Source organism: Sphingomonas sp. FARSPH (assembly GCF_003355005.1).
In the GTDB taxonomy this organism is placed as follows: domain Bacteria; phylum Pseudomonadota; class Alphaproteobacteria; order Sphingomonadales; family Sphingomonadaceae; genus Sphingomonas.
On sequence record NZ_CP029985.1, the window covers coordinates 895,533 to 953,203 of the forward strand.

General features: G+C 68.0%; 45 protein-coding genes and 1 tRNA gene (2 of these 46 cut by a window edge). 23 read left to right on the forward strand and 23 right to left on the reverse strand.

All coding sequences use genetic code 11. The features are described 5' to 3' along the window. From tilS to ptsP, 4 genes are all read right to left on the reverse strand, one after another. Positions 1–667: the 5' portion of a tRNA lysidine(34) synthetase TilS gene (gene tilS, locus DM480_RS04465; protein ID WP_115377767.1), read on the reverse strand. The gene continues 347 nt to the left of window position 1, outside the view; only the first 667 of its 1,014 coding nucleotides appear in the window; its start codon is at positions 665–667; the stop codon falls past the left edge of the window. Then, a complete protein-coding gene (locus DM480_RS04470) occupies positions 630–1,580 on the reverse strand; it encodes a tetratricopeptide repeat protein (RefSeq protein WP_115377768.1) in 951 nt (316 codons plus the stop codon). Before DM480_RS04470 ends, tilS begins: the two co-directional genes overlap by 38 nt. 92 nt (positions 1,581–1,672) lie before the next feature. Beyond that, positions 1,673–2,668 (reverse strand): helix-turn-helix domain-containing protein, encoded by a 996-nt coding sequence (locus DM480_RS04475; RefSeq protein WP_115377769.1) that lies wholly within the window; start codon positions 2,666–2,668, stop codon positions 1,673–1,675. 107 nt (positions 2,669–2,775) lie between these two features. Further along, positions 2,776–5,049: a phosphoenolpyruvate--protein phosphotransferase gene (gene ptsP, locus DM480_RS04480; RefSeq protein ID WP_115380841.1), complete on the reverse strand. Its 2,274-nt coding sequence runs from the start codon at positions 5,047–5,049 to the stop codon at positions 2,776–2,778. A 140-nt stretch (positions 5,050–5,189) separates the two neighbouring features. On the opposite strand from ptsP, the gene DM480_RS04485 reads away from it, so the two are divergent. Continuing rightward, positions 5,190–5,951, forward strand: a complete 762-nt coding sequence (locus DM480_RS04485) for an ABC transporter ATP-binding protein (protein WP_115377770.1) — start codon at positions 5,190–5,192, stop codon at positions 5,949–5,951. 5 nt (positions 5,952–5,956) lie between these two features. After that, positions 5,957–7,375 carry a hypothetical protein gene (locus DM480_RS04490; RefSeq protein ID WP_115377771.1) on the forward strand — a complete coding sequence of 473 codons (1,419 nt, stop codon included), beginning with the start codon at positions 5,957–5,959 and terminating at the stop codon, positions 7,373–7,375. Positions 7,376–7,411: 36 nt separating this feature from the next. On the opposite strand, the gene ruvB is transcribed toward DM480_RS04490, so the two are convergent. Further along, complete coding sequence (gene ruvB, locus DM480_RS04495) at positions 7,412–8,437, reverse strand: Holliday junction branch migration DNA helicase RuvB (RefSeq protein ID WP_115377772.1); 1,026 nt, start codon at positions 8,435–8,437, stop codon at positions 7,412–7,414. Positions 8,438–8,585: 148 nt separating this feature from the next. Here ruvB and DM480_RS04500 point away from each other — a divergent pair, with 148 nt between their 5' ends. Further along, entirely contained in the window at positions 8,586–8,843 is a 258-nt protein-coding gene (locus DM480_RS04500) for a GlsB/YeaQ/YmgE family stress response membrane protein (protein ID WP_115377773.1), read from the forward strand. Between the two features lie 182 nt (positions 8,844–9,025). Here the strand turns inward: DM480_RS04500 and DM480_RS04505 are convergent, their stop codons facing one another. Next, on the reverse strand, positions 9,026–9,781 hold the full coding sequence (locus DM480_RS04505) for an SIMPL domain-containing protein (RefSeq protein WP_115377774.1): 756 nt from the start codon (positions 9,779–9,781) through the stop codon (positions 9,026–9,028). A gap of 224 nt (positions 9,782–10,005) precedes the next feature. Here DM480_RS04505 and DM480_RS04510 point away from each other — a divergent pair, with 224 nt between their 5' ends. The 7 genes from DM480_RS04510 (at position 10,006) to DM480_RS04540 (ending at position 19,586) form a co-directional block, all read left to right on the forward strand. Next, entirely contained in the window at positions 10,006–11,193 is a 1,188-nt protein-coding gene (locus DM480_RS04510) for an efflux RND transporter periplasmic adaptor subunit (protein ID WP_115377775.1), read from the forward strand. Positions 11,194–11,198: 5 nt separating this feature from the next. Further along, positions 11,199–14,426 (forward strand): efflux RND transporter permease subunit, encoded by a 3,228-nt coding sequence (locus tag DM480_RS04515; RefSeq protein ID WP_115377776.1) that lies wholly within the window; start codon positions 11,199–11,201, stop codon positions 14,424–14,426. A 179-nt stretch (positions 14,427–14,605) separates the two neighbouring features. Next, the gene (locus tag DM480_RS04520) at positions 14,606–15,874 is read left to right on the forward strand and encodes a DUF445 domain-containing protein (protein ID WP_232834120.1); all 1,269 of its coding nucleotides are present in this window, start codon (positions 14,606–14,608) and stop codon (positions 15,872–15,874) included. A gap of 92 nt (positions 15,875–15,966) precedes the next feature. Then, complete coding sequence (locus tag DM480_RS04525; protein WP_115377777.1) at positions 15,967–17,067, forward strand: ABC transporter permease; 1,101 nt, start codon at positions 15,967–15,969, stop codon at positions 17,065–17,067. Next, positions 17,067–17,993, forward strand: coding sequence for an ABC transporter ATP-binding protein (locus tag DM480_RS04530; RefSeq protein ID WP_115377778.1), 927 nt, complete (start codon positions 17,067–17,069; stop codon positions 17,991–17,993). The genes DM480_RS04525 and DM480_RS04530 overlap by 1 nt, the downstream gene beginning before the upstream one ends. Next, positions 17,993–18,955: an MlaD family protein gene (locus DM480_RS04535; protein WP_115377779.1), complete on the forward strand. Its 963-nt coding sequence runs from the start codon at positions 17,993–17,995 to the stop codon at positions 18,953–18,955. The genes DM480_RS04530 and DM480_RS04535 overlap by 1 nt, the downstream gene beginning before the upstream one ends. A gap of 4 nt (positions 18,956–18,959) precedes the next feature. Then, on the forward strand, positions 18,960–19,586 hold the full coding sequence (locus tag DM480_RS04540; protein WP_115377780.1) for an ABC-type transport auxiliary lipoprotein family protein: 627 nt from the start codon (positions 18,960–18,962) through the stop codon (positions 19,584–19,586). A 677-nt stretch (positions 19,587–20,263) separates the two neighbouring features. On the opposite strand, the gene DM480_RS04545 is transcribed toward DM480_RS04540, so the two are convergent. Continuing rightward, positions 20,264–21,130, reverse strand: a complete 867-nt coding sequence (locus DM480_RS04545) for a peptidylprolyl isomerase (RefSeq protein ID WP_115377781.1) — start codon at positions 21,128–21,130, stop codon at positions 20,264–20,266. A 91-nt stretch (positions 21,131–21,221) separates the two neighbouring features. Between DM480_RS04545 and DM480_RS04550 the strand changes: the two genes are divergently transcribed. The 3 genes from DM480_RS04550 (at position 21,222) to DM480_RS04560 (ending at position 24,149) form a co-directional block, all read left to right on the forward strand. Beyond that, positions 21,222–21,312: transfer RNA gene (locus tag DM480_RS04550), tRNA-Ser, on the forward strand. A gap of 344 nt (positions 21,313–21,656) precedes the next feature. Next, positions 21,657–23,633 carry an ATP-binding protein gene (locus DM480_RS04555; protein ID WP_157968764.1) on the forward strand — a complete coding sequence of 659 codons (1,977 nt, stop codon included), beginning with the start codon at positions 21,657–21,659 and terminating at the stop codon, positions 23,631–23,633. A 291-nt stretch (positions 23,634–23,924) separates the two neighbouring features. After that, positions 23,925–24,149 (forward strand): hypothetical protein, encoded by a 225-nt coding sequence (locus DM480_RS04560; protein WP_115377783.1) that lies wholly within the window; start codon positions 23,925–23,927, stop codon positions 24,147–24,149. 57 nt (positions 24,150–24,206) lie between these two features. Here the strand turns inward: DM480_RS04560 and DM480_RS04565 are convergent, their stop codons facing one another. Continuing rightward, positions 24,207–25,082 carry a hypothetical protein gene (locus tag DM480_RS04565; RefSeq protein WP_115377784.1) on the reverse strand — a complete coding sequence of 292 codons (876 nt, stop codon included), beginning with the start codon at positions 25,080–25,082 and terminating at the stop codon, positions 24,207–24,209. Between the two features lie 85 nt (positions 25,083–25,167). Continuing rightward, positions 25,168–26,418: a S8 family serine peptidase gene (locus DM480_RS04570; RefSeq protein WP_232834121.1), complete on the reverse strand. Its 1,251-nt coding sequence runs from the start codon at positions 26,416–26,418 to the stop codon at positions 25,168–25,170. A 138-nt stretch (positions 26,419–26,556) separates the two neighbouring features. On the opposite strand from DM480_RS04570, the gene DM480_RS04575 reads away from it, so the two are divergent. Continuing rightward, positions 26,557–27,000 (forward strand): RNA polymerase sigma factor, encoded by a 444-nt coding sequence (locus DM480_RS04575; RefSeq protein ID WP_232834180.1) that lies wholly within the window; start codon positions 26,557–26,559, stop codon positions 26,998–27,000. Continuing rightward, on the forward strand, positions 26,997–27,710 hold the full coding sequence (locus DM480_RS04580; protein WP_115377787.1) for an anti-sigma factor family protein: 714 nt from the start codon (positions 26,997–26,999) through the stop codon (positions 27,708–27,710). The genes DM480_RS04575 and DM480_RS04580 overlap by 4 nt, the downstream gene beginning before the upstream one ends. A gap of 8 nt (positions 27,711–27,718) precedes the next feature. Here the strand turns inward: DM480_RS04580 and DM480_RS04585 are convergent, their stop codons facing one another. The 4 genes from DM480_RS04585 to DM480_RS04600 all read right to left on the reverse strand — a co-directional run bounded on the left by DM480_RS04585 (position 27,719) and on the right by DM480_RS04600 (position 32,833). Continuing rightward, on the reverse strand, positions 27,719–30,004 hold the full coding sequence (locus tag DM480_RS04585; protein ID WP_115380845.1) for a xanthine dehydrogenase family protein molybdopterin-binding subunit: 2,286 nt from the start codon (positions 30,002–30,004) through the stop codon (positions 27,719–27,721). A gap of 2 nt (positions 30,005–30,006) precedes the next feature. Further along, positions 30,007–30,990, reverse strand: coding sequence for an FAD binding domain-containing protein (locus DM480_RS04590; protein ID WP_115377788.1), 984 nt, complete (start codon positions 30,988–30,990; stop codon positions 30,007–30,009). Continuing rightward, on the reverse strand, positions 30,987–31,505 hold the full coding sequence (locus DM480_RS04595; protein WP_115377789.1) for a 2Fe-2S iron-sulfur cluster-binding protein: 519 nt from the start codon (positions 31,503–31,505) through the stop codon (positions 30,987–30,989). Before DM480_RS04595 ends, DM480_RS04590 begins: the two co-directional genes overlap by 4 nt. A 95-nt stretch (positions 31,506–31,600) precedes the next feature. Beyond that, positions 31,601–32,833 (reverse strand): NAD(P)/FAD-dependent oxidoreductase, encoded by a 1,233-nt coding sequence (locus DM480_RS04600; RefSeq protein WP_115380847.1) that lies wholly within the window; start codon positions 32,831–32,833, stop codon positions 31,601–31,603. Positions 32,834–33,441: 608 nt separating this feature from the next. On the opposite strand from DM480_RS04600, the gene DM480_RS04605 reads away from it, so the two are divergent. The 7 genes from DM480_RS04605 (at position 33,442) to DM480_RS04635 (ending at position 43,176) form a co-directional block, all read left to right on the forward strand. Next, entirely contained in the window at positions 33,442–33,636 is a 195-nt protein-coding gene (locus DM480_RS04605) for a hypothetical protein (RefSeq protein WP_115377790.1), read from the forward strand. 110 nt (positions 33,637–33,746) lie between these two features. After that, on the forward strand, positions 33,747–34,109 hold the full coding sequence (locus DM480_RS04610) for a hypothetical protein (protein ID WP_125471467.1): 363 nt from the start codon (positions 33,747–33,749) through the stop codon (positions 34,107–34,109). Positions 34,110–34,150: 41 nt separating this feature from the next. After that, complete coding sequence (locus tag DM480_RS04615) at positions 34,151–35,017, forward strand: hypothetical protein (protein ID WP_115377792.1); 867 nt, start codon at positions 34,151–34,153, stop codon at positions 35,015–35,017. Then, positions 35,014–37,614: a TonB-dependent receptor gene (locus DM480_RS04620; protein ID WP_115377793.1), complete on the forward strand. Its 2,601-nt coding sequence runs from the start codon at positions 35,014–35,016 to the stop codon at positions 37,612–37,614. The genes DM480_RS04615 and DM480_RS04620 overlap by 4 nt, the downstream gene beginning before the upstream one ends. 372 nt (positions 37,615–37,986) lie before the next feature. After that, positions 37,987–40,479 carry a TonB-dependent receptor domain-containing protein gene (locus DM480_RS04625; RefSeq protein ID WP_232834122.1) on the forward strand — a complete coding sequence of 831 codons (2,493 nt, stop codon included), beginning with the start codon at positions 37,987–37,989 and terminating at the stop codon, positions 40,477–40,479. 19 nt (positions 40,480–40,498) lie between these two features. Beyond that, complete coding sequence (locus DM480_RS04630; protein ID WP_115377795.1) at positions 40,499–42,292, forward strand: alpha-amylase family glycosyl hydrolase; 1,794 nt, start codon at positions 40,499–40,501, stop codon at positions 42,290–42,292. After that, positions 42,289–43,176: an ROK family protein gene (locus DM480_RS04635; protein WP_115380849.1), complete on the forward strand. Its 888-nt coding sequence runs from the start codon at positions 42,289–42,291 to the stop codon at positions 43,174–43,176. The genes DM480_RS04630 and DM480_RS04635 overlap by 4 nt, the downstream gene beginning before the upstream one ends. 563 nt (positions 43,177–43,739) lie before the next feature. Here DM480_RS04635 and DM480_RS04640 read toward each other — a convergent pair. The 10 genes from DM480_RS04640 to DM480_RS04685 all read right to left on the reverse strand — a co-directional run bounded on the left by DM480_RS04640 (position 43,740) and on the right by DM480_RS04685 (position 57,353). Continuing rightward, complete coding sequence (locus DM480_RS04640; RefSeq protein WP_115380851.1) at positions 43,740–44,810, reverse strand: PLP-dependent cysteine synthase family protein; 1,071 nt, start codon at positions 44,808–44,810, stop codon at positions 43,740–43,742. Then, positions 44,800–46,839: a M3 family metallopeptidase gene (locus tag DM480_RS04645; RefSeq protein WP_232834123.1), complete on the reverse strand. Its 2,040-nt coding sequence runs from the start codon at positions 46,837–46,839 to the stop codon at positions 44,800–44,802. The genes DM480_RS04640 and DM480_RS04645 overlap by 11 nt, the downstream gene beginning before the upstream one ends. Before the next feature lie 51 nt (positions 46,840–46,890). Further along, positions 46,891–47,886: a thioredoxin-disulfide reductase gene (gene trxB, locus DM480_RS04650; RefSeq protein ID WP_115380855.1), complete on the reverse strand. Its 996-nt coding sequence runs from the start codon at positions 47,884–47,886 to the stop codon at positions 46,891–46,893. A gap of 14 nt (positions 47,887–47,900) precedes the next feature. Further along, positions 47,901–48,791 carry a hypothetical protein gene (locus DM480_RS04655; protein WP_125471468.1) on the reverse strand — a complete coding sequence of 297 codons (891 nt, stop codon included), beginning with the start codon at positions 48,789–48,791 and terminating at the stop codon, positions 47,901–47,903. After that, positions 48,788–49,111: a thioredoxin gene (gene trxA / locus DM480_RS04660; RefSeq protein WP_115377797.1), complete on the reverse strand. Its 324-nt coding sequence runs from the start codon at positions 49,109–49,111 to the stop codon at positions 48,788–48,790. The genes DM480_RS04655 and trxA overlap by 4 nt, the downstream gene beginning before the upstream one ends. Positions 49,112–49,138: 27 nt before the next feature. Continuing rightward, entirely contained in the window at positions 49,139–50,599 is a 1,461-nt protein-coding gene (locus tag DM480_RS04665) for a metallopeptidase TldD-related protein (protein WP_115377798.1), read from the reverse strand. Continuing rightward, positions 50,596–51,945, reverse strand: a complete 1,350-nt coding sequence (locus DM480_RS04670; protein WP_115377799.1) for a TldD/PmbA family protein — start codon at positions 51,943–51,945, stop codon at positions 50,596–50,598. Before DM480_RS04670 ends, DM480_RS04665 begins: the two co-directional genes overlap by 4 nt. Then, positions 51,942–53,744, reverse strand: a complete 1,803-nt coding sequence (locus tag DM480_RS04675; protein ID WP_198665896.1) for an ABC transporter ATP-binding protein/permease — start codon at positions 53,742–53,744, stop codon at positions 51,942–51,944. Before DM480_RS04675 ends, DM480_RS04670 begins: the two co-directional genes overlap by 4 nt. A gap of 15 nt (positions 53,745–53,759) precedes the next feature. Further along, positions 53,760–56,054 (reverse strand): TonB-dependent siderophore receptor, encoded by a 2,295-nt coding sequence (locus DM480_RS04680; RefSeq protein WP_198665897.1) that lies wholly within the window; start codon positions 56,052–56,054, stop codon positions 53,760–53,762. Positions 56,055–56,372: 318 nt separating this feature from the next. Continuing rightward, positions 56,373–57,353, reverse strand: coding sequence for a LysR family transcriptional regulator (locus tag DM480_RS04685; RefSeq protein WP_115377801.1), 981 nt, complete (start codon positions 57,351–57,353; stop codon positions 56,373–56,375). Positions 57,354–57,515: 162 nt separating this feature from the next. Here DM480_RS04685 and DM480_RS04690 point away from each other — a divergent pair, with 162 nt between their 5' ends. Continuing rightward, positions 57,516–57,671 carry the 5' portion of a MarR family winged helix-turn-helix transcriptional regulator gene (locus tag DM480_RS04690; RefSeq protein ID WP_115377802.1) on the forward strand. 294 nt of this gene lie beyond the right edge of the window, so 156 of the gene's 450 nt are visible here — the first part of the coding sequence; it begins with the start codon at positions 57,516–57,518; the stop codon falls past the right edge of the window.

Genomic DNA, 57,671 nt, shown 5'->3' on the forward strand with positions numbered 1-57,671 from the left:
GCCCCAGCCATTCGTTGGCGTCGAGCAACCGGCGAAAGCGCGTGCGGTCGTGCGCGGGATCGTGATTGGCGGGATCGTCGACGAAGGGGATTTCCAGCCGCCGCACGATCGCGCGCAATTCCGCGCGCCGCCATTCGAGCACCGGCCGCACCACGACGACGTCGTCGATCACCGCGCGCGGCCGGACGCCTGCCAGCCCCGACAGCCCCGATCCGCGCGCCGCGCGCATCAGAAAGGTTTCCGCCTGGTCATCGACATGATGCGCGGTCGCCAGCGCCTCCGCGCCGATCGCGCGCGCGTGCCCGGCGAGCAGGCCATAACGCGCGGTCCGCGCCGCCGCCTGGATGCTCGCGCCGGTGATGGCGGCATGCGGCGCCAGCGTCGCATGCGGCACGCCGATCGCCGCGCAATGGTCCGCGACCATCGCCGCCTCCGCCGCCGCTTCGGGGCGCAGCCGGTGATCGACGCTGGCGACCGCGATCCCGCCCGGCATCGCCGCGGCCGCCAGTGTCAGCATCGCCATGCTGTCCGGCCCGCCCGACACGGCGAGCAGCACCGGCGCGCGGGGTTCATGCCCCAGCGCGCGGATCAGGTCGTGGCGGAACCGGTCGCTTTCCGCGACGATCGGCTCACTTGCACTTGGCGGCGGTACGGCCCTTCTCGACATCGGCCTTCATCTGGGAAGTGATCTTCCCTCCGTAAACATCCGTCAGCTCGCCGTACACCTTGCAGGCGTCGGCGGGCTTGTTGAGCTTCATCAACGCCTGCGCGAGGTAATAGAGGCTGTCCGGCGCGCGCTCGCCATCGGGCATCTTCTTGTAATTGTCGTAGAACGCCATCGACGCAAGGCTCGGCTTGCCCTCGTCCAGATAGGCGCGGCCCAGCAGGTTCTGCGCATAGCTGGCGCGGCGCGACTTGGGATAGTCGGCGACCACCTTCTTCAGCTGTACCTCGGCCTGCGGATATTGCTTCGCCGCCCACAGACGATAGCCGTACATATACTCGTCCTCGGCGGCATTGCCCGTCGAGGGTTTGACCACGCCGGCGGCGGCGGCCGGCGTGTCGGTGGCGGCGGTGTCGACCGGCTTGGCGGCAGTCGTGCCGCCGCGCACCGGCTTCACGGGCGCGGGGCGCGCCGGTGCCGGCGCAGTATCACCCGCCAGGCTTTCGTCGGCGGTGACGGGCGTCGGCGCCGGTGCAGGCGCACTCGCCAGCGTCTTCAGCTTCGCGTCCGTCGCGCGCTTGTACGCGTCGAACGCGTCCTGCAGCTGGCGCAGCTTGTAGCCGTTCTGCTCGATCTGGTTGGTCATCGACGCCATCTGCTCCTCGAGCGAGGTGACGCGGCCGGTCAGGTCGGTGATCGCGCCCGTCGCGGGGACGCCGCCCGCCTGCACCGGCGTGTCGGGGCGCGTCACCTCGGGCTGCAGATACTGGCCCGCGCCGCCCGGGAAGACCTTGCGCTGCACCGCGCGCATCTCGCTTTCCAGCTTGCCGACGCGGCCGTCGATATTGCTCTGCGCGAACGCGGCGGCGGGAAACAGCGCGGCGGATGCGGCGAGCGCCCAGATGATCTTACGCATGGTCCTGACGCCCCCCGGCGCAACTGATGGTAAATCCGGCGTTCGTCATAGCGGCATCGGGGCCGGTCCCGCCAGTCCTTATGGGCCGGCCGTTATGGCGTCGCGCCGTTCGTCGTCGGCGCGGCGGCCGCGGGCGGCGCATCCGCCGCCTGCAGGTTCGCGCGCTGCACCTCGCTGAGCGCGGACGAGGCATCGCGGCGCGGCCGCGCGGACGCGCTGCGCCGTTCGCCCGCCCCCCGGCTCGCCACCGGCGACGAAGACGCCGCCGGCGTCGGGCTCGCGCCGGGCAAGGGCTGGCCCGCCAGCCGCGCGGCCATCGCCGCGCCGTCGATGCGCACGTCCTTGATCGGCCGCGATCCGTCGCCCAGCGGCGGCACCGCCGACCCGTTCAGCGTCACCGCCAGCTTGTCGGGCCGGCCGACGTTGATCATCGGCTGTTTAGCATCGGCCGGCACGTCATACGTGTCGCCCGGCTTCATCGTGTTCTGGAACAGCTTCCTGCCGTCGGCGTCGTAGACGCGCAGCCACACCTCGCCGTTGGCGGTCAGCCGCACCTGCCCACCCTGGACGGCGGCGGGGGTCGGCGTGGGCGTCGGCGCCGTCGCGGGCGTCACCGCCTGGCTTGCCACCGGCGCGCTCGACGGCGACGTCGTGTGCCCGCCCTGGAACAGGCTGGTGCCGTACCAGAGCGCGACGAGGATCAGCACCGCCAGCGCGACGCCCGCGCCGACGATCGCCACGCCGCGCGACGGCACGCGCGCCGGGTCGGCGGTTTCGTAAGGCACGTATTCCGGCTGGCGCGGCCCCAGCCGGTCCAGCTCGCGGCGCACGTCCTGCGCGACGCTCACCTCGTCCAGCCCGACCGCGCGGGCATAGGCCTTGGAAAATCCCATCGCATAGGTCGGCGAGGGCAGCTGGCCGTAACTACCCGTCTCCAGCGCCTCCAGATGCCGCTGCGGCACGCGGGTGCGGCCCGCGACCTCCGCCAGGCTCAGCCCGCGCGATTCGCGTGCCGCGCGCAACCGTCCGCCCGCGGTCGCCGGCGGAACTGGGTTGGCATCAGGCTGGCCGCGATCGACCTCGTCCATTCTATTCTCCAAGGGAGGTGGCCGTCTTTATAGCCGCCGCTGACGCGCGGACATTCCCAGAGGGCATCGGGCATGTCAACGCGGGTGCGGCACGCCTGAACGTCCGTTCAGGCCAGATCGACGCCGTTCTCCGCCGCCCAGGCCGCCAGTGCGCCGCGCATGTCGCGCGGCGGCGCGGCGAGCAACCCGTCGACGAACGCGCCGATCGCCGCCCGGTCCAGGCTGCGGACCATCGCCTTGATCGGCCCGACCGCCGCCGGGGTGATCGACAGGCGATCGATGCCCAGCCCGATCAGCGCCATCGCCTCCAGCGGCCGACCGCCCATCTCGCCGCACACGCCCAACGTCACGCCCGCCTCGCGCGCCGGGCCGATCACGCGGCGCAGGAAACGCAGGATCGACGGGCTCAGCCAGTCGTACCGTTCCGCCAGCTTGGGGTTGGCACGGTCCGCGGCGAACAGGAACTGTGTCAGGTCGTTGGTGCCGACCGACAGGAAATCGATGGTCGGCAGCAGCAGGTCGAGCTGTTCGGCAAGCGCCGGAACCTCCAGCATCGCGCCATAGCGGATTTCCAGCGGCAACCGCCGGCCGCGACCGGCGAGCCAGCTGCGCTGCGCCTCGAACAGCGCCTTGGCCTCGGCGAACTCCCACGCCTCGCTGACCATCGGGAACATGACGTGGAGAATGCGCCCCGCCGCCGCCTCGATCAGCGCGCGCGCCTGCGCCTTCATCAGCCCTTCGCGCTCCAGCGCAAGGCGCAGCGCGCGCCAGCCCATCGCCGGATTTTCCTCGTCGCCGTCGGCGTGGCTGAGGTAGGGCAGCGCCTTGTCGCCGCCGATGTCGACGGTGCGGAACACCACCGGCCGGTCGCCCGCCGCGTCCAGCACCTCGCGATACAATCGCTGCTGCCGCTCGCGCTGCGGCAGCGTCGCGGAAACGAGGAACTGGAATTCGGTGCGGAACAGCCCGATGCCGTCCGCCCCCGTCACGTCGAGCGCGGCGGCATCGTCGCGCAGGCCCGCGTTGACCATCACGGTGATGCGATGCCCGTCCTTCGTCACCGGCGGCACGTCGCGCAGCGCGGCAAAGGCGGCACGCCGCTTTTGCCTCAGCGCCAGTTTCGCCTCGAATGCCTCGTCCATCGCCGCCGAAGGACGCGCGAACACATTGCCCGCGACTGAATCGAGCAGCAACAGGTCGCCTTCCGCGATGAGCCGACGCACATCGCGCACCCGGCCGAGCACCGGCACCCCCATCGCGCGCGCGACGATCGTGACGTGCGCGGTCAGCGACCCTTCCTCCAGGATCACGCCCTTCAGCCGGCGCTTGTCATATTCCAGCAGTTCGGCCGGCCCCAGGTTGCGCGCGATCAGGATCGTGTCCTGCCTCAGGCCCAGCTGCGCTGCGGTGCCCATCTGCCCCGACACGATGCGCAACAACCGGTTGGACAGGTCCTCCAGATCGTGCATCCGGTCGGCGAGCAGAGGATCGTCGATCTGCCGCATCCGCTGGCGCGTGCGCTGCTGGACGCGCTCGATCGCGGCTTCGGCGGTGAGCCCGGAATCGATCGCCTCGTTGATCCGCCGCGCCCAGCCCTCGTCGTAGGCGAACATTTTGTACGTCTCGAGCACCTCCTTGTGCTCGCCGTCGACGCCGAACTCCGCCTCGCGCGTCATCCGCTCGATCTGCTCGCGCATCTTGTCGAACGCGGCATAGACGCGGTGCCGCTCGGCATCGATGTCCTCGGCGACGGTATGCTCGACGACGACGCGCGGCTGGTGGAACACCGCGAAGCCCGCGCCCATTCCCTCGACCAGCTTCAGGCCCATCAGGCGGACCGCCGCGGTCGACTGCACGCGGTCCTTCGCCGCACCCGCCGGGTCGATCAGCCCCGCGTTGGCGATCAGTTCGGACAGCACCATCGCCACCGTCTGCAACGCCTCGATCTCGACGTCCTGATACTTGCGTTGCTCGCTGTGCTGCACCGCCAGCACGCCGACCGCGCGCTCGCGCCGGATGATCGGCACGCCGGCGAAGCTGTGATAGCGTTCCTCGCCCGTTTCGGGCTTGTAGGCGAAGTCGGGATGGCTCGCCGCCTCGTCGAGGTTGAGCACCTCCACCCCTTCGGCGATCGTGCCGACCAGCCCCTCGCCCAGCGCCAGCTTGGTGACGTGCACCGCCTCCTTGGCGAGGCCGCGCGTCGCGAACAGCTCCAGCACGCCCTCGCGCAGCAGGTAGATCGAGCAGACCTCGCTATCCATCGCCTCGGCGATGATGCCGACGACCGCGTCCAGCTTCGCCTGCGCAGGATTGCGGCCCGCCATCACGTCGTGCAGGCGGGTCAGGATTTCGCGGGCAGAGGCGGCGGCCGAACTGGGCATCATCGGCGGCTATCAGAAGCCATCGCGCCATGCCACGCAACATTCTTTTGAACCCCGCGGAACAAAACCCATTTTCGATGCTGTTGTGCAGCCGCATCGGCTTGTGCCACCCCCGGGGATCGGCGACAGACACGGCCGACATGCACGAACCCGCCCCCGTCCCCGCCCCGGCCGTCCCCGCCCTGGCCGTCCGCGGCCTCGCCAAACGCTTCGACCGCCCCGTCATCGCCGATCTCGACCTGACGATCCGTGCGGGCGAGCTCTACGCGCTGCTGGGCGCTAACGGCGCGGGCAAGACGACGACGCTGCGCATGGTCACCGGCCTTGCCGCGCCCGACGCGGGGTCGATCCACATCTTCGGCATCGACGCGCGCCGCGATCCGCTCGCCGCCAAGGCGATCACCGCCTGGCTGCCCGACGATCCGATGCTCTACGACAAGCTGACGCCGTCGGAATATCTCGCCTTCGTCGCCGGCCTGTGGCGGATGGAGCCCGGCCATGCCGCCGCGGAGGCCGAACGCCTGCTCCACTGGCTCGACCTGTGGGACCAGCGTGACACAAGGTGCGAGGGTTTCTCGCGCGGCATGAAGCAGAAGGTCGCGCTCGCCGCCGCGCTGATCCACGATCCGCGGCTACTGATCCTCGACGAGCCGCTGACCGGGCTCGACGCGGCGATGGCGCGCAGCGTCAAGGACGCGCTGCGCGCCGAGGTGGACAAGGGCAAGACCGTCATCGTCACCACGCACATCCTCGACGTCGCGGAACGGATGGCGGACCGGATCGGCATCCTCGCCGGCGGCCGACTGATGGCGGAGGGCACGCTCGCCGAACTGCGCCACCAGGCGGGGACGGAGGGGATGACGCTGGAGGATACGTTCATCCGCCTGACCGGCGGGCTTTGAAGGGCATGACGCGTCCCGGATCGTTGCCCTGGCTCGTCGCCCACGAAATGCGCCTCGCCTGGCGCGGCCGGCCGCGCGGCTGGGGCAGCCTGATCGTCGTCGGCGTGCTGCTCGGCGCCTATCTGCTGGGCGGCATCGCGGTGGCGGTCGCGCTGGCCGGTACGCCCCTGCATCCCGTCCCCGCGCTCGGCCCCGGCATCTTCGGCGCGACCGTGCTGCTCGTCTCGCTGATGACGACGCAGGCGATGCTCGCCAGCCAGCAGACGCTGTACGGCACGCGCGACCTCGACCTCATGCTCACCGCGCCGCTGCCGCCGCGGCGCGCGATCCTCGCCAAATTGCTCGGCATCGCCGCCTCCGTCGTCGTCACCGCGGCGCTGCTGCTGCTCCCCGCGCTACTGCCGATCGCGCTGATCGGCCATCCCCGGCTGCTCGGCGCGGTCGCGCTGCTCGCCATCCTCGCCGCCGCCGCCGCCGCGATCGGCCTTGCGCTCACCCTGGCAATCGCCCGGCTCGCCGGCCCGCGCGCGGCGCGTACCGCGGGACAGATCGCGGCGGCGGTGATGGGGGGCGCCTTCTTCCTCACGACGCAGATCGTCGGCCATCAGAAGGACGGCGCGGCGCGCGGCCTGTTCGGCTGGTTCGAGGCGCATCGCATCGGCGCGGACGGGTGGAGCGCGCTGCCCTTCCGCGCGGCGTTCGGCGACGGCACCGCGCTGTCGCTGATGAGCCTCGTCTCGATCGCGCTGTTCGTCGCGGTCGGCGTGGTGCTCGAACGCCAGTTCCTGTCGACCTATGCCGACGGCGGCATGCACCTGTCGCGCCGCCGACGCCCCGCGCGCGGGCTCGCCGGGCTGTTCCACGCCTCGCTCGGCCGCACGATCTTCGCCAAGGAATGGCGCCTGCTCGCGCGCGATCCCGCGCTGATCGCGCAGATCCTGATGCGCCTCATCTACATGCTGCCGATCGTCTTCGTCGGGCTGCGCCACGGCGGGGGCGGGTCGCTCGCGCCGATGCTCGCCTTCGCCGCTGTGCTCATCGCCAGCCAGCTCGCCGGCAGCCTCGCCTGGCTCGCCTTGTCGGCGGAGGATGCGCCCGAACTGCTCGCGGTCGCGCCGATCGACATCCGCCTCGTCCGCCGGGCGAAGCTCACCGCCGCGCTGGCGATCGCCGCGCCGTTCGCGATCCTGCCCGCGCTCGCGATCGCATCGATGACCGTGGCGGGCGCGCTCGTCACGTTGGTGATGGCCGCGCTCGCCAGCATCGCCACGGGCGCGATCGAACTGGCGATGGGCAAACCCGCATCGCGCACCAGTTTCGCGCGCCGGCAAAAAGGCTCGCTCGCCGCATCGCTGCTGACGCTGCTCGTTGCGATCGTCTGCGGCGGCGGTACCGCCGCGGCGGTGTTCTTCCTGGTGCGCTAACCGCCGATCTGGCATGCCGGATCAGGGGCGGCCCCCTCACCCGTCGAACAGGCCGTCCTGGCTGCCGACCGGCGGGTTGAGGCCCAGATGCTTCCACCCGCCCGCGTTGAGCACGCGCCCGCGCGCGGTCCGCGCCACCAGCCCCAGCTGGATGAGATAGGGCTCGATCACCTCCTCGATCGTGTCGCGCGGTTCGGACAGGCCCGCGGCCAGCGTCTCGACGCCGACCGGCCCGCCGCGATAGATGTCGGCGATCATCGTCAGATAACGCCGGTCCATCGCATCGAGGCCCAGCGCGTCGACCTCCAGCCGGTTGAGCGCGCGGTCCGCGACGCCGGCATCGACCACTGCGACGCCCGCGACATTGGCGAAATCGCGGACCCGGCGCAGCAGCCGCCCGGCGATGCGCGGTGTCCCCCGCGCGCGCCGCGCGATCTCCGCCGCGCCGTCCGCCGCGATGCCCAGCTCCAGCAGCCCCGCCGCGCGCGACACCACCCGCGTCAGTTCCTCGACCGTATAGAATTGCAGCCGCACCGGAATGCCGAACCGGTCGCGCAAGGGCGTGGTCAACAGCCCCTGCCGCGTCGTCGCGCCGACCAGCGTGAAGCGCGGCAGGTCGATGCGCACGCTGCGCGCCGACGGTCCCTCGCCGATCATCAGGTCGAGCGCGCGATCCTCCATCGCCGGATACAGCACCTCTTCCACCGCCGGCTGCAACCGGTGGATCTCGTCGATGAACAGCACGTCGCCGTCCTCGAGGTTGGTGAGCAGCGCGGCCAGATCGCCCGACTTGGCGATAACCGGGCCGGACGTCGCGCGAAAGCCGACGCCCATCTCGCGCGCGATGATCTGCGCCAGCGTCGTCTTGCCGAGGCCGGGCGGCCCAAAGAACAAGACATGGTCCAGCGCGTCGCCGCGCCCGCGCGCCGCCTCGATGAACACGCGCAGATTCTCGCGCGCCGCCTGCTGGCCGACGAAATCGTCCAGGCTGCGCGGGCGCAGCGCGGCGTCGACGTCCTCGGGACGGCGGGCGGCGGTCAACAGGCGGTCGGCGTCGGTCACGCTTCGTTCCGTAGCGTCTGGGTGCGGCGCGGCAAAGGAAAATGACCTGTCAAGCACAATCCTTCGCAACCGAAACGCCCGCGGAACATTTCGCCTGCCTCGAGAGTATTTTTGGCAGAGCCCGCACACGGGCTGAACGGAGGGACCTATGGGTATCATTCTTTGGCTTATCGTCGGCGGCGTCATCGGTTGGCTCGCCAGCATCATCATGCGCACCGACGCGCAGCAGGGCATCTTCCTGAACATCGTCGTCGGCATCGTCGGCGCGTTCCTCGGCGGCCTGATCATCAACGGCGGCTCGATCAACAACGCCGGTCTGACGCTGCAGTCGTTCCTGGTGTCGCTGCTCGGCGCGGTGATCCTGCTCGGGATCGTCAACCTGGTGCGTCGCGGCAGCGTCCGCTAAGCCCACCCGGCTGAACGCGAAAAGGGCCGTCCGGGCGACCGGGCGGCCTTTTTTCGTGCCTTCGAATCCTCCCCTGCTTTTGCAGGGGAGGGGGAGCGCTCGCGAAGCGAGTGGTGGAGGGGCAGCCAAGCAGCGCTATCGCATGGAGCTGCCCCTCCCCGCTCTGCGGGGAGGAATGTCCGTCACTGCAACAGGAAGCGCACCGACAGCGTCACCGTCACGTCCTTCTCCCCCGGCGCGATCTGCGTCGGCGCGGCATCCGCCCGCACTCGCATCATCATCATCGGCCGCACCGGCTCGCCGCCGCCCGCATCCTGCCCGGCTTCCGAGATGGACACGACGCGCGCGACGCGCAGCCCCGCCGCCGCGGCATAGATCTCCGCCTTCGCGCGGGCGCGCTTCACCGCATCGGTGCGCGCCTCGTCCAGTGCGGCGTCGGGCTTGTCGATCGACAGGGTCGGCCCCTCGATCTGGTTCGCCCCCTGCGCGACCAGCGCGTCCAGGATCGTGCCCGATGTGGCGACGTCGCGGAAGCGGATCGAAACCGTGTTGGTCGCCTGATAGCCGGTGATCGCCGGCGGCTGGTTGTCGGCGTAGCGATATTGCGGGCTGAGGTTCACCGTCGAGGTCGCGATGTCGCGCGCCGCGACGCCGGCGCGCTTCAGCGCCGCCATCACCCGCGCCATCCTTTGCGCATTGTCCGCCAGCGCCGCCGCCGCACTCGGCGCCTGCGACACGACGCCCGCGCGGATCGTGGCGAGGTCGGGCACGCGCGTCGTGCGCCCCTCCGCGCTCACCTCCAGCACCGCGCCGCTCGCGGGGATCAGTGGCTCGACCGTCTGCGCCGCCCCCTGCCCCGCCTGCTGCGCATATGCGGGCACCACAAGCCCCGCGGCCATCGCCGCCACCATCGCGACCGAACCCGTCCTGCCTGTCATGTTCCTACGTCTCCCGTGGATGTTGCCGTGATGGAACGATCCTTGGCGCCGTCCGGATCAACCGCGGCTGAACGGGGCTTTGTGTTGCGATGACGCGGGGTTTCGGGCATGCCGCCCATTGCTCGCCCGGGGGGGCTTGAGCACAGTGATATATTCAGATAATACAGCCGCCGGAAACGCGGGCATCGTCGATGCGGGGCGGTGCGAATGGGGATGGGACGGGCATGAATTACGAGACGGGATCGATCGGGCACGAAGAGCGGCTGGCGCTCCCCGGTGAGCCGGCGCCGACCGGGCGCGCCCGCCGGATCGTCGTCACCGTGCTCGTCGTCGCGGCGCTGGTCGTCGTCGGCTGGCTGCTGTTCGGCCGCAAGCACGAGGCGCCCACAACCAAGGGCGCGGACCAGATGCCGCTCGTCACCGTCGTCGTGCCCGGCCGCCAGCTCGTCGACCGCACCGTCAACGCCACCGGCACGCTCGCCGCGAAGCGCGACCTGCCCGTCGGCGTCGCCGGCGAGGGCGGGCTCGTCACGCGCGTCCTCGCCGAACCGGGCCAGTGGGTGAAGGCGGGCCAGGTGCTCGCCACCGTCGACCGTTCGGTGCAGCAGCAGACCGCGCAGAGCCTCGCCGCGCAGGTCGCCGTCGCCAAGTCGGACCAGGACATCGCGCAGGCGGAACTCGACCGGGCGCAGGCGCTCGTCGATCGCGGCTTCATCGCGAAGGCGGATCTGCAGCGCAAGGCCGCGACCCGCGACGCCGCCGCCGCGCGCGTCCGCGTCGCGCAGGCCGCGCTGCGCGAGACGCAGGCGAGGAACGGCCGCCTCGACATCCGCGCGCCCGCCGCCGGCCTCGTCCTGACGCGCCAGGTCGAACCGGGCCAGATCGTCAGCGGCGGTTCGGGCGTCCTGTTCCGCATGGCGATGGACGGCCAGCTCGAATTGCGCGCGCAGGTGGCCGAATCCGATCTCGCCGGCCTCCATGTCGGCTCGCGCGCCACCGTCACCCCCGTCGGCAGCGCGCGCAGCTTCCCCGGCACCGTGTGGCAGCTGTCGCCCGTCATCGACCCGCAGACGCGCCAGGGCACCGCGCGCGTCCAGATCGCCTATGATCCCGCGCTGCGTCCCGGCGGCTTCGCGACCGCGACGATCGTCGGCGGCGCGGGCCAGGCGCCGATCCTGCCCAATTCGGCGCTGCAGAGCGACGACAAGGGCAGCTTCGTCTATATCGTCGGCAAGGACGACAAGGTCGAACGCCGCAACGTGAAGGTCGGCGAGGTGTTCGACACCGGCATCACCATCGCCAGTGGCCTCGACGGCACCGAACGCGTCGTCCAGTCGGCGGGCGGCTTCCTGTCGCCGGGGCAGAAGGTGAAACCGGTGGTGCGCGCCGCCACCCCCCTCAAGGCGAGCTGAACGTCATGAGCTTCCGCAACATCTCCGCCTGGGCGATCCGCAACCCGGTTCCCCCGATCGTCCTGTTCGTCGCGCTGACGCTCGCCGGCGTCGTCTCGTTCATGCGGATGAGCGTCAACAACGATCCCGACATCGACTTTCCTATCGCGATCGTCGTCATCAGCCAGCCCGGCGCCGCCCCGACGGAGCTCGAGAACCAGGTGACGCAAAAGGTCGAATCGGCGCTGCGCAGCCTGCAGGGCGTCGACGAGATCAACTCGACCGTCACCGAGGGCCAGTCGCAGACGGTCGTCCAGCTCGCGATCGGCACGCCGATCGATCGCGCGGTGGAGGACGTGAGGAGCGCGATCCAGCAGATCCGCAGCAACCTGCCCGACGGCATCCTCGAGCCGCAGGTGTTCCGCGCGAACACGACGGACAACGATCTCGCCAGCTATTCGGCGATCTCCAACGACATGACGGTCGAACAGCTCAGCTGGTACATCGACAATACCGTCACCAAGGAATTGCTGTCGGTGCCCGGCATGGCCGCGGTCAACCGCAACGGCGGCGTCAGCCGCGAAATCCGCGTCATCCTCGATCCCGCCAAGCTGCAGAGCCAGGGCCTGACCGCCAGCCAGGTCAACCAGCAGCTGCGCGCGATCAACCTCAACGCCGCGGGCGGCCGCGCGCAGATCGCGGGCGCCGAGGAATCGCTGCGCGTGCTCGGCAACGCCAAGAACGCCTATCAGCTCGGCCAGACATTGATCCCGGTCAGCGCCGGGCGCACCGTCCGCCTCGCCGACATCGCGCAGGTGCGTGACCTCTACGCCGAACAGCGCAGCCGCGCCGCTGTCGACGGTCGCCAGGCGATCAGCTTCGACTTCCAGCGCGCCAAGGGCGCCTCCGACGTCAGCGTGTTCAAGGGCGCGGTGCAAAAGCTCGCCGACCTCGAAAAGCGCAACCCGTCGGTGCATTTCGTGCTGCGCTCGAACAGCGTCAAATACACCGAAATGCAGTATGAAAGCGCGATCCACGCAATGATCGAGGGTGCGATCCTCGCCGTGCTGGTCGTCTTCCTGTTCCTGCGCGACATCCGCGCGACCTTGATCTCCGCGCTCGCCATCCCGCTGTCGGCGATCCCGACCTTCTGGTTCATGGATCTGCTCGGCTTCAACCTCAACCAGATGACGTTGCTCGCGCTCAGCCTCGTCGCGGGCGTGCTCGTCGACGATGCGATCGTCGAGATCGAGAACATCGTGCGCCACATGCGCATGGGCAAATCGGCGTATCAGGCGTCGATCGACGCGGCGGACGAGATCGGCCTCGCCGTGCTGGCAACGACGATGGCGATCGTCGCGGTGTTCATGCCGGTCAGCGTCATGCCCGGCATCTCGGGCCAGTTCTTCAAGAACTTCGGCCTCACCGTCGTGGTCTCCGTGCTGATGAGCCTTGCCGTCGCGCGGCTCGTCACGCCGATGATCGCGGCCTATTTCCTCAAGGCCGCGGGGCCCGCCACCCACGGCGAGGGGCGGTTGATGGACGGCTATATGGCCGTGCTGCGCTGGACGCTCGACAGCAGCCGCGCCAAGGCGAGCGCCGCGCGCGGCGGCTTCCACCGGATCACCGCGCGCCTGCGCGACCACCGCGTCTGGGTGTGCGGCATCGGCTTCCTGTCGTTCGTCCTGACGCTCGTCATGTTCGGCGTGCTGCCGATGCAGTTCAGCCCGGAACAGGACAGCGACACCTCGACCGCGACGATCGAGATGGTGCCCGGCAGCACGCTCGCGCAGACCGACGCCGTCGTCCGCCAGGTCGCCGCCTTCCTGCGCAAGCAGCCCGACGTCGAATCCGTCTATGCGCGCACCGGCCAGAACGGCGCGGTCAACACCGGCCGCGTCACTGCGACGCTGAAGGACGACCGCAAGCTCAAGAGCACCGAGTTCGAGCGCAAGCTCGCCCCCCAGCTCGCAAAAATTCCCGACGCGCGCGTCGGCTTCCGCTCGCAGTTCGGCTGGGGCTCGTCGGGCCGCGACATGACCGTCGTGCTCGGCGGCGACGATCCCGACCTGTTGATGAAGACCGCGAACCAGATCGTCGCGGAGATGAGCAAGCTGCCTTCGCTCACCGCGCCGCGCGTGTCGGGCAACATCATGCGGCCTGAAATCGTCATCAAGCCGCGCCTCGACCTCGCCGCCAACCTCGGCGTGACGACGCAGGCGCTGTCCAGCGCGATCCGCATCGCGACGCTCGGCGACATCGACCAGAATTCGGCGCGCTTCTCGCTGTCCGATCGCCAGGTGCCGATCCGCGTCGCGCTCGACGAGGGCGCGCGCACCGAATTGTCGACGATCCAGAACCTGCCCGTCACCACGCAGAACGGCGGTTCGGTGCCCTTGAGCGTCGTCGCCGACATCGGCCTTGGCGCAGGGCCCACCAAGATCGACCGCGTCAACCAGCAGCGCCAGCTGACGGTCGGTGCCGATCTCGCCCCCGGCGTCCTCGCCGGCGTCGCGCAGAAGCAGATCGACAATCTGCCGACGCTCAAGAACCTGCCGATCGGCGTCAACAAGCTGACGCTCGGCCAGCAGAAGTGGCAGGCGGAGATGATCAACAACTTCATCATCGCGGTGATCAGCGGCACCTTCCTCGTCTTTGCGGTGCTGGTGCTGCTCTACCGCCGCGCGCTGCCGCCGTTCGTCAACATGGGCTCGCTGCTCCTCGCGCCGCTCGGCGGCCTGCTTGCCCTGTGGGCGACGGGGACGCCAGTGTCGCTGCCGGTGTTCATCGGCCTGCTCATGTTGCTCGGCATCGTCGCCAAGAACTCGATCCTGCTCATCGACTTCGCGCTGGAGGAGATGGCGAAGGGCGTCGACACGCTCACCGCGATCATCGACGCCGGCCACAAGCGCGCGCAGCCGATCGTCATGACCACGGTCGCGATGGTCGCGGGCATGGTGCCGACCGCTTTGTCGCTGGGCGGTGACGGATCGTGGCGTGCGCCGATGGGCATCGTCGTGATGGGCGGTTTGACGCTGTCGACGCTGCTCACGCTGCTGATCGTGCCCGCCGCCTTCAGCCTGTCGGTCGGTATCGAGCGCTTCGTCGGCCCGCGCCTCGGCCGCCGCCTGCTCACCTATCGCCCCGGCGACGACGGCAGCGCGGTGATCGGCCTGGCGAACGATCCCCACGGTCCGCGCATCGGCCCCGCCCCCGGCCGCATCCGCTACGACGGCGACCAGCCGGCGGAGTGAGCCGGTCGCTGCGGTTGACGTCATCCCCGCGGAGGCGGGGATCCAGAAACGCGACGCCGGTTGGGACATTCCACCTCGGTTGCGCGTCTGGATCCCCGCCTTCGCGGGAATGACGCCCTTATGCCGAACCGCACAGCTTGCCCCTTGAACATTCCCCGCGTTCGGGGATTGTTTCGGCGATGACCGTCCCCCCTCGCGCACGCGCCATGCCAGAGGCGACCCCGCCCGCCCTGGTGCGCATGCGCGTGATCGCAACCGCGCTGCTCGTCGCGATGGCGGCGCTGTTCCTCGCCAGCCGCGCGCTCGCGCCCGTCCACCCCGCCTGGGGCTTCGTCCAGGCGTTCAGCGAGGCGGCGATGGTCGGCGGGCTTGCCGACTGGTTCGCGGTCACCGCCTTGTTCCGCCACCCGCTCGGCCTGCCGATCCCGCACACCGCGATCGTGCCGCGCAACAAGGATCGCATCGGCGACACGCTCGCCGTTTTCCTGCGCACCAATTTCCTGCAAGCCCCGGTGATCGCGCAGCGCATGCGCCGGCTCGACGTCGCGGGCGCGATCGTGCGCTGGCTGACCGATCCGCCGGAGGGCGCGGGCGGCGCCTTCCGCGCCGGTGCGTCGAAACTCGTCGCGCAGGTGCTGGAAGGGCTCGACCCCGCGCGGCTCGGCGGCATGGTCAAGGCGGGGATCGCAGGCCGACTGCGCGAAACCGCGGTCGCGCCGATCCTCGGCCAGCTGCTGCGCGCAATGATCGCCGACAACCGCCACGCGCCGCTGATCGATTCGGCGATCCGCTGGGCGGCGAAGGCGCTGGCCGCCAACGAGCCGCTCGTCCGCCAGATGGTGCACGACCGCGCCGGCGCGATCCTGCGCTGGACCGGCCTCGACGAGACGGTCGCCGACAAGTTGATCGACGGGCTCGACAAACTGATCGCGGACATGGGCGACAATCCCGATCACCCGATGCGCGCGAAGATCGAGGAAGGGCTCGATCGCCTTGCCTGGGACCTCAGCCACGATCCCGACACCGCCGCGCGGGTGGAGGCGATGAAGGCGGAACTGATCGACAATCCCGCGATGCAGCGCTGGCTCGACGGTTTGTGGGAACAGGCGCGCGGCCGGCTGCTCGCGATCGCGCGCGATCCCGAAGGCGCGATGCAGGGGCAATTGGGCGACATCCTGCGCCAGCTCGGCCAGACGCTGGGCAACGACCCGCGCCTGTCGCGATCGATCAACCGTTTCGTCCGCCGCACCGTCGTCGGCATCGCCGCCGATTACGGCGACGGCATCGTGCGACTCGTGTCCGAAACGGTGCGCGGCTGGGATGCGCGCACGATCACCCGCCGGCTTGAAAACGCCGTCGGCCGGGACCTGCAATACATCCGCATCAACGGCACGCTGGTCGGCGGGCTCGTCGGAATCGCCATCCACGCCGTCGACGTCCTCGTTTGACCCAGGCTGAACCGATAAAAAGCGGACAAAGTGTCCGCCGCACGCACGATGCGGCTTGCCGATTCCCCTGCGATGGCCCAAGAGCGTAATCGATGAGCGCGACAGCCGATTTCAGCGAGGATGGCAGCGGCACGCTGCGCTTCTCCGGCGACCTGTTGCTGCGCACGATCGGCGATCTGCCAACCCGCCTCGACGCGATATCGGGCGCCGTATCGCGGATCGACCTGTCGGGGGTCGACCGGATCGACACCGTCGGCGCCTGGCTGATTCACCGCCTGTCCACCCGCACCCATGCCGCGGTCGAGGGGCTGGGCGAGGATGGCCGCCACCTGTTCGACCAGGTCGCCGCCGCCGACCAGCCCGTCGCACTGCGCGAGGGGCGTCGCGGCGTCGTCGGCCAATTGGTCGGCGAGGTCGGCGACGCGGTCATCATCGCGTTCAAGACATTGTACGGCCTGCTCGGCTTCCTCGGCGCGACGACGATCGCCTTCGCCAACGTCGTGCGCCATCCGTCGCGCTTCCGCTTCAACGCCACCGTCCACCGGTTCGAGGTCGTCGGCGTGCAGGCGCTCGCGATCGTCGGCCTGATGAGCTTCCTGATCGGCATCGTCATCGCGCAACAGGGCGCGGTGCAGCTGCGCCAGTTCGGTGCGGAGGTGTTCACGATCAACCTCGTCGGCCGCCTGACCTTGCGCGAACTCGGCGTGCTGATGACCGCGATCATGGTTGCGGGCCGCTCCGGCTCCGCCTTCGCCGCGCAGCTCGGCACGATGAAGCTGACCGAAGAGATCGACGCGATGCGCACGATCGGCGTCTCGCCGATGGAGGCGCTGGTGCTGCCGCGCACGATCGCGGCGGTGCTGCTGATGCCGCTGCTCGGTTTCTATTCCTCGCTGATCGCGATGATCGGCGGCGGCCTGCTCTGCTGGATCGCGCTCGACATCCCGCTCGTCACCTTCGTGCAGCGCATTCGCGAGGTCGTGCCGATCACCGACCTCTACATCGGCCTCATCAAGGCGCCCGTGTTCGGCGCGATCATCGCGATCGCGGGCTGTTTCCAGGGCATGCTCGTCGAATCGGACGCCGAACAGGTCGGCCTGCGCACCACGTCGGCGGTGGTGCAGGCGATCTTCCTCGTCATCGTGCTCGACGCCTTCTTCGCGGTGTTCTTCACCTGGGTGGGGTGGAGCTGATGGCGCGTCCCGCCACCTCGGGCGCCGCCGCGGGCGAGCGCGACGAACCGATCATCCGCATCCGCGGGCTGAAGAACGCCTTCGGCGAGTCGATCGTCCACGACGGGCTCGATCTCGATGTTCGGCGCGGCGAGATCCTCGGCGTCGTCGGCGGCTCGGGCACGGGCAAGTCGGTGCTGATGCGTTCGATCATCGGCCTGCAGACGCCCGTCGCGGGCGAGATCACCGTGTTCGGCGAACCGACGATCGGCCGCGAGGAGACGGAGGCGGTCGAGATCCGCAAGCGCTGGGGCGTGCTGTTCCAGGGCGGCGCGCTCTTCTCGACGCTCACCGTCGCGGAGAATGTCGAGGTCCCGCTTCGCGAATTCTACAAGGACCTGCCGCCGGCGCTGATGGCGGAGATCGCCGCGTACAAGGTGGTGATGACCGGGCTTCCGGCGGACGCCGCGCCCAAATATCCGGCCGAGCTGTCGGGCGGCATGAAGAAGCGCGCCGGCCTCGCCCGCGCGCTCGCGCTCGATCCCGAACTGCTCTTCCTCGACGAACCGACCGCGGGGCTCGACCCGATCGGCGCCGCCGCCTTCGACGGGCTGACCCAGTCGCTGCAGAAGACGTTGGGGCTGACGGTGTTCCTCATCACCCACGACCTCGATACGCTCTACGCAATCTGCGACCGCGTCGCGGTGCTGGCGGATAAAAAGGTGATCGCGGTCGGCACGATCGACGAACTGCTCGCGCTCGACCACCCCTGGATCCAGGAATATTTCAAGGGTCCGCGCGGCCGCGCCGCGATCGCGACCCAAGAGACGCAGGCGCAGGCGCATCAGCGCGCCGACGCGCATCCGACCGAGGTCAAAGTACAGCAACTCCAGGACTCCGGTGCCGCCGCCACCGAGACCCCCGCGCAGCAGGCGAGGACCGACTGATGGAAACCCGTTCCAACCACGTGATCGTCGGCGCGGTCGTGCTGATCCTGCTCGCCGTGCTCGCGATCTTCACCGTCTGGATCGCGCGCCTCGGCGGCACCCGCGAAAAAGAATATGACATCTTCTTCAAGCAGAGCGTCGACGGCGTCGCGACGGGCTCCACCGTCACCTATTCGGGCGTCCCCGTCGGCCAGGTGAAGCGGATCGTGCTGTGGAAGCCCGATCCCCAGTTCGTGCGCGTGCGCGTGACGGTCAACGACGACACGCCGATCCTTCAGGGCACCACCGCGACGATCCAGGGCAGCTTCACCGGCACCAGCACCGTCGCGCTCGACGGCGGCCGCAAGGGCGCGCCGGAGATCAAATGCCCCGAAGAGCCCAATGCGCAGCTCTGCCCCTATGGCGTTCCCGTCATCTCGACCAAGCAGGGCGGGATCGGCGCGATCCTTAATTCCGCGCCGCAGTTGCTCGAGCGGCTGTCGACGCTGACCGAGCGGCTCACCGGCCTGCTCTCCGATCGCAACCAGGCGTCGATCGCGGGCATCCTCGACAACACCAACCGGCTGAGTGCCGCGCTCGCCGATCGCGGGCCGGAAATCGCCGCGACGCTGGCGCAGACGCGCGTCGCGATCCAGCAGGCGGGCAATGCCGCGGAATCGATCGGCAAGCTCGCCGACACGACCAACGGCGTGCTCAGCGACGACGTCAAGCCGACGCTGCAGAACCTCAACGGCGCGATCGCGTCCGCCCGCAAGAGCGCGGATACGCTGAACGAGGCGATCCAGGATGCGCGCCCCGGCCTGCAGACCTTCTCGAAACAGACGATCCCGGAGGCGAACCGGCTGGTCCGCGACCTGCGCGTCACCGCGACCGCTTTGTCCTCGATCGCCGACAAGGTCGACCAGGGCGGCGCCAGTTCGCTGATCGGCCAGCAGAAGCTCCCCGACTACAAGGGCAAGTGACGCCATGCAGACCAACCTTCCCCGCCTTTCCCGCGTCGCGCGCCGCCCCGGCCTGCTGATCGCCGTCGTCGCCATGCTGCCGCTCGCCGGTTGCATCAGCTTCGGCGCGAAGCCGCCGCCCCAGCTGCTCACGCTCCAGTCGGATTATGCGCCCGCGGTCGGCGCGACGCAGAATTCGGCGAAGGCGCGCTCGATCGTCGTGCAGGTGCCGACCAGCCCGGCGTCGATCGCGGTGACGCGCGTGCCGGTGTGGACGACCCCGACCGAGGTCGCCTACGTCAAGAACGCGCAATGGTCCGAACCGCCCACGCGCCTGTTCGCACGGCTGCTCGCCGATGCGGCGACGACGCGCGGCAACATGGTCGTGCTCTCCAGCATCCAGTCGATCGGCGACCCCAGCGCGACGCTGGCGGGCGAATTGCGCCAGTTCGGCTTCGACGGGACGCAGCGCCAGGCAGTGGTGATCTACGACGCCGCACTGACCCGCGCGGGCAAGGACACGGTCGAAAAGCGCCGCTTCGAGGCGCGCGTCCCCGTCGCCGCGATCGACGCCGCGAACGCAGGCACCGGCCTCAGCCAGGCCGCGAACCAGGTCGCCGCCGAAGTCGCGGCCTGGGTGGCGCAGGGCTGATTGCTCCGAACCGGATCGGTTCGCACTGTCCTGCACGCTGGTTATATGCTAAGGGAAAGAGCATGGCGGACTTCCGCCCGCTCTTTCTCATATTCCAGCTTCCTCAGCGGCCCGCGCGCGCAAGGGTCGGATCCAGCAGCGTCGAATCCGAGCGGTGCTCCTGCGCTCGTAGGAGCCCAGGGTTACATGCGATGCGCGCGTGACTCTGGGCTCCTGCCTGTGCGGGAGCACGGTTCAGGTTGGCCAGGTCATTCTTTCGCCGTTCGCCGATCAAGCGCCCCTCGCAACAGCCCCCCACCCGCCACGACGGATAGAACCGCCCCGCCAGCCGAAGGCCGATACGATCCTGGGGCCCAACGCGCCCCCCAAACACTGCGACTTTCGCGACTTTTGGGTAATTAGATACCCGAAAACGCAACCATCGTCCGCATCGCGCCCATTCGTGTTCCTGCGAACGCAGGAACCCAGAGCCCCACGAATCGCCGCTGCGTTCCAACGTCATGCCGGACCCGTTCCGGCATCCCCTGCTCCGCAAGCGCCCCGCGGTCGATAGAACGGCACGGTGGATGCCGGAACGGGTCAGGCATGACGGCTGTAGGGCGACTTCGTGCCAGCCAGACGGCCTTGACCAGCCTCGCCCCACCCGGCCGAACCGGCGCCTCGCGAAGTTCCGCCCCTCAGGGCGCCCGGCGCACCGCGGGAAGCACGTCGCACACCGCCGCCCCGCCCAGCGACACCAGCGGCGGTGGCGGATTCTCCCGCCGCGCCACCGCGGCGGCGAAGCGTATGTTGTCCGCGGCGCGATACTGGAAATGCGGCCGGTCCGCGGCGGGCAGGTCGCTGGCCAGCCGCACCGAAACAATCGGCACGCGCTCGCTCTCCTTGTCGTACATGCCCATCGCCGCATCGCTGCGCGGCAGGCCCGACAGATATTGCATGCCTTCGACGATCCGCCCGACGACCGTATAGTTGCGGTCCAGCCGCCGCGCCGACTGGCCGATCGGCGTGAACAGCTCCGCGCCGCTGCCTGTGCTCGGCAAGTCGTCGCGCGCGACGCCGACCATGCCGTAACAATGCGTCAGCCACGCCGCCTTGCCGTCGGTCGCGACCGGCCAGCCGTCCGCGGTGATCCCCGATGCGGTCGAATAGCTGTCCGCCCGCCGCATCCGCACCGCCGGCTGGAACGCGGCGATCTCGAACTCGGCGGCGGGGCGGTCGGTGATGCCGGCGGGCAACGGCTTCTTCTCCGTCGCATCGCCCCATTGCGTCACCCAGTTTTCCTGGACGCGATAGACGCTCGTCCCGTCCCACCATTTGGCGCGGGCGAGCGCCCGGATGTTGGCGACATGCGCCGGCGCATGGCCGGGCGCGAGCCGGATGACGACCTGCTTGCCCGTCGCGAGCGTCACGATCATCACCTCGTCGCCTGGGATCGCCCGCCAGTCGGCGGGCAGCGGGTCGGACGGCAATGGCGCGGGCGGCGGCGCCGCCGCCTGGACGGGCGCGGCAAGCGCGGCGGCGGCAAGGGCGATCAGGCTGGTCATGCGCCGCAGACTGACGCGCCCGCGCCCGATACGCAATCGCCTTGCGATCCCGCCCGCGCTACGCTAGGCGCGCATCCTTCCGGGAAGATGCGGAGCGGTGGCCGAGTGGTCGAAGGCGCTCGCCTGGAAAGTGAGTATACGCCAAAAGCGTATCGAGGGTTCGAATCCCTCCCGCTCCGCCAACACGAAATTACGCAATAAAATCAACGACTTACGGGCGCGCTGGTGAAATTCGAACCAGCCGCCTATCTAGCGTAAATCTCTGAAAACGTTGGGCTGCGCCTCTGGACAGATTGCGCAATGCCGATCCTAGCATGAACTCGCGGTGGGTAATTCAGTGGGTAAGCTTTGCGGCGGTGGGTGAATTCTGCGCTTTTTGCACGTAGGTTCATCGCGCGAAACTCGGGTGCGGGTCCTACCGTAGAAGCCGAACTGACGGTTCGCATTACGGTAGTATGCAGTGGCGTCGTGCATTGTCAGGCACTAGCCGGCTCGCCTAAGGCTTTGCATGGGAGGGACTGCTGCCATGACCGCTGAGACCGACACGCTCGTCAAACCCGATATGGTGGCGGTGCTTCAGCGGACCCACGTCAGCAAGGATCTCCACGGTTTTCTGCTGCCGACGCCCGAGGCGGTGTCGAACGCGATGCACGGGATCGAGGCGCGCTTCGGCGATGACGCCCGCAAGCAGGGCACGATCGAGATCGCGATGTCGAGCATCAACGATCCCCAGCACCTGATGATCTCGATCACCGACAACGGCATCGGTCTCAACGACGGCAACTACCGCTCGTTCAAGACCCCGTTTTCAGGCCACAAGCTTCAGCAGAATGGCCGCGGCTTCGGCCGCTTCATCGCCTTCAAGGTGTTCAACCGCATCCTCTACTCGAGCCGGTTCGAGGCACTGCCGGCGCCTGACAAGCGCACCTTCCGTTTCGACATCCACCGGGAAGACGAACTCATCTACCATGACGGCGAGCCGGACTTCGCGCATCTTGGCCTTCGCGTCGACTATGACGAGCCCCGCCCCGAGTGGCACGAGCTGATCGCCACGCTCGACGAGAGCGACATCGCCGATCATATCGGCAGCCACTTCCTGCCGCATTTCCTCTACCGCTGGCTGCCCGAGATCACGATCCGGTTTGACAACGCCGATGCCAGCAGCATCACCGCCCACTTCAAGAACGTCTTCGTCCAATCGGAATCGGGCTCCTTCGACGTCCAGATCGACGGCAAGGCGGAGACGATCGACTATTCGCTGACCAAGGTGCCGCGCACCCGGTCGTTCAAAAACCATAGCCTGCTGTTCGCCGCGGGCGATCGCATCGTCGGAAATCCGCGCGACCTCACCAATCTGCTCGGCCAGCCCGCCTTCATGGACGATCAGGACAAGCCCTACATCGTGATCGGCGTTGTGCGATCGGACGCGTTCGAGACGCGGCTGAACGACGCGCGGACGGGAATCAACATTTCGTCGGCGATAATCGAAGAAATTGTCGGTGCTGTTGGCGACATCATCCAGTCGACCGAGAAGAGCCAGATCGACAAGATCAAGACGACGCAATCGCGCGATCGCGAGACGGCGCTCCAGGAGAATCCGATCCTTCGGATCGGGCTCAAAGGTCAATCGATTTCGAGTTACGTCGCGGGCAAGCCGAACAACTGGAAGGCGCAACAGTTCGTGTCGGACCTAGCGATCGAACGTTACCGCGTGTCGCGGGATTTGACCAAGGCGATTACCAGCGCGGCCAACGATACCGACAACTACATGGCCAACATCAAGGACATCGTTGACAAGATCGATGCCTCCAACAAGGAGGCGCTCGCCGAATATGTCGTCCACCGCAAGAAGGTGATTGAGCTGATCGAGGCCGCGCGTAAATATGGCTCGACCGGCACCCACGCGCCCGAGGACACGATCCACGATCTCGTCTTCCACCGCTTCTCGGACAGCGTCGATACCGACTATTTCGAGCACAATCTGTGGCTGGTCGACGACGCGCTGGCGTTCCTGCCGTATATCTCGAGCGATCGCGCGATGCACGGCAAGGGCCGCAAGAAGGGCGACAAGATCGCCGATCTCGCCTTCTTCGATGACAGCCTCGTCCTCGGCGACAATGACGGCACGACGATCACGATCATCGAGTTCAAGCGGCCGAGCCGCGACGATTACCGGTTCGGAGACGTTAAGCACGATCCCGTCATGCAGGTGATCCAGACGCTCAAGGACGCCACCGCGGCGGGCGGGATCGCGCGGACGGACGGCTCGCACTTCGCGTTCCGCGGCGTCGTGCGCCGGTTTGGCTATATCGTCGCTGACCTGAAACCGTCGCTCGTGAATGTGCTGCGCAACCACGACTTCAAGAACGACTGGAACCCCGACATCTACGTTCGCTACCGCGACAACGAGCAAATCTTCATCCAGGCGATGGGCTACGATACCCTGATCGCACATGCCAAAAAGCGCAACCAGGCCTTCTTCAGCGTCCTGTTCGGCGAGTAGACGCTGACCTGTTAGAGTTGGCCCTCCTCTCCCCTGCTTCCATGCCCGGGATCACGGCTCTGACCTCGAAGTGGCTGGCGAGGATGCAGTCTGCCTGATCTCCTATTCTTCAGCGGGAGCCTCAAAATTGGTGGGCAATAAAGTGGGTAATTGCGACCTCACACAAGGGAGTTCGAATCCCTCCCGCTCCGCCATTATCCTCGCGCCATCGCTGGCCCCTCGTTCCGCACCCTTGTTGAGCCGAATGCGCCGTCGTGCGTTGGGTCCGTCCACACTCTCGCAGGAGCGCGTATGATGGCCGATGCCCAAGACCCGACCCACGAACCTGAAGGGTTCGGCGACCTGCCGATCCAGCCGACGGGATCGGGCGTCGCCGATCTCGAAGTGGCGTATGAGCAGATGCGCCTCGCCGAGGGGGAGGACGCCGGCAGCGCCGGTCCGACGGAGGGGGAAACGCCGATCCCGCTGGACGACGAAACGCCCGGCGTGATCGAGAGCGAGGCGCATCCGAGCTGAGGCCTTTAGGCGACTGCGCGGGCGGGACACGACGCCCCGCCCGACGCAGCAGTCGGGTCAGTCGGCCGCGTCCTTGACGTCGCCCTTGCCCATCGCGGAGACGAGCACGTTGCCCGAGCCGGAGAAGTTGGCGGCCGGCAGGTCGGCGACCCGATTCCCGACCTTGACGAGGACGCGTTGCACCGTGCCCTGCGCCGTCGAGCGCACCGACTGCACCGTGCCGATCGCGCGTCCGCGCGCATCCGTCACCGCCATGCCGGGATCGATCGGGAAACCGCCCGCCCCCGCCGCGCCGCTGCCGGCGAGCGCCAGCGAACCGCTCGCCATGCCGGCACCCGCGCTGCCGCTGGCGGTCGCGGCGCCCGTGGCCGTCCCGGCAACGCCGCCAGCACGATCCGCCGCCCCACGCAGGGCCTGACCACCCCCGCGCAGCGCCTGACCACCACGCGCCGCGCCCTGCGCCGCCGCGTCGCGCGCATTGGCGACGCCGGCACGGGCGCCGTCGACGCCCCGCATCCCGGCACCTCGCACCGCGTCCGTACCGATCGCCTGCGCATCCACGGTGCCGCCGATGCTTCCCGCCGCCTGGCCATTGCCGCCGGCCGCATGACGCCCGAGGCCGGCACCGCCGCCGATCGCGCCATCGCTGTCCGCGCCGCCCGACGCCGATACGCGGCCCCGGCGGGCGTCGACGCTGCGCGCGCCATGCGCCGCACCGCGCCCCTGGGCGACCCCGTCGACCGACATCGGCGTACGGCCGATCATCCCGCCGAGCCCGCCGTTGGCCATGCCGCCGCCCATCGCGCCGCCACCCAGACCCCCGCCCAGCGCACCGCCGAGCGATCCGCCGGCCCCGCCAAGCAATTGCGCCGACGCAGGCATCGCGACCACGGCCAGTACCAGCGCCGCACTACCGAACAGAACAGTCTTCATCGTCGTTCTCCTTTGCCTTTGCCTCGGAGAACGGCACGCCCTTCCGGTTTAATCCCGGCAACGCGGAAATTTTTTCGAAAAAAATTTACCGTGCCGGCGTCCGGCAGTCGCCGCAAAGCAAGCCGCGACCGAATTGCCGGGCGGGGCCGGCGTGTCGCGCGGTGCGATCGACCGCGGCGAGCGCACCTTGCATCGCGGCGGGCGCGAGTGTCGGATAGGCACGCGCGATCGTGCCTGCGACCAGCGGCGCGGCGAACGACGTGCCGCGCACCGCAATCGTGCCGCCCGCGGCTTTCGCGGCTAGCATGTCCGCCCCCGGGGCGGCATAATCCAGATGCGTCGCCCGCCCCGCCTCGATCAGCGGGCGGTTGCGTCCGTCGACGCCGGTGACCGCCACGACGTCGGGGTAGGAGGCGGGATAGGCGGGCGGTGCCGCGGGACCAGCATTGCCGACCGCCGCGACGACGATCAGCCCGCGCGCCTGCGCCGCGGCGATGACGCGCCCCAGCACCGGATTGGCGGGGCCGACCAGGCTGATCGTCGCGACGGACACTTTCTGCTGCACCAGCCAGCCGATCGCGCGGGCGATCGCGGTCGCGTTGCCGCCGGCCGGATCGTCGCCATAGACATCGGCAGAGGCGATGCGCGCGCCCGGCAAGGCCGCCCGGACACCGGGTGCCCCGCCGATCAGCGATGCGACCGCGGCGGCATGGTCGTTGGCGCGCGGTGCGCCGGCGGCGAATCCCGCCGCCAAGGTCGCGCCGGGCACGCCGCCATCGATCACGCCGACCAGCGGCCCCGACCCCGACGGCGCGCGTCCGGCCCGGGGCGCCACCGACGCGGTGCCGACACCGCTCGGCAGGTACAGCTGATCCGCCGTCGTCGTCGCGCCCAGACCGCGCAGTTCGTCGATCGCCGCACGCAGCGAACGGCCATCCGGGACGCGGAGGCGCGCAAACCCCACGCCCAGCACCTCGTCGCGCGCGATCACTGCATAGCCGCGCGCCGCCGCTGCGGTGAGCACGGCCTCGTCCGGCGCGTCGATCACCACCTCGCCCGCCCGCGCCGGAAACCCTTGCGGATCGCGCGCGATTTCGCGCGGATGGTCGCGTACCAGCCGCGCGATCGTCGCGTCATGCACCCGGGCGAGCGCCTGCGCGGTCGTGCGGACCGGGTCGGCGACCGTGTCGGCCAGCGCCCCGGGCAGACCGCGCGCCATCGGCAGCGACAATCCCCCGCCGGGCAGGGACGGCATGCCCGGCACGATCTGCGCCGACACGACGCTGCCCGCAATCGTTCCCAGCAAGGCCAGCATGACGGCGGGGGCACGTGGCAACGGATCGGTTCCTTCTCGACAGACTATAGAAAATCGTTGTGCGTGGATTAAACGGGCGACGCCATCCGTTTCATCCGCAACCATGAAGGATTTGGCTTGGCCGCGTTCGAAGACGAGCTGCTCACGCTATTGCCCCGGATGCGTCGCTTCGCACGCAGCCTGGCGCATGACGCGGCGGATGCCGACGATCTATGCCAGATCGCGGTGGAGAAGGCGCTGCGCGCCCGCGGGTCGTGGCAGCCTGGAACGAGGATGGACAGCTGGATGTACCGGATCATGCGCAACGCCTGGATCGACACGGCGCGATCGCGACACCGTGCCGCGGCGACGTTCGTCGCGGAAGAGGCGGGCGCCGCGGTCGGCATCGACGGCGGGGCGGAGGCACGGCTCGCGCTCGACGATGTCGCGGCGGCGATGCGCACCCTGCCCGACGAACAACGCGAGGCGGTCGCGCTCGTGCTGGTCGAAGGGCTGGCGTACAAGGAAGCGGCGACGGTGCTCGACATCCCGATGGGGACACTGACGTCGCGGCTGGCACGCGGGCGACAGGCGCTGATGACGCGATTGGGAGAGGCGGCGTGACGATCGACCCCGAACGGCTGCCCGAATTGCTGATGGCCTATGCCGACGGCGAACTCGATCCGCTGATGACGCGGCGCATCGCCGGTCTGGTCGCGGACGACCCCGCCCTTGCGGCACAGGTCGCGCGGCATCGCGCACTGCGGGAACACGTCCATCAGGCGTTCGCCCCGGTCGCCGACGAACCCCTTCCCGATCGGCTGACCGCACTGCTGCAGAGCAACGTCCACACGCTCGTGCCGCCGCCCGCGAAACGCGACCGCGGATCGACGTGGATGCCGCGCGCGGGCATCGCCGCGGCGATGGCCGCGTGCCTCATGCTGGGCGTCGCGGTGGGCACGTCGGTCGATCGCGGGCCGGTGCGGATCGAGAACGGAGGGCTTTTCGCCGGCGGCCGTCTCGCCACCGCGCTGGAGCAGGTGCCGAGCGGTGGCAGCGGGCCGGTGCGGGTCGCGCTGTCGTTCCGCGATGCGGATCGCCGATATTGCCGGGTCTTCGGCACGACCGGGCTGGACGGTATCGCCTGCAGGGACGGTGATGGCTGGCGCTTGCGGCAGGCGCGGTCGGTAGGCGTGGTACCGGCGACATCGCCCGCCTACGCCCAGGCCGGCTCCGCCGATCCCACGCTGATGGCGGCGGCACAGGACATGATGGCCGGCGCACCGCTTGATGCTCCGGCGGAGGCCGCGGCGCGGCGTGCCGGCTGGCGATAACCGCTCCGCTACAGTAATTTGTCGAGCGTGATCGGCAGGTCGCGCACGCGGCGGCCCGTCGCATTGTACACCGCATTGGCGATCGCCGCGCCGACGCCGGTGATGCCGATCTCGCCGATGCCGCGCGCGCCCATCGGCGCATGCGGATCGGGGATGTCGGTCCAGATCACGTCGATCTCCGGCACGTCCATGTGCACCGGCACGTGATACTCGGCCAGGCTGGGGTTCATCACCCGCCCGGTGCGCGCGTCGAACAACGTCTCCTCGGTCAGCGCGAGGCCCAGCCCCATGATGATGCCGCCGCGGAACTGGCTCGCCGCCGCTTTGGGGTTGAGGATACGGCCGCAATCGAAACTGCCGAGCAGCCGGCGCACGCGCACCTCGCCCGTCACCGCGCTCACCGCCACCTCGGCAAATTGGGCGCCGGTCGAGTGCATCGAATATTTGAGCATCTCGAGCGGCAGTGGCGCCTTCTCCTCCACCTCGACCGCGTCACGGCCGGCACGCGACAGGATCGAGGCATAGCTTTCGTGACGCGACCGGTCGCTCGCCTGCGCAAGGCCGCTATCGACGGCGACGACATCGCCGGGACGCAGGCCCGCGAGCGGACTGTCGTTGCCCGCGACGCGCAGCAGTTCCTTGACCAGCGCCTCCGCCGCCGCGGTCACCGCGGCGAGCGTCGCCACCGTCTGCTGCGACCCGCCCGCCATCGCGCCGGCGGGCAGCGCGCTGTCGCCATATTCGAACGTCACGCGGTCGAGCGGCAGGCCGAGCCGGTCGGCGGCGTGCTGCGCCTGCACCGTCGCGGTGCCCATCCCCATCTCGTGCCCGGCGGTCGAAATCGTCGCATGGCCGACGGCGTCTATACGGATGCGCGCGGCATTGCCGGGGATGCGGAGGTAGGGATAGGTCGCGGTCGCGACGCCCATGCCGATCTGCCACTCGCCTTCGCGCCGATTACCGGGCACGGGATCGCGCCGGTCCCAGCCGAAGCGCGCCGCGCCATCGGCGAACGCCTTGGTCAGGTGGCGCGACGAGAACGCATTGCCGCTGGTCGGATCGCGATCGGGCTCGTTGCGGCGGCGCAGATCGATGGGGTCGATCCCCATCGTCTCGGCCAGTTCGTCGATCGCGCATTCGAGCGCGAACGTGCCGACCGATTCGCCCGGCGCACGCATGAAGGTGTTGGCCAGCATGTCCATCTCGGCGATCTTCTGCTCGAGGCGGAAACTGCCCGCGGCATACAGGTGGCGCGCGGGAAAGGTGAACTGCTCCGGGCAGTTGTTGTGCGACGTCATCGCCGCGACGCCTTCGTGGATCAATGCGGTGAAGCGCCCGTCCGCATCCGCACCGATCGCGACGCGCTGCTCGGTCAGCGTCCGCCCGCCGACGAGGCGATAGACGCCCTCGCGGCTCAGCACGATGCGCACCGGCCGGCCGGCCAGCTTGGCCGCGGCGGCGGCGAGGATCTGGTGCGTCCACAGTCCCTTGCCGCCGAAACCGCCGCCGACGAACGGCGACAGCACGCGCACCTGTTCGGGTTTCAGCCCGAACACGCCCGCCATCGTCGCGGCGGTGCCGTGCAGCATCTGCGTCGCATCGTGCAGGATCAGCGTGTCGCCCTGCCACACCACCGTCGCGGCGTGCAGTTCGATCGCATTGTGGTTGTGGCGTGGCGTCGTGTAACGGCGATCGACCCGGTGCGCGGCCTTCGCCAGCGCCTTTTGCGCATCACCGACGGAAACAAGCGCCGGCTCCATCATCACCGCGCCCGGCCGCTTCGCACTCTGCCGCGCCGCGGCGAAATCGGTGATCGCGGGTTCGGCATCGTAGGTGACGCGGATCAGCTCGGCGGCGTGGTCCGCCTGTTCCTGCGTTTCGGCGAGGACGAGCGCGACCGCCTCGCCATTCCAGTGGATGGTGGCATCCTGCATCACCGGCAGGTTGCTGCCGGCGACGCCATTGCCTTCCAGCATGCCCTTGGGGGCCTTCATCCGCGGCGCGTTGCGGTGCGTCATCACCAGCACCACGCCGGGCGCCTGCTCCGCGGCGGCGGTGTCGATCGACGTGATCCGCCCCTTGGGCACCGTCGCATGGACGAGCGCCGCATAGACCATGCCGTCGAGCGCGACCTCGGCGGCGAAGCGTGCGGCGCCGCCGACCTTGAGCGCGCCATCGATCCGCGACACGGGTTCGCCGACATGGCCATGCTGTCCGCGCACCGGCTTCGGCCGCCTGCCGGGCAGCAGCGCGTCGGGAACGTAGCGCAGGGCGGTGCGCGCGAATTCCATCATCGTCACGCGACCTCTCCCGCCAGCTCGCCCAGCACCGCGATGATCGTGCGCCGCGCCAGCTCGATCTTGAACCCGTTGTCGCGCAGCGGCACCGCGTCGGCGAGTTCCGCCGCCGCGGCTGCCGCGAACCTGTCCGCCTCCGCCCGCGCGCCGCGCAGCATCGCCTCCGCCCGCGTCGCGCGCCATGGCTTGTGCGCCACCCCGCCGAGCGCGAGCCGCACGTCGCGGATCACGCGATCCTCGCCGACATCGAGCACCGCCGCGACCGAGACGAGCGCAAAGGCGTAACTCGCCCGGTCGCGCACCTTGCGATAGGCGGGTCGGCCCGCGGGCGGCGGCGGCAGATGCACCGCGACGATCAGTTCGCCGGGCGCGAGCGTCGTCTCGCGCTCCGGCGTATCGCCGGGCAGCAGATGGAGATCGGCGAAGGCGATGCGTCGCTCCCCGGCCGGCCCCGCGACCGCGACCTCCGCCTCCAGCGCGGTCAGCGCGACGCACAGGTCGGACGGATGCGTCGCGACGCAGGCGGGCGAGGCGCCCAGGATCGCGTGGATGCGCGTGAATCCTTCGCGCGCGTCGCACCCGCTCCCCGGCACCCGCTTGTTGCACGCCGCGGCGGCATCGTAGAAATAGGTGCACCGCGTCCGCTGGAGCAGGTTGCCGCCCACGGTCGCCATGTTGCGGATCTGCGCCGATGCGCCCGCCAGGATCGCGCGCGCGACGAGCGGATAGCGCGTGCGCACCCGGCGGTCGCTCGCCAGCGCGCTATTGGTGACGCCCGCGCCGATGACGAGGCCGCCGTCCGCATCGTCGTCGATCGCGGTCGACAGCGCGGTGACGTCGACCAGCCTCTCCGGCCGTTCGATCCCCTCGCGCATCAGGTCGACGAGGTTGGTGCCGCCACCAAGATAGCGCGCGTTCGCCTGCGCCCCGGCCGCCACCGCGTCGGCCGTGCCCACGGCGCGCGCGTAGCTGAACGGCGTCATGCCCGTATCTCCTGCCGATCGGCGGCGTAGGTCGCGGCGATCGCCGCGATGATGCCGTTGTGGGCCCCGCACCGGCACAGATTGCCGCTCATTCGCTCGCGCAGTTCGTCATGCGTCAGCGCGGGGGTTTCGGCGGCAAGGTCGGCGGTGACGTGACTGGGCACGCCGCGGGCGACCTCGTCGGCCATGCCGATCGCCGAGCAGATTTGCCCCGGCGTGCAATAGCCGCACTGAAAGCCGTCATGCTCGATGAAGGCAGTCTGCAGCGGATGGAGCGCGTCGCCTTCGGCCAGCCCCTCCACTGTCGTGATCGACCGCCCCTGATATTGCACCGCCAGCGCGAGGCAGCTGTTGATCCGCACCCCGTCGACCAGCACGGTACACGCGCCGCACGCCCCTTGGTTGCAGCCCTTCTTGGTACCGGGCAGCGCGAGATGCTCGCGGAGCAGATCGAGCAGCGAGGTGCGGATGTCGACCTCCGCCGACATGGCCGTGCCGTTGATCGTGAAGTCCATCGCCGCCCCCTCACGCGACCCGATCGCCGCTGACGCGGCGGCCAACGCACGGTCTCACGCAAAGGTTCAATCGCACACCGACGTGCCCCCGCGCCTCAGGCGGCCGGGAGCAGCGCTTTCAGCGGCAGGTCCACATCCGCGAGCGATACCGGGTCAGGCGCAATCCCCGCCTCCACCAGTTTGCGCCCCTGCACGTAATCCTTGGTCGCGTTGACGCAATCGAGCGCGATGACGCGCCCCTGCTTCAGATAGACGATGGCGAAACTGCGCGTCGCCGGGTCGCCGCGCAGGACGGCCGCATCGTGACCGATCGACAGCCCCACCGTCTGCAGCTTCAGGTCATATTGGTTCGACCAGAACCACGGCGTCGACCGATACGCGCCCGGCTGATGCCCCACGATCGCCTTCGCGGCCAGCGTCGCCTGGTCGTTGGCGTTCTGGACCGATTCGACGCGCAGCATCGCGCCATCGGCAAAGGCGTTGGCATGCAACGCGCAATCGCCGATCGCATAGACGTCGGGCAACGTCGTCCGGCATCCACCGTCTACGTACACGCCATTGCCCCCGTCCGCCCCGGCGGCGAGCAGCGGGGCGACCGCGGGCTCGATGCCGATGCCGACGATCACCATGTCCGCGGGGATCATCTCCCCACTCGCCAGACGGACACCCGTCGCGCGCGTCTCGCCCAGCACGCACTCGACCGCCGCGCTCAGCCGCACATCGACGCCATGCGCCCGATGCTCCACCTCGTAAAAGCGCGACAGAGCCTCTCCCGCGACGCGGGCCAGCACGCGATCCTGCGCTTCCACCACGACGACGCGCTTGCCCAGCTTCGACAGCGCCGCGGCGGCCTCCAACCCGATATAACCACCACCGATCACCACGGCCTGCGCGATGTCGGGAAGCTCGGCGATCATCCGGTCCGCATCGGCGCGCGTGCGTATCGTATGAACGCCGGCAAGGTCATGGCCCGTGCAGGCCAGCCGTCGCGGGCTGCCCCCCGTCGCCCAGACCAGCTGCCCGTAACCGAAACTTTCCCCGGACGCGGTCGCGATGCGGTGCGCCCCCGGATCGACCTCGTTCACGGTGCGGCCCAGCATCATGGCGACGTCGCGTTCCGCCCAGAACGACGCCGGCCGGATCAGCATGCGCTCGAACGGCTTGTCACCCGACAAATACTCCTTCGACAGCGGCGGCCGCTCGTAAGGCAGTTCGGCCTCTGCTCCCACCAGCGCGATCGAGCCCGCGAAACCCGATTGCCGCAGCGCGATCGCCACCTGCGCGCCGCCGTGCCCCGCGCCGACGATCACCACATCGTAGCTCTGCATTACGCTCATGCCCTTTCGCTCCAGCGCGCAGCCATAAAGGTACAGAACCACCCCCGTCACGCGCGACATGACTGCGGTTTTTGATCCAGCGGCAATCCAAACCTGAACTGTCTAGGAGCCCCGACACGAGGGCTCCCAGCCCGACATCGTCGACAACGGCTTCACCACGATGGAATTCGCCAGCGGCGTGCGGGCAACGCTCGTTCCGTCGCTGTTCACGGACGGCGCCGCGCACGAGGAAGGAGATGCGCGCGACCGGCGCTGCCGGGCGGCTCAGCGTGCCCGCAGAGATGAGCGCACGGGAGCATCGTGTCGTCGACGTGACGGAACTGGCTACCCTAAATCGGTAATCGGATCGGGAAAGCAGATCACCCGCCCGGCGCGCGCTCCGGCGCGTTCTGATCGTCGGATAGCGTCGGGTGCCTTGCAACGAGATGCCGCGCGCGCCCGGATCGGTCACTGCTGGCGCTAGATCCGACAGGGACTTAGCGGAAAGCGAAGCCTCCAATCTGGATCAGCATGCAGTTGAACCTGACAGATCTGTCATCTACCACTCAACGGTCAGCGCTGACTTCGTGTACAGGACTCTCAACAGGGGAAATCGAGACATGAAGATGATCAAGATAGCATTCTTGGCGGCGTGCGTAACCGCTGCCGCATCGGCGCCGGCCCATGCACTGGACAAGAAACCCGCCGCCACCGCGGCAAGAATGTCCTCCTGCTATTACGAATATTCGATCATCACAGCCGATGCCATTTATGACGTCTACACCTGCTACGGCAATGGCGACGGCAGTTACTGATCCGATCATCTTGGCGGCCGGGATGGCATGATCCCACCCCGGTCGTCGTTCGTCCCGTTCCGACATCGAGCGTAAGAGGGGAGACTTGGATGCGATTTTCGATCTGGTGGATGGCGGCGGCAAGCGCCGGCATATTGATCGCGGCCTCCGGCGGGTCCGCCGCCATCGCGGTTGCCCAAACGTCGCCTTCTCCGGCCGGAACGTGGCGCGGCGGCTTCATCGGATCGGATTTCACCTTTGAGTTGAAGCAATCCGCCAGCGGCTGGACGGGTCGGTACACGTCCGCCAAAGCTGGAAAATGGGCCGATCTGCAGGCCGTGTCGGTCGTCGCGAACGAGGTCCGTTTCAAGTTCGAATCGCAGCCGCCCTCGGCATTTGTCCTGACGCTCGATCCGACGGGCAGGACGCTGACTGGTACGGCGACCTTCGGCGACCATCCGCCGTTGCCGCTGACGTTGACGCGCGCGTCCTAAGGCGTGCGTTTTCGGGTACGCATCGGCCGGCGCGCCGCACGATGATGCTGGCCAGCCTGATCCTGCTTGCACCGCCAACGGCCGTCGTCGCCTGCCGCCCCCAGGATCGGCCCGGATTGGTCGCACAGGCCACTGCGTTCGGCGGCGTGGTCGCGCCCGACCGCGCGCGCGCGCAGGCGGCGGCTGCGGCAGGCGATACGGCACGCGCCGCCGCCGCGCGCTATCTCGGTCTCGAGATCGCACCGTTCCTGATTGCCCCCGACGCGGTGTCCCCGCGCAGATTGGGGTGTCCGTTCGTGTTCGCCTGGCCCTTCGCCGAGCCCGGCACCGTTGGGCGGTCGCCACCTTCCCATGTCCTGCCGCACGAGATCGGCCATGCCGCCTTCCTCCATTTCCTCATTCCCAGAACGGTGGACGATGAATACGGCGGCGACGCCCCCGACTGGCTCGACGAAATGGTGGCGATTGCGTTCGAGGATTCCGTCGGCGTCGCGAACCGCAGGGCGGACGGGCGGCGTCACGCCGAACGTCATGCGCTGATCCCGCTGCGACGCCTGCTGGCGATGACGCATCCCGAATGGGTCGCCGCTGGTCCGTCGACGGGACAGAGCCCGGGCGGCAACCTCGGCGTCCCCGGATCGCCGGATACACCCGCGTACTATGCGACGGTCCGGCTGTTGTTCGACTATCTCGTTGCCCGGACCGGCAATCCACAGGTTTTGCGCGACCTCGCCGACGCCGCGCGGAATAAGGTGCCGATCGATCGCTGGATGCTGGCACGGGTGGCGCGCTTCGGCGATGGGCCGACGCTCGAGGATCTGGACGTGGCCATGACGGCGTTCGCGATCGGCGATCCTGCGTATCGCGCCGCCGGCGATGCCGACCTGCGGAGATCGCAGGCACGATGAGACACCCCGACGGACGGCGACCGACCGCCGACGGCGTCGAGGCCGCAATCGTCGGCGTCCTTGTCGTTGCCGCGACCCTTGCCATTGCGGGTCCGGCGCAGGCGAGAGTGCAACGAAGCGTGCCACCGACGCCGCAGACGACAGACCCCGCGCCGCCACCCGCGCCAGCGGCACGGGCTGCGGACGCGGCTTCGACGCGCGACGTCGAATTCGTCGACGCGAACGGCGTGCCGTTGTCCGAGGACAAGCAGCAGAACCTGCGGGCCAAGTTCAAAGACGACCCCGCCCTGCAACAGGCGACGCAGTCGAGTCCCGGCCCGGTTCGCCCCAAGACCGGAAGCGATGCCGAAGGCCGGACGCGCGACATCGTCGTCAGCGGCCGTCGCCCGCGCGGATCGGTGATCGGCGACATACCGGCGGCGCAGACCTTCAACCCACTCGACATCCGTGCCTATGGCGCGAGCGATATCGGCGAACTGGTGCAGGCGTTGGGGCCACAGGTCGGCAGCGATCGCGGACGCGCGGACAACGCGCCGGTCGTGCTGCTCAACGGAAAGCGCGTGTCCAGCTTTCTCGAAATCTCGCGCATCCCCACCGAGGCCATCGAGCGGATGGAGGTGTTCCCCGAGGAACTCGCGCTCAAATACGGCTACCGGGCGGACCAGAAGGTGGTCAACATCGTCACCTATGAGCGGTTCGCCTCCAAGCTTGTCCGCGCGTCCTACGCCGCGCCGACCGAGGGCGGGCGCGACACGAAGGCCTCCGGCGCCTCCTATCTCCGGATCGCGCGCGGCGCGCGGTTCAACGTGGACGTGGACTATGACCGGTCGGGCGCGTTGCGCGAAAGCGATCGCGGCCTGTCGCAACCCACCGACATGCCAGGCGCAGGCGCTTTCCGCACCCTGGTGCCGGCGACGGACCGGTTCACGCTGACCGGGACCGCCAGCGGCGAGCTCGTCAAGGGCGTCGCATCAACGCTCAACGGCCGGTTCGAGGCGGGGTCGAGCCGAAGCCTGCTGGGACCGGGGCCGGCCGGTGCGCTCGCACGCGACGTCGACACGCGCAGCGGCCATCTCGGCGGTGTCGCGGACGGACGGATTGGCCAGTGGCAATGGTCCCTTGTCACCAACCTGGACCGCACAACGAGCAACACCGCGACGGACACCGTGATCGCGGGGGCGGCGCGCGACACGGCCAGATCAGTTGCCACGCTTGCCGATGCCACCGCCGTTTTCACCGGGGCGATCGCGACGCTTCCCGCCGGTCCGCTGTCATCGAACCTGCAGGTCGGGGGCGAGATGCGCGACTTGCAGGCGGCGTCGAGGCGTTCGGGGATTGGACAGGTAACGGATCTGGCACGGGACCGGGCGACGGCGCAGGCGAACCTGGACCTGCCGCTTGCCAGTCGCCGCGGCAAAGTGCTCGGTCGGCTGGGCGAACTCTCGGCGAACCTCAACGCGGCAGTGGAAACGATCTCCGACGTCGGCACGCTGCGCACGCTCGGATACGGCCTCAACTGGTCGCCCGCCGCCGGGGTGAACCTCATCGCGTCGGCGACCGACGAACAGGGCGCGCCGACGCTCGAACAACTCGGCGCGCCTACGGTCATTACCCCCAACACCCGCGCGTTCGATTTCTCGACGCGCACGGTCGTGGACATCACACGGATTTTCGGCGGGAATCCCTCCCTTCGTTCGGATCACAGACGGGTGGTCAAACTGGGCGTGAACGCCCGGCCGTTCGCCGGGCGGGATCTGACGCTCAGCGTCGATTATGTGCGCACGCGGATCGACGATCCCATCGTCTCCTTCCCGATTGCGCTTCCCGCGGTGGAGGCGGCGTTCCCGGATCGCTTCCTGCGCGATGCGGGCGGTCGCCTTTCCCAGATCGATGCACGGCCGGTCAACCTGCGCCGATCCGCGCAGGAGCAGATCCGCTGGGGCATCAATTTCGTCAGGCCGCTCGGTGCCGTCCCGCCCGGCATGCAGAGCGGCCAGGCGCGTTTCGTGTCGAGCGAGGCGGACCTCAGCAAGGCGCTTCCGCCCGGCGCCCGCATCCTCAAGCCCGAACCCGGGAGCGCGGAGGCAAGGCGCTTCGAAAACGTCGCGAGCCGCCTCATCCTGAGCATCTACTATACCCTCACGACGATCGACACCGTCACACTGCGCGACAACGGTCCGGAGCTCGATCTGCTCGACGGTTTCGCAACGGGCATGCGCGGCGGTAGCCCGCGGCACAAGATCGAGACGCAGGCGAGTGTCTTCAAACGTGGCCTGGGCGCGCGGATCAGCACGAACTGGCAGAGCGGCAGCGTCGTTCGAGGATTGTCCGACGGGACGACGGGCGGGCGCGATCTCCGCTTCGCGAGCTACGCGATCGTCAATGCCACCGCCTTCGCCAACCTGGCGGACCTGTTCCGCAAGGGAAGCGACGCGGGATGGATGACGGGGCTGCGCCTCAGCCTGACCGTCAACAACGTATTCAACCGGCGGCCCGTCGTGGCTGACGAAACCGGCTTCACACCGCTGACCTATCAACCCGACTATCTCGATCCTATCGGGCGGACGATCAACCTGAGCCTGCGCAAGGTGCTGTAACGCTCTGTCCCCTACGCGCCGCACCCGGGACTTGCCCGAAAAAGGTGGGCAGTTCCCTTAAGGTGAGAGCGGCGGTTCGCGAAGGAATTTGAGGACTAAGCGTTGGGGTCGTTGGTGACCCTACCCACCTTATCGGCCAGTGCATTACGACTGACAGAGCCGGGCTGATGGTCGAGCGATTGCTCGCGCGGACCGCAGGGGACGACGACGCCTCCGCATGGGTCCCCCCTGACCTCGATCGTGTGTGGATCACCTGACGCAATCGATTGTACGATTTTTATTGCAATCGATTGCCCTGCCTGTATCACGCTTTTCGTGGGCTCCGTAGAGGGCCAATCGCAGGTGGAGGATACTATGAAGGCGCGTGGTTGGATGTTGACGGGTGTCGCGATGCTGGCGATGCCGGGAATCGCGACGGCACAGGTCGCCGCGTCGCCGCAACCGGCTGCCCCGCAGGCCGATGCGGCGACCCCGGCGCAGGCCAGGGACGCCACCGACGACATCGTCGTCACCGCCGTTGCGCAGGGCACCAACCGGCTCGACAGTTCGATCACGACGAGTTCGATCAGTTCCGATTCGCTCGTTCAACTTGCGCCGCGCACCTCGGGCGAGTTGTTGCGCAATCTGCCCGGTATCCGCGTCGAGGCATCGGGCGGTGACGGCAATGCCAATATCTCGGTCCGCGGCCTGCCGGTTGCGAGCGGTGGGTCGAAGTTCCTTCAGCTGCAGGAAGACGGATTGCCGATCCTCGAATTCGGCGACATCACCTTCGGCAACGCCGACATCTTCCTGCGTGCGGATTTCAACGTCCGCACCGTCGAATCGGTGCGCGGCGGATCGGCGTCGACCTTCGCGTCGAACTCGCCGGGCGGCGTCATCAACTTCATCAGCAAGACCGGAGAGCGCGAGGGCGGCGCGTTCCAGCTGACCGGCGGCCTCGACTATCGCGAATACCGCGCCGATTTCGATTACGGCGGTCGCCTGTCGGACAGCGTGACCTATCACTTCGGTGGCTTCTACCGTATCGGCGATGGCCAGCGCCGGGTCGGCTATGACGGCGTGGCGGGCGGACAGCTCAAGGCCAACATTACCAAGTCGTTCGATAACGGCGGCTATGTCCGGCTGTACGGCAAGTATCTCGACGACCGCGCGATCGGCTATCTGCCCAATCCGGTGCGGGTGACCGGCACCAACGCTAATCCCGATTACAGCAACGTCGCCAATTTCTCGATCAACAACGGCACGCTGCACAGCCGCTATATCCGTACCGTGCAGACGCTGGACGGCAACAACCAGCTGACCACGCGGTCGATCGCGGACGGCCAGCACCCGGTCGTCTATGCGGGCGGACTGGAGGCGCAGATCCCCGTTGCCGACGGCTGGAACGTCGTCGAGCGCTTCCGTTATGCCAATATCTCGGGCGACTTCATCTCGCCCTTCCCTGCCAGCGTCGATTCGGCACAGACGGTGGCCAATGCGCTCGGCGGCGCCAACGCGCAGCTTTTCTACGCCAGCGGGCCGCAAACGGGTCAGCGTATCACCAACCCGGCGGCACTCGGCGGCAACGGGCTGCTCGCCAACGTGGTATTGTTCGACGTCGACCTGAAGAACCTCAACAACATCACCAACGACCTGCGCGTGAACGGCAAGGTGCCGTTCGGCGGCGGCGAGCTGTCGGTGACGGGCGGCTTCTACGCCTCGCGCCAGGACATCGTGACCGACTGGCTGTGGACCTCGTTCGTCCAGACGGTGCAGGACAAGGGTCAGTCGGTGCTGGTCGACGTGCGGACGGCCGCGGGCGTACCGGTCACGCAGAACGGCGTCCCCGGCTATTCGGCGAGTTTCTTCGGCAATTGCTGCCGTCGCTCCTATGACCTCAACTACACGACGCTCGCTCCGTTCGCACAGCTCGGACTGGAGGTCGGCCGCTTCAACATCGACGGGTCGCTGCGCTACGATATCGGCCGGGCCCGCGGCAGCGTTGCGGGAGCGGACCTGGGGGCCGCCTTCGGATCGGGCATCACCACCTTCGACATCAATGGCGATGGCGTCATCTCCGCCCCTGAACGGCAGGTGGCGGTGATCCCGGCGGTCCGTTCGCCGCTCAACTACAATTACAATTACCTATCTTATTCGGCCGGTGTGAACTTCCGGATGACCGACGCCACCGCGCTGTTCGCCCGCTACAGCCGTGGTGGCCGCGCCAACGCAGACCGCCTGCTGTTCGGACCGTCGATCAACCCGAACACCGGTGCCCTCACCGATCAGAGCGCGGCGGTCGACTTCGTCCGCCAGCTCGAAGGCGGGTTCAAGTATCGCGCACCCGGCATCTCCTTCTACGCTACCGGTTTCTGGGCCCGCACCGAGGAGCAGAATTTCGAGGCCACGACCCAGCGCTTCTTCAATCGCAAGTACGAGGCGAAGGGCGTCGAGCTGGAAGGCCGTGTCGCGCGCGGGCCATTCTCGATTTCGGCCGGCGGCACCTACACCGATGCCAAGATCACCAGCGACGTTCTGAACCCGGCCGTGGTCGGCAATCGCCCCCGCCGCCAGGCGAAGTTCATCTATCAGGTGACGCCGCAGATCGATCTGAGCCGCGTCACCTTCGGCGCCAACATCATCGGCACGACCAGCAGCTTCACGCAGGACAACAACCAGCTGGTCATGCCGGGCTATACCCAGGTCAATGCGTTCGTCGCGGTGCATCCCGCCGCCGGGGTCACGCTGTCGGTCAACGGCAACAACCTGTTCAACGTGATTGGTATCACCGAGGCGGAGGACGGCGCGATCCCGGCGAATAACATCGTGCGCGCCCGCTCGATCACCGGACGGACGATCTCCGCCGCGGTGCGCTTCGACTTCTGACCTGACGGATCGATCGACCGTGACGGACGTCCCTTCCTTCCCAGAGGTCCGTCTGCGGACGATCGCTCCCCGCCTCGGCCGCCAGCTCGAGCGCCTTTACGGCGCGGCCGCGGCCGGGCTCTGGCCGCGGGTCGAGGCGGTACTGCGCGCGCGCAGTGCCGACCGGCCCGCGGCACTTCGTGCGCTCGACGAGGCTCGGGTCGCCGACCCGGACTGGTTCGTCGCACCGGACATGATCGGCTATTCGACCTATGTCGATCGCTATGCGGGCACCGTGCGCGGCATGGCGGAACGCGTCGATCATCTCGAAGCGTTGGGGGTCCGCTACCTCCACGTCCTTGCGTTACTGAAGGCGCGCGACGGCGACAGCGACGGGGGCTTCGCAGTCGCGGACTATCTGGCGGTCGAGCCGCGGCTCGGCAGCATGGCCGACGTCGAGGCGCTCGCCGAACGGCTGCGCGCGCGGCGCATCAGCCTCTGCGTCGACCTTGCTCTCAACCATACCGCCGACGACCATGAATGGGCGAAGGCCGCGCGTGCGGGCGACCCGCACTATCGCGCCTTCTACCACGTGGTCGATGACGCCACGGCCGCCGCGTACGAGGCCGACCTCGGACAAGTCTTCCCGACTACCGCGCCGGGCAATTTCACCGCCGTGCCGGCGATGGGCGGCAACGTCTGGACGACCTTCTACCCTTTCCAGTGGGACCTCAACTGGGCGAACCCCGACGTCATGCTGGCGATGATCGACACGATGCTGCGCCTCGCCAACCATGGTTTCGAGGCATTCCGGCTGGATTCGACCGCATTCCTGTGGAAGCAGGCGGGAACCGATTGCCGCAACCTTCCGCAAGCACATTATATCGTCCGCGCGCTTCGCGCAGCGCTCGACATCGCCGCACCCGCGACGCTGCTCAAGGCGGAGGCGATCGTGCCCACTGCCTTCGTGCCCCCATATTTCGGTGCCGATGACGGCGCGGGTTTCGAACCCGAATGCCACCTCGTCTACAACAATTCGCTGATGGTCGCGGGATGGGTCGCGCTTGCCGAGGGATCGGCGTCGCTACCCGACGCGATCGTGCGCGCGAGCGGCGGACTGCCGCGCGGCGCCAACTGGCTGAGCTATGCGCGCTGCCACGACGACATCGGCTGGGGCACGGTGATGGCCGACCTCGCCGGGATCGACCCCGATCCGGTCGCGCGGCTCACCGCAGCCGCACACTTCACAAATGGTGAGGGCAGCTGGTCGCGGGGGGAGGCATTCCAGTCGGATGGCTCGGTGGTCCACGGCACCAACGGCACCCTCGCCGCGCTTGCCGGTTTAGAGACGGCGGGAGAGGACCCGGAGAAGCGTGAAATGGCCTTGCGCCGTATCGCGCTGCTCAATGCACTCGCGATCGCCAGCGGCGGGCTCGCCACCACCTATATGGGCGACGAGGCGGGGCTGCTCAACGATTACAGCTATCGCGATGATCCCGAGCGCAAGCACGAGGGACGCTGGCTTCATCGGCCCACGATGGACTGGCATGCGCTGGGCAGCGACGCTGCGAAGCGCATCTCCGCCGATCTCGTTTCGCTGAGGAACGCGCGTGTCGCTGCCGGCGGCGCGGGCGAACCGGCCGCCTTCGAAACCGGTTCGGTCGCCGTGCTCGGCATCCGATGCGGGACAGATAGCGTGTTCATGAACTTCTCGGGGCATGTCGTGACCATCGCCATGCCTTCGCCAACAACCGATCGACTGACCGGCTGCACGCTGGACCCCGTGTTCGCCTTGAAGCCGTGGGGCATCGCGTGGACCGGAGCCGCAGCATGAGCGCGCAATTGTTCGGCTGCATCGAAGCGGGGGGCACGAAGTTCGTGCTCGGCGTCATGCGCGATCATCAAACCGTGCTCGAAGAAACGCGCATTCCGACGACCGCACCTGCAGAGACGCTTCGGGCATGCGTCGAATTTTTCAAGGACGCGACGCGTCGAAACGGGCGACTGAATGCGGTCGGTATCGCTTCGTTCGGCCCTCTGGGTGTGAGGCCTCACGAGCGGGGGTGGGGAACGATCATCCGATCCCCCAAAACGGCCTGGAGCGGCACGGATATCGTCACGCCATTCAAAAGTGCGTTCAATTGTCCGATCGGGCTTGATACCGACGTCAACGCGGCAGTGCTTGCGGAAAGCCTCTGGGGTTCTGCCCAAAGGAAGGATGTTGCCACTTATGTGACGGTGGGCACGGGGATCGGGGGCGGTGTCCTGATCAATGGCAAGATTGTCCACGGCACCCGCCACCCCGAAATGGGTCATATGATTCCGCGCCGCCATCCGGCAGACGGCGATTTCGCCGGGGTCTGCCGCTTCCACAACGATTGCCTGGAGGGACTGGCAAGCGGACCGGCAATCCAGCGGCGGTGGGGTGCGACGCTATCCGAGCTCGGCCACAATCACCCGGCCCAGCGCATCATCGCCTTCTACTTGGCACAGCTCGTGGTGGCCCAGCGTGCGCTCCTCGCTCCGCAACGAATAGTGTTCGGCGGCGGCGTCATGGCCAGCCCGGGACTGCTCAGCCGGATCAGGACGGAGGCGACTCTACTGGAACGACGATATTTCAGCGAGGAGGCTGCGTCGGACCTGGTCGTGACGTCAGAACTTGGAGCGCGAACCGGCCTTCTCGGTGCGCTCGCTCTGGCGCAGACGGCTTCACGATAAGCGGCTCGCGACTGGCCCTGATCCGGATTGTCGAGAGGAACTCCAGCTTCCTCGGGCCGCAATTCTCCTTCGGTCCGCTGACGTTCCGCGGCGCGCTCGCCGACTTCAAGTCCGCGATGGTCGAGATGCCGCGCCCGTATCGCCCTTGCAACGATAGAAGCGGACCTCGATGCCGCTATCGCCGTATAATTTGGACGTGACGAAGTCTGACTTCTCGCCCCGAAGTCATTTCCAGTAAACGAGGTCAACTTTATCGGTTTCGGAACGTTTGAGGTGTAACGTCGGATTGATCTGGGTGCGTTTCTTTGGTAAATTTGATCGGAGAAACTCCAATAATACGTCGCGTCTTTTCTGAGATGATTTCCGCTCGCTCTTCCGAATTGAAGAGCGCTTACAAATAGCAGCTGATAGTCTGCGTAGTTTTCAGGCGTCATGGCGTGCGCGGCATCATTCCGCAGCGCGGACAATTCGACGATGCGGCTCAGGGTCTGCGTGTCGGCGATGAGACGGACGGAGAACGCAAAGGTATCCGCCCCGGGCGGTCGGGTAATATGCCGGCCCGGTCACGTCCCGAAAAGGCCGATCGCCGTCTCTTCATACGGCCGCCAGTCGATCCCGCGAGCCGCCAGCCAATCGTCGTCGTAATAGGTGCAGCCGTATCGCTCGCCCCCGTCGCACAGGATCGTGACGATGGAGCCCGTCTCGCGCCGCTGTGCCATCTCGTCGACCAGCGTCGCGATCGCCACCAGGTTGGTGCCGGTCGATCCCCCCACCCGTCGGCCGAGGCGACGCGAGAGCGCACGCATCGCGCCGATGCTCGCCCCGTCCTCGACGGCGATCATCCGGTCGATCACCGACGGGATGAAGCTCGGCTCCACGCGCGGGCGGCCGATCCCCTCGATACAGCTCGCGCAGCCCTCGGGCAGCGCCACGGCGGTGCGATCGTCGAAATGGCGGTGGAAGACCGAATGGACCGGATCGGCGACGCACAATCGCGTCGGGTGCCGCTGATAGGCGATGTAGCGACCGATGGTCGCGGACGTTCCGCCAGTGCCTGCGCCACACACGATCCAGCTCGGTGTGGGATGCTCCTCCGCCGCCATCTGGGCGAAGATGCTTTCGGCGATGTTGTTGTTGCCCCGCCAGTCGGTCGCCCGCTCGGCGTAGGTGAACTGGTCGAGGTAATGTCCGCCCGTTTCCGCGGCGAGGCGGTGGGCGACGTCGTAGACGGTCCGCGGATCGTCGACCGTATGAATCTCGCCGCCGTGGAAGCGGATCGCGTCTAGCTTGGGTGCGGCGGTCGAGGCGGGCACGACCGCGATGAAGCGCAGCCCCAACATCCGGGCGAAATACGCCTCGCTGACCGCGGTGGACCCGGACGACGCCTCGATCACACACATGTCGGGCCCGATCCAGGCGTTGCACAGGGCGTAGAGGAACAGCGAACGGGCCAGCCGGTGCTTCAGGCTGCCGGTCGGATGGCTGCTCTCGTCCTTCAGGTAGAGCGTGATCCCGGGATAGCGCGGCAGGTCGAGGCGGATCAGGTGAGTGTCGGCGGACCGGTTGTAATCGGCCTCGATCCGCCGGATGGCCTCGACGCGCCAGGCGCGGACGGCGGCGCGATCAACGGTCATCGTGCGTCGCCAGACCGTGGCGGACCAGCATCGCGTGCCGGTCGGCGTCGCGGCCACGGAAGGCGCGGAAACTTTCGGCGGCCGGACGACTGGCCCCGCGGGCGAGCACCTCGTGACGGAATTTTTCGGCCGTGAACCGATCCATCAATCCCGTCTCGGCGAAGCGCTGGAAACCGTCCGCGGCCAGTACTTCCGCCCACAAATAGCTGTAATAGCCCGACGCGTAACCGCCGGCGAAGATATGGGTGAAGGCATGGGGGAAGCGATGCCAGGCCGGCGGGCGGACCACGGCCACCTCGTCGCGCACCGCCTCGACGACCTCCATCGGATCGCTGCTCATCGTCCCTAGGTGGAGCAACAGGTCGAACAGGGCGAATTCGACCTGGCGGACGACGAACATGCCCGACTGGAAACGGCGCGCCGCGACCAGCTTGTCGAACAGGGCGTCGCTCAGCGGTGCGCCCGTCAGGTGATGACCCGACATGCCGCGCAGCACCTCGCGATCACAGGCGAAATCCTCCATCAGCTGGCTCGGCAGTTCGATCGCGTCCCATTCGAACCCGTTGGTCCCCGCAATGCCCGGGCGATCGATGCGCGTGAATAGGTGGTGCAGGCAGTGGCCCGTCTCGTGCAGCAACGTCACCACCTCCTTGTGGCTGAGCAGCGAGGGGGCGCCGTCCGTCTTCGGTGCGAAATTGCAGACGAGATAGGCGACCGGCACGCGCCGGCTGTTGCCGTCGTTCAGCCGTGGCCGCGCTTGCGCCATCCACGCGCCGCCGCGTTTGCCGGCACGGGCGTGCAGGTCGACGTAGACGCCCGCGAACACCTCCCCGCCCTCGTCCACCACATCGTAATAGCAGGCATCGGGGTGATAGACGGCGATATCCGGGCGCGCGATCAGATGGATACCGAACAGGCGATCGAGCAGTCGTTGCCAGCCGGCGATGACCCTATCGACAGGGAAATGGGCGCGCACCTCCTGCTCGTCAACGGCGTAGCGCGCAGCACGCAGCTGGTCCGCCACATAGGCCAGATCCCATGGCTGGATCGCGGCGATGCCCAGATGCTCCGCCGCATAGTCCGCAAGCTCGGCATAGTCGCGCATCGCCGCGGGTTTCGCCCGGCGGCCGAGATCGCGCAGGAAGGCCAGCACCTCGCCCGCATTGGCCGCCATCTTCGTGGCGAGCGACCAGGCGACCGGATCGGTGAAGCCGAGCAGCCGCGCGGCCTCGCGCCGCAGGTCCAGGATCGCCGCGATGCGATCCGAATTATCGAATTGCCCGGCCTGCGGGCCCTGGTCCGATGCGCGCGTGCCCGATGCCGTATACACCCGTTCGCGTAGACCGCGATCCTCGGCGAAGGTCAGCACGGCGTTTACGCTCGGCATCTGCAACGTCATCACCCATCCGGGCAGGCCACGCGCCTTCGCGGCATCGGCAAACATCGCCTTGTCTGCGTCCGAGACGCCGGCGAGCGCCGCCTCGTCCTCGATATGTTCGAACCAGGCGTCGGTCGCATCCAGCACGGCGTTGCCAAATGCCGTCGACAGCTGGGACAATTCGACCGAGATCGATGCGAAACGCGCACGGTCCTCAGCTCCCAGCGCCACGCCGGCCAGGACGAAATCGCGGATCATCTGTTCGACCGCGACCCGATCGGCATCGGGCAGCGCGACGAACTCGGGCGTCGCACTCAGCGCGACGAGCACCGCATACAGCGCCTGATTCTGCATCATCTGCAGATTATTCTTGACCAACTTTGCCTGCCCCGCCGCAAACGCCGCGCGCCATTCGGGCGTGTCGGCGACGCCGTGCAGATGCGACACGACGGACCAGACCGCGACGATCGCGGTATCGGCGCGCTCGAGCGGCAGCCACGCATCGGCGAAGCTGCGCGGCTGCGTCGCGACGATCCGTTCGACGACCGCGCGATGCTCGGTGATCACCTTATCGAGCGCCGGAGCGACGTGGTCTGGCCGGATATCGCCGAAACGCGGCAGCGCCAGCGTATCGAGCAGGGGGTTGGTCATCGTGTCATCCACCATCGGAAATTCGAGAATGTCGCCGCGCCGATGCGCAGGTCAGGTCAGCAGCGGGGTGTCGACACCCTCCGCGGCGATTCCATGGGCATTGTGCCCGGCAAGAAACCGTTCGGCTTCCAGCGCAGCCATGCAGCCCATCCCGGCAGAGGTGACCGCCTGACGGAACAGCTTGTCCTGCACGTCCCCCGCGGCGAACACGCCCGGCACGCTGGTCGCGGTCGAACCGGGGGTGACGAGGATATAGCCTTCGTCATCCATGCGCAGCTGTCCCTTGAACAGCGCCGTGGCGGGATCGTGGCCGATCGCGACGAACAGGCCGTGAACCGGCAGATGCCTTCGCGTCCCGTCGCGCGTGTCGCGCAGATCGATCCCGGTCACGCCGCCGGCATCGCCGACGACCTGCGCCACTTCGGCGTTCCAGATCATTTCCACCTTGGGATTCGCCCGCAGCCGCGCCTGGTTGGTGCGATCCGCGCGCAACGCGTCCCGCCGATGGATCAGATACACCTTCTCGGCGAAATTGGTGAGGTACAGCGCCTCCTCCACCGCGGTATTGCCGCCGCCGACTACCGCGCAGACGCGCCCGCGGTAGAAAAAGCCGTCGCACGTCGCACAGGCCGATACCCCGCGGCCGCGATACGCGGTTTCGCTGTCGAGGCCCAGCCAGCGGGCCGAGGCACCGGTCGCGACGATCATCGTATCGGCGGTATACCGCGTGCCGTCGTCGCCGATCGCTAGGAACGGCGTTCGCGACAGGTCGACCTCGACGATCAGGTCGCTGACCACGTCGACCCCGGCCTTGCGCACCTGTTCGCCCATGCGGGCCATCAGGTCGGGCCCCAGCACACTTTCGTCACCGGGCCAGTTCTCGACATCGGTCGTGATGGTCAGCTGCCCGCCCGGCTGCGGCCCTTCGATCAGCGTCGGCGCGAGCGCGGCGCGTGCGGCATAGACCGCGGCGGTATAGCCCGCCGGCCCCGATCCGATGATGAGAACCTTGCTGTGTCGCACGTCCGGTCCGGTAAGTTCCGGCATTCCGCGTTCCAATCTCAGTGCGCGGCGACCGGCTCGGCGAAGAGCGGTGCACGTTCCATCATGTCGATCGTTGCCCAGCCCATCGTCCGGTATCGCGCGCTGGCCCCCTCCACGCGGTCGAGCCGCATGCGAAACCGCCGGCCCAGGTCCGGATGGTCGGCGTCCAGGATCGCCAGCACGCGGTCGAGCCCGCTGAAGTCGGCCTTATACCCTTCCGTCTCGGCCCGTTCGCGGAGATGGAAGACGCGGCTCTCGTCTTCCTCGGTCCAGCCGATGGCGTTCAAGGCGAGGTGGAGCTCGAGCGTTCCCAGCCCGGAGAGCGTATCGCGCAGGACGGTGCGCATGGTGCTCGGCCAGGCCGCCGCCTCCACGACCTGCCCCGCCCGCCGGTCGAGAGATCCCTCGTCCAGGGTATCGGTCGCGCCGACCGCGGCCATACGGGCTGCTTTCCAGGTCTTGCGATCGACCTCGTCGCCCGCGATGGCGCGGCGGTGCAGAGCCATGATCGCCTGGCGCGTCTGCTCGACGTCCGGGTGGCGTGCGGTCAGCGTGGCCAGACTCTCGTTGCCCAGCAGGTCGAGCACCAGCTGCGAGACGACGCGCGTCAGGTCGGCTCCGACGGGCGTCCGATCCAGCCATGCGATGGCGAAACGCTCGGCCTCGGTCTGCGGGCGAAAGCCGTTGACGAACATCGGCAGCGCGTCGGCCAGCGCGAGCGGATATCCAAGCCGGTCGGCATACGCCGGCGTGTCATCCGCTTCGACGACGGCGCCGATGACATTGGCCTTGCCGTCTTCCCATGCGGGAAAGTAGACAAAGCTGCCGCCCGCGATATGGCTGCGCAGCCGCTCCAGCGCCTGCGCCTTGACCGCCGGATCGCCGTGGAATGCGATCCCCTCCATCATGCCGTTCCTACGTTCGCATCGACGAAGGCATCCAGGCGGCTGCGGGACACGGTGCCGAAAGTGCGGGCGGTCTCCGCGCCGTCCTTGACGATCATCAGCAGCGGAATGCCGCGAACCCCAAACCGCTCCGCCAGTTTCGGATTGGCCTCGATATCGACCTTCACGATCTCCATCTCGTCGGCATATTCCTCGGCCATCTCGTCGAGCGTCGGCGCCAGCGCCTTGCACGGCGCGCACCAGGGCGCCCAGAAATCGACCAGCACGGGCTTGTCGTTCTTCAGGACGATGTCGTCGAAATCCTGCTCGGTCGCGTGACGCATGATACCTATCCTCTGGAAAAATTGGGGTCAGCCGGCCTGTCCGCCGACCATCATCCGGTCGATGCGCAGCGTGGGCTGGCCGACGCTGACGTGCAGCGTCTGGCCCTGCTTGCCGCAGGTCGCCATGCCGGTATCGAGCGCCAGATCGTCGCCGATCATCGAGATATGGCGCAGCGCCTCGTGCCCGACGCCGATCAGCGTGGCACCGCGCACCGGCGCGACGAGCTTGCCCTTCTCGACCAGCCACGCCTCGATCGTGGTGAAGTTGAAGCGACCGGTGACGATATCGACCTGCCCGCCGTCGAATTCGGTCGCATAGATGCCGCGGTCGATCGAGGCGATGATGTCCGCCGGATCGGCGGTGCCGTTGGCGAGGAAGGTATTGGTCATCCTCGGCATCGGCAGATGCGCATGGGACTGGCGCCGGCCGTTGCCGGTCGACCGCGCGTTCATCAGCCCGGCGTTCAGCCGGTCCTGCATCAGCCCGGTCAGAACCCCGTCCTCGACCAGCACGGTGCGGTCGGGCGCGGAGCCTTCGTCGTCGATGCCCAGCGACCCCAGCCGCCCCGCGATCCCGCCGTCGTCGATCACCGTCACGCCGGGCGCCGCGATCCGTTCGCCGACCTTGCCGTCGAACGCGGAGAGGTGCTTGCGGTGATGGTCGCCCTCCAGCCCGTGCCCCACCGCCTCGTGGAACAGCACGCCGGGATAGCCGGGGCCCAGCACGATCGGCATCTCGCCGACCGGCGCGGGGATCGCGTCGAGATTGTTGAGCGCCATATGGACGGCGGTCGCGACCATCGTGTCGATCTCGGCCGCGCCGAACGCCGCCAGGCCACCCCGCCGCCCGAGCCCCGCCTGACCGCGCGCGCGGCGCCCTGCCTGCTCGGCGATCACGACCACCGACAGGATGGTCATCGGCCGCACATCGCCCGCCAGCAGGCCGTCGACCTCGGCGACCAGGATCGTGGCATCGGTCGCGCGGACATTGGCGTTGACCTGCGCGACGCGCGGATCGTGCGCGCGGGCCAGGTCGTCGATCCGCTTCAGGATTGCGATCCAGGCGGTCGCATCCTCGACCGCGACCGGGTCGATCGCGGGATAGAGATCATGGCCGCCCGCCCGGCGATCCAGCGCGATGCCGTGCGGGTGCCGCCCCGCGTCGCCGCGTCGCTCCAGCGTGCGCACCGCTCGCACCGTATCGCGCAGGGCGCCCTCGCGGATATCGGCGGAATGGGCGAAGCTGACCTGTCCGCCATGCGCCGCCCGCGCGCCCACCCCCTGCCGCGTCACGAAGCCCCCCTGGGTGACGCGTCCGTTCTCAAGCTGCCAGTTCCGCGTACTGGTCGCCTCGAAATACAAATCGGCCAGATCCGCGCCGCCGCCGGCCAGTTCGCCCAGGGCGCGGCCGATCGCCGCCTCGTCCAGTCCCGCCGGGCCGAGCAGCCGCGCGCGCGCGCGGTCGAGCGCCGTGTCGCCGCCGTTCATGCCTTGCCCCCCACCTGCATGTCGTCGATCAGGATCGAGCCGGTGCGGATCGCGCCGATCCGCTCGACATCGCGGCCCACCGAGCGGATGCCGGTCAGCATCGCCATCACGTTCCCGGCCAGCGTCACGTCGGTGACGGCATGGACGACCTGCCCGCCCTCGACCCACAGGCCCTGCACCGCCTGCGTCCAATTGCCGCTGGCAGGATCGGTCTTGCCGCCTTGGAACTGCGTGACGATCAGGCCGGTGTCGAGCATCCGAAGCATGTCGTCCCAATTGCTGCTGTCCGCCATGCTGGTCAGTGTCAGATTGTAATGCCCATCGGCGTTGCCGGTGGACGCCATACCCAGCTTGCGCGCCGTAAAGCTCGACAGGAACAGCCCTTCGGCCACGCCCGCTCGCACGATCGCGCGCGACGATCCTGCGATCCCCTCACTATCGAAGCCGCCGCTGGCCATGCCGAGCGGCTCGAACGGATCTTCCCACAAGGTCAGGTGCTCGGCCGCCACCCGCTGCCCGATCGGATCGGGCAGGAAGCTCATCCGGCGATATTGCGCGGCACCGGTCAGCGCCCCCGCCAGTTCCCCGACCAGGGTCGCTGCCGTGCGCGGCTCGAACAGCACCGGACAGCGACGACTGTCGACGGCCCGCGCGCCCAGCGCGCTGCGGGCACGGTCGGCGGCGGTCGTCGCCAGCTGTTCGGCAGACAGCAACGCCTCCGCCCGCCGCTCGCGCGACTGGCAGAAATCCGAGGTGCTGCCGCCCTCGTCCTGCGCCAGCATGACCGTCCAGCGCGTGTCGTTGGAGCGCATCACGCTGCGGCAGAAGCCGTCGCTGGTCGCCAGCGCCCAGAGTCCTTCGGTGGCCACCGCCACCGATTCGCCCGCGCGCAGGCGGCTGTCCGACGCCGCGATGCCGGTCGCGATCCGGTCCATCGCGCTCGCCGCCTCCAGCATCGCTTCGGGGCTGCGCTGGCTGTCGGCGTAAAGCACGGGCGCGGGCCCCGAAAAGGCCAGCCGGTCGGCAGGGGGCATGTCCGCATCGGGATCGGGCTGGACATGGCCGGCGATCAGCATCGCCTCCTCGACCACCCGTTCGATCGCCGCCCGGTCGAACCCGGCGGTCGACGCCGATCCCCGGCGCCCATCGAGAAAGACGGTCAGGCCCAGGCCCTGGCTACCGCTGCGCTCGGCCGTCTCCACCTCGCCGCCGCGCATCGCGATCTTGGCGATCCCCTCGTGATGGACCGAGGCCCGCGCCCGCGCGCCCCGCCCGGCCGCCAGCTCGACCGCCTGCTGCGCCGCCTCGCGCAGGGCCGTCTCGCCATGCGTCAACAGCATGGTCATGCCGCGCCGTCCAGTCGCGAAGGGGTGCCATGGCCGTGATGCAGCGCCAGGCGATGCGTATGATAGGTCGCCAGCTTCTCGTTGTGGACGACGCTGACGATGGTCGCATCCGGCAGCGCATCCACCACGGACCGGTAGAAATATGCGGCATTGTCGGCATCCAGCGCGCTGGTCGCCTCGTCCAGCACGAGGAGGCTGGGGCATTGGAGCAGGATGCGGGCGAGTGCGACGCGCTGCTGTTCGCCGGGCGACAGCTCGTCCTGCCACATGCGCAACTCGTGCATCGCGTCGACATGGGCATCGAGCCGGACCCGCTCCAGCAAGCCTGCGATGGTCGCGTCGTCGTGATCCTCGGCCCGGTCGGGGAAGCAGATGGCGGTCTTGAGCGTACCGAGCGGCAGGTACAACCGCTGCGGCACCAGCATCGCCGTGCCCCGCTTCGTCATCGCCACCTGGCCCGCCCCATCGGGCCAGAGCCCGGCAACGGCGCGCAGCAACGTGGTCTTGCCCGTCCCCGAAGGTCCTTCGATCACCCAGCGCTCGCCGTCACGGATCGTCCAGTCCGACACTTCCAACAAGGGCTCGCCATTGGGGCGACGCAGCATCAGGCCGCTCGCGCGGATCGCGACGCCCTCGGGCGTGCCGCCGGGCGTAAAGCCGATGCCGCGCGGCCGTTCGTAATCGATCGCGTCGTCGAGCGCCTTCAGGCGGTTGAAGTTCGCGATCTGGCGGGCGATGCCGGGATAAGCGATGACGATATAGGACAGGTTGCTCGAAAATTGGGTGAAGGCATCGCGCGCCGCCTGCACCTGACCGAAGGTGATCGCGCCCGCGAAATATTTCGGCACGGTCAGGAAGAGCGGCACGATCCCCATGACCTGCTGATAGACGCCCTGCCCGGCCTGCAGACCCGCATTGGCCAGCATCAGCCGATACCAGTTGCGCCGGATATTGGCGAAGCCCATGCGAAGCCCGCCCTGCTCGACCGCCTGCGCACCGGAAAAGGCAATCTGCTCGCCGTTGCGCCGGACGTGGAGCAGATCGGCGCGGAAATCGGCTTCATAATGCTGTTCACGCATGCGGCGCCGCACGAACGGCTTGCCGATCCACGTTATGAAGACCGTGCCGAACAGGACATAGACGATAGCGAACCAGACCAGATCGCCGCCCGGCAACGGCAGGCGATAACCGAACACCGGAAGGCTGATCGGCGAGGACGTCTGCAACAGGATCGTAGCGAAGATGATACCGCGTACCAGGCTGAACACCAGCGAGATCAAGATACTGAGCGGTGACGTGCCATAGATCAGCCCCATCGACGTGAATTCCTTCACGTCCTCGGCAATACGCTGGTCGGGATTGTCGATCATCCGCAACCGCTCGATCTCGTAGAAACGATCACGCGCGAACCAGCGACCCAGATACCAGTCCGTCATCCACTGGCGCCACCGCATCGACAGGGTCCAGCCGACGATGTTGTGCGCGAAAGACGTTCCGATCTGAAGAACGATGATCATCGCAAAGGCGAAGACCAGCGACAGGAACAGCCCCCCCTGCCGCTGCTCGATCGCATCGTAGAAGTTGCGCTGCCAATGGTTGGACAGCACGAAGGCATAGGTGGTGCCGATTTCGATCGCGCAGTAGCAGACGACCAGGAACCACGCCCATTTCCAATCGTCGGATACGAAGTAGCGCGTGCTGATCCGCCAAGCATGCGCCCAGCGCTCTCGCGCGGGCTGGGCAGGCTGGAGACCCGCCTCTCGGCGGGTCTCCTCGACATTGGCGGGGGGTGGTATCATCGCTGGACTACCCGATCAGAACAGGCGCTTGGAGATGCTCAGACGAACGTTGCGCGTCTCTCCGTAAGGCACGAAATCCGGCGACGTCGTCACCCCATAGTTGCGCCGGTCGAACAGGTTGCGGATACCCAGATTGATGTCGAACCCCTTATAGGACACGAAGCCGTTCACATCGACCTGGTGCGCTGCCGGTACCACATACTGGCCGAGGAAATCGGCGAACGAGCTGGATCGACCGAACAGACCGCCGCCGATACCACCGCTCACATCATCGGTGATGCGTGTACGATACGTCGAATACAGGCTGTACGTGTCGCGCGGTTGCTGCGCCGCGACGGTGCGGGTCGTTGTCGGCACCAGCAACTTGTAGTTCGTGCGCGTGAACGAGCCCTGGACCGTCCATCCCGGCAATATCTGACCAACGACATTGAGGTCGACGCCGCGGCCGCGCTGGCCGGGGCCCGGCAGCAGGAAGCCCGGGTGCGCCGGATCCGCCAGCAGCACGTTGTCCTGCATCACGTCGAAATACGAGGCATTGATGGTCGCGCGTTTATGGAACAGGTCGAGCTTGACGCCGGCTTCCTTGTTCGTCGTGGTGATGTTCGGCAGCTGGCTCTTGTCGAACGCCAAAGACGTCACTGGCGAGACGCCCTTGATGTAGTTGGCAAAGATCGAGAAATCGCTGGTAGCATCGAAGATGACACCGAAGTTGGGCGATGTCGCATTCGCCCGGTTGGGCGCGGCAGGCGGCGTTCCGTAGAATTCAAACGTATTTTCATACCAGCTCTTGCGGACCCCACCCAGGACCTTCAGTTTCCAGACCTCGACCATAGCTTGGCCATATAACCCCTCTTGCTGCGAGCCTGTCCGGTAGGACGCGGGGTTGACGGCGGGGCGCGGCTGGACCGCCAGGGTATTGTTGACCCCGAGCGGGATGGTACCCGCAGGCGCATCGTTGATGACGATATATTGCGTGCTGCTCAGCGATTCGGAGAAGCCCTTGCTGAAATTGTAGCCGACGTTGAGTCGCATTTTCACGACGTCGGCGATATGCGCCTTGATCCGAACGAAACCGTCGATAGCGTTGGACGTGCCGCGCTGCGCCGATCCGCGGATCGCCAACTGGAGGTTGTTGCGCCGCGTGCTGTAGGACAGCGGATAGAGGTCGAGCCCCAGATGGGTCTGGTCATGTAGGCCGCGCACGACGATGTCGATGCCCGAGGTGACGGCCCGCGTGGCATCGAAGTAAAAGCGCGAGGTATCCTGCCGAATCTGCTGGTTCGACGAATAGATCGGCACCGACGGATCACGGTCGATGATCTGTCGATTCATCCGATTGAACAGCGTGTAGGGCGTCAGGCCATTGATATCGTTCGACAGGCTCGCACCGATGACGATGTCGGTCAGCCGATCCTTGAAACGCAGCGACGGCGCGAACAGCCAGTTCTTGTTGCCGGTGTACCCGCCGAAATTGCGATCCATCGTCTGCGCGCTCGCGACGACCCGGCCTGACAGCTTGTTGTTGGCGGTGATGGCGTTGTTGGCATCGATGACGCCGCGTACAAGCCCGAATGAGCCCATGTCGAAACTGACTGCCAGTCGCTCTTCGGCGCTCGGCTTCTTCGTGACGACGTTGATGTTGCCGCCAAGGTTGTCGAACCCGGCCAGCAGCGCGTCCGGTCCCTTCAGGATTTCCACCCGTTCGATATTGGCGACCGGCTGGCTCGCACCGGCGGTGATGCCATATTGCCCCGCGGCCGACAGCCCGTTGATCAGGCCGCTGGCATTGAGACCGCGCACCGTATAGGTCGAACCGCCACCGGGGTTGTTGAACTGCGTCGAGACGCCGCCGGCATTCCGCAGGACATCTGTGATATCCAGCGCCTGCTGATCCTCGATCGTCTTGGCGGTGATGACCTGCGTGTTGCGCGGTTGATCGCGCAGCCCCAGACCGTTGCGGTCGGACGTCGTCGCCTGGCGGACCAGCACGCTGGTCTCCGCCTCGTCGCGGCGGGCGGTCACGACGATCTCGTTGACGACGACCAATCCCTCTTGCGCGCCCGGGATGACGGTAAGGCCGGTGCCCGCGATCGCCGCTTGCACTGCGCGGCGGGCATTCCGCGCGCCCTGCACCGGTTGCGAGGTCAGACCCTTGACCGCATCAGGGTCGAAATTGATCGTTTCGCCGGTCTGTGCGGCGATCGCGCGCAACGCGGCCTCCATCGGCATCGCCGACAGGCTGACGTTGCCCTTGCGCGCCGCCTGGGCGGCAGCAGACGATGGTAGAGCGACACTGGCGGCAGCGATCACCCCAAGGCTTGCCGCTCCCAACAGAATGCGTGCATTTGCAGTCATACCAAGCATGATCATCCCCCTCTCAGGGCGCGCGCCATCCCATGCGCCGACATCGTCGCGCACCTGATCGGACCGGAACCCTGTGACAAAACGGACTCGCCTTGCGGCGAAAGAACAGTCGCTTCCAAATCGGCTGCGACCGCGACCGTCCTCCTGCTTGACGGTATCCCTGTCTTGGTGGCTGACGCCCCAGTGGGAACTTCCCGTCGAGGGAAAGGCTATGCTTCAGTCAGGTTACACGCAAATTCGAAGTGTTCATATCGGCCATGAACGCTATCGATGGGGTGTCATCTCCTGTCGGATGAGCGAGAACGACGCGACATACGCCTCGATCTGCTCGACGAACCACGCAAGCATCGGGTCGCGCCGCCGGTATGCTGCCCATTGCGCCACGATGACGGTCTGTCGCTGCGTGAACGGCGCTGCGACGACCCTGACCGGCATCATGGATGCGAAATGCTGGAACAGCCAGCTGCTGCCCGTCGCCATCAGGTCGCTGCCGATGACGATCGCAGGCAGAGCCGCCTGCGAACTGGTCCGCATGACGATTCGGCGCGCTTTCAGCGCTTCGGTCGTGCGGCGGTCCAGGGCCAGGAACGGCATGCGCTCGTCGCGGGCGATGACGTGCCGCGCGGCGCGATAGTGCGCCTCGTCGATGTCGAACCGGTCCGCAAGTTCGGAATGGCCGGTCCATATCAGACACGAGACGTGATCGGTCAGGATGGGCAAGGTCTCAAGGTCCGCCAACGCCACGTCGTCAGGCAGCAACAGCAGTTCGGCACCCTCGTCCAGCGCGCGGCGCGGGGCGTCGGCGTCCAATGGAACGACGTTGATCGTCAGGCGAGGCGCGGCCTTCAACAGGCGCCGAATGACCGGGCCCAGGAGCATCTGTTCCACCACGTCCGACGCAGCGACCGTGATCGTGCCCGTACTGGTCAGCGGATCGAAGGACAGCGACAGATTGAGCGTCCCGTCGACGTCGCGCAACACCCGACGTACCTCGCCGCGTAACGCCAGGCCGAGCGGGGTCAGTTGCTGGTCGCCGCCCGCATGGGTGACGATGTCGTCGCCGAAATGCTCGCGCAGGCGACGCAGCGCGTGGCTCATCGCCGACTGGCTGAGCCGCACCCGCCGTCCCGCCTCGGTCAGGGTCGGCGCGTGCAGGATCGCGTCGAGCGGGTAGAGCAGGTTGAGGTTGAGCCGGTGGACCGGCGCCTCGGCAGCCGCTGCGGCGCTGCCGCTCCGGTCCGTCATCGATCGATCGGCACTCACGGCATCCTGCCCTTCACCCGTCGTCTCCCGCCTCGCAGCCGATCATGGCAGGTTTTGCGCAACCGGTAACTGTTTACCTGTTGCATCTCAGCACGCTCCAAAACCGATTGTGCGAACATAGATAGATAGCTATCTATCGTCATAATGTCCGATCGAAGCCACCTCGAACGCCGGATCGCGGCCACGCTGATCCTGCTCGCCCGCGCATACAGGCGGCACCTCGATCGTGCCTTGGCGGGACTCTCGCTTTCGCACGCCTCGGCGCTCGCCGTGATGCTGCTCGGTCGCATGGAGGACGGC

Excerpts from the sequence above, each read along its gene's own strand:
- DM480_RS04470 (WP_115377768.1), bottom strand. The coding sequence starts at position 1,580 with ATGCGTAAGATCATCTGGGCGCTCGCCGCATCCGCCGCGCTGTTTCCC.
- DM480_RS04475 (WP_115377769.1), bottom strand. The coding sequence starts at position 2,668 with ATGGACGAGGTCGATCGCGGCCAGCCTGATGCCAACCCAGTTCCGCCG.
- ptsP (WP_115380841.1), bottom strand. The coding sequence starts at position 5,049 with ATGCCCAGTTCGGCCGCCGCCTCTGCCCGCGAAATCCTGACCCGCCTG.
- DM480_RS04485 (WP_115377770.1), top strand. The coding sequence starts at position 5,190 with ATGCACGAACCCGCCCCCGTCCCCGCCCCGGCCGTCCCCGCCCTGGCC.
- DM480_RS04490 (WP_115377771.1), top strand. The coding sequence starts at position 5,957 with ATGACGCGTCCCGGATCGTTGCCCTGGCTCGTCGCCCACGAAATGCGC.
- DM480_RS04500 (WP_115377773.1), top strand. The coding sequence starts at position 8,586 with ATGGGTATCATTCTTTGGCTTATCGTCGGCGGCGTCATCGGTTGGCTC.
- DM480_RS04505 (WP_115377774.1), bottom strand. The coding sequence starts at position 9,781 with ATGACAGGCAGGACGGGTTCGGTCGCGATGGTGGCGGCGATGGCCGCG.
- DM480_RS04510 (WP_115377775.1), top strand. The coding sequence starts at position 10,006 with ATGAATTACGAGACGGGATCGATCGGGCACGAAGAGCGGCTGGCGCTC.
- DM480_RS04515 (WP_115377776.1), top strand. The coding sequence starts at position 11,199 with ATGAGCTTCCGCAACATCTCCGCCTGGGCGATCCGCAACCCGGTTCCC.
- DM480_RS04520 (WP_232834120.1), top strand. The coding sequence starts at position 14,606 with ATGACCGTCCCCCCTCGCGCACGCGCCATGCCAGAGGCGACCCCGCCC.
- DM480_RS04525 (WP_115377777.1), top strand. The coding sequence starts at position 15,967 with ATGAGCGCGACAGCCGATTTCAGCGAGGATGGCAGCGGCACGCTGCGC.
- DM480_RS04530 (WP_115377778.1), top strand. The coding sequence starts at position 17,067 with ATGGCGCGTCCCGCCACCTCGGGCGCCGCCGCGGGCGAGCGCGACGAA.
- DM480_RS04535 (WP_115377779.1), top strand. The coding sequence starts at position 17,993 with ATGGAAACCCGTTCCAACCACGTGATCGTCGGCGCGGTCGTGCTGATC.
- DM480_RS04540 (WP_115377780.1), top strand. The coding sequence starts at position 18,960 with ATGCAGACCAACCTTCCCCGCCTTTCCCGCGTCGCGCGCCGCCCCGGC.
- DM480_RS04545 (WP_115377781.1), bottom strand. The coding sequence starts at position 21,130 with ATGACCAGCCTGATCGCCCTTGCCGCCGCCGCGCTTGCCGCGCCCGTC.
- DM480_RS04555 (WP_157968764.1), top strand. The coding sequence starts at position 21,657 with ATGACCGCTGAGACCGACACGCTCGTCAAACCCGATATGGTGGCGGTG.
- DM480_RS04560 (WP_115377783.1), top strand. The coding sequence starts at position 23,925 with ATGATGGCCGATGCCCAAGACCCGACCCACGAACCTGAAGGGTTCGGC.
- DM480_RS04565 (WP_115377784.1), bottom strand. The coding sequence starts at position 25,082 with ATGAAGACTGTTCTGTTCGGTAGTGCGGCGCTGGTACTGGCCGTGGTC.
- DM480_RS04575 (WP_232834180.1), top strand. The coding sequence starts at position 26,557 with ATGCGTCGCTTCGCACGCAGCCTGGCGCATGACGCGGCGGATGCCGAC.
- DM480_RS04585 (WP_115380845.1), bottom strand. The coding sequence starts at position 30,004 with ATGATGGAATTCGCGCGCACCGCCCTGCGCTACGTTCCCGACGCGCTG.
- DM480_RS04590 (WP_115377788.1), bottom strand. The coding sequence starts at position 30,990 with ATGACGCCGTTCAGCTACGCGCGCGCCGTGGGCACGGCCGACGCGGTG.
- DM480_RS04595 (WP_115377789.1), bottom strand. The coding sequence starts at position 31,505 with ATGGACTTCACGATCAACGGCACGGCCATGTCGGCGGAGGTCGACATC.
- DM480_RS04600 (WP_115380847.1), bottom strand. The coding sequence starts at position 32,833 with ATGCAGAGCTACGATGTGGTGATCGTCGGCGCGGGGCACGGCGGCGCG.
- DM480_RS04605 (WP_115377790.1), top strand. The coding sequence starts at position 33,442 with ATGAAGATGATCAAGATAGCATTCTTGGCGGCGTGCGTAACCGCTGCC.
- DM480_RS04610 (WP_125471467.1), top strand. The coding sequence starts at position 33,747 with ATGGCGGCGGCAAGCGCCGGCATATTGATCGCGGCCTCCGGCGGGTCC.
- DM480_RS04615 (WP_115377792.1), top strand. The coding sequence starts at position 34,151 with ATGATGCTGGCCAGCCTGATCCTGCTTGCACCGCCAACGGCCGTCGTC.
- DM480_RS04620 (WP_115377793.1), top strand. The coding sequence starts at position 35,014 with ATGAGACACCCCGACGGACGGCGACCGACCGCCGACGGCGTCGAGGCC.
- DM480_RS04625 (WP_232834122.1), top strand. The coding sequence starts at position 37,987 with ATGTTGACGGGTGTCGCGATGCTGGCGATGCCGGGAATCGCGACGGCA.
- DM480_RS04635 (WP_115380849.1), top strand. The coding sequence starts at position 42,289 with ATGAGCGCGCAATTGTTCGGCTGCATCGAAGCGGGGGGCACGAAGTTC.
- DM480_RS04640 (WP_115380851.1), bottom strand. The coding sequence starts at position 44,810 with ATGACCGTTGATCGCGCCGCCGTCCGCGCCTGGCGCGTCGAGGCCATC.
- DM480_RS04645 (WP_232834123.1), bottom strand. The coding sequence starts at position 46,839 with ATGACCAACCCCCTGCTCGATACGCTGGCGCTGCCGCGTTTCGGCGAT.
- trxB (WP_115380855.1), bottom strand. The coding sequence starts at position 47,886 with ATGCCGGAACTTACCGGACCGGACGTGCGACACAGCAAGGTTCTCATC.
- DM480_RS04655 (WP_125471468.1), bottom strand. The coding sequence starts at position 48,791 with ATGATGGAGGGGATCGCATTCCACGGCGATCCGGCGGTCAAGGCGCAG.
- trxA (WP_115377797.1), bottom strand. The coding sequence starts at position 49,111 with ATGCGTCACGCGACCGAGCAGGATTTCGACGACATCGTCCTGAAGAAC.
- DM480_RS04665 (WP_115377798.1), bottom strand. The coding sequence starts at position 50,599 with ATGAACGGCGGCGACACGGCGCTCGACCGCGCGCGCGCGCGGCTGCTC.
- DM480_RS04670 (WP_115377799.1), bottom strand. The coding sequence starts at position 51,945 with ATGACCATGCTGTTGACGCATGGCGAGACGGCCCTGCGCGAGGCGGCG.
- DM480_RS04675 (WP_198665896.1), bottom strand. The coding sequence starts at position 53,744 with ATGATACCACCCCCCGCCAATGTCGAGGAGACCCGCCGAGAGGCGGGT.
- DM480_RS04685 (WP_115377801.1), bottom strand. The coding sequence starts at position 57,353 with ATGACGGACCGGAGCGGCAGCGCCGCAGCGGCTGCCGAGGCGCCGGTC.